This is a genomic window from Flavobacterium sp. FG139, from assembly GCF_057809695.1.
The window spans coordinates 57,672-100,426 of the sequence record NZ_JBMDKL010000014.1 but is presented as its reverse complement, the minus strand read 5'-3'; the positions used below and the strand labels follow the sequence as shown (position 1 = coordinate 100,426).

The 42,755-nt window shown below is 34.1% G+C and carries 47 protein-coding genes (1 of these 47 only partly in view); 25 read left to right on the top strand and 22 right to left on the bottom strand.

Annotated elements, in window-relative coordinates; all coding sequences use genetic code 11:
- Positions 1–139 precede the first annotated feature (139 nt).
- The 3 genes from ACODSI_RS12460 to ACODSI_RS12450 all read right to left on the bottom strand — a co-directional run bounded on the left by ACODSI_RS12460 (position 140) and on the right by ACODSI_RS12450 (position 2,392).
- Positions 140–1,003 carry a hypothetical protein gene (locus ACODSI_RS12460; RefSeq protein ID WP_488917188.1) on the bottom strand — a complete coding sequence of 288 codons (864 nt, stop codon included), beginning with the start codon at positions 1,001–1,003 and terminating at the stop codon, positions 140–142.
- A 10-nt stretch (positions 1,004–1,013) separates the two neighbouring features.
- Positions 1,014–1,832: a 3-deoxy-8-phosphooctulonate synthase gene (gene kdsA / locus ACODSI_RS12455; protein ID WP_488917187.1), complete on the bottom strand. Its 819-nt coding sequence runs from the start codon at positions 1,830–1,832 to the stop codon at positions 1,014–1,016.
- A gap of 95 nt (positions 1,833–1,927) precedes the next feature.
- Complete coding sequence (locus ACODSI_RS12450) at positions 1,928–2,392, bottom strand: 2-dehydro-3-deoxyphosphooctonate aldolase (RefSeq protein ID WP_488917186.1); 465 nt, start codon at positions 2,390–2,392, stop codon at positions 1,928–1,930.
- 81 nt (positions 2,393–2,473) lie between these two features.
- Here ACODSI_RS12450 and ACODSI_RS12445 point away from each other — a divergent pair, with 81 nt between their 5' ends.
- The 3 genes from ACODSI_RS12445 (at position 2,474) to ACODSI_RS12435 (ending at position 3,791) form a co-directional block, all read left to right on the top strand.
- Positions 2,474–3,031 carry a YeeE/YedE family protein gene (locus ACODSI_RS12445; protein WP_488917185.1) on the top strand — a complete coding sequence of 186 codons (558 nt, stop codon included), beginning with the start codon at positions 2,474–2,476 and terminating at the stop codon, positions 3,029–3,031.
- A 4-nt stretch (positions 3,032–3,035) separates the two neighbouring features.
- Positions 3,036–3,449: a DUF6691 family protein gene (locus tag ACODSI_RS12440; protein ID WP_488917184.1), complete on the top strand. Its 414-nt coding sequence runs from the start codon at positions 3,036–3,038 to the stop codon at positions 3,447–3,449.
- A gap of 75 nt (positions 3,450–3,524) precedes the next feature.
- A complete protein-coding gene (locus tag ACODSI_RS12435; RefSeq protein ID WP_488917183.1) occupies positions 3,525–3,791 on the top strand; it encodes a heavy-metal-associated domain-containing protein in 267 nt (88 codons plus the stop codon).
- Between the two features lie 36 nt (positions 3,792–3,827).
- Here the strand turns inward: ACODSI_RS12435 and ACODSI_RS12430 are convergent, their stop codons facing one another.
- The 3 genes from ACODSI_RS12430 to ACODSI_RS12420 form a co-directional block, all read right to left on the bottom strand.
- Positions 3,828–4,103 (bottom strand): ATP-dependent Clp protease adaptor ClpS, encoded by a 276-nt coding sequence (locus ACODSI_RS12430; RefSeq protein ID WP_488917182.1) that lies wholly within the window; start codon positions 4,101–4,103, stop codon positions 3,828–3,830.
- A gap of 24 nt (positions 4,104–4,127) precedes the next feature.
- On the bottom strand, positions 4,128–4,961 hold the full coding sequence (gene prmA / locus ACODSI_RS12425; protein ID WP_488917181.1) for a 50S ribosomal protein L11 methyltransferase: 834 nt from the start codon (positions 4,959–4,961) through the stop codon (positions 4,128–4,130).
- Between the two features lie 91 nt (positions 4,962–5,052).
- Positions 5,053–5,445, bottom strand: coding sequence for a hypothetical protein (locus tag ACODSI_RS12420; RefSeq protein ID WP_488917180.1), 393 nt, complete (start codon positions 5,443–5,445; stop codon positions 5,053–5,055).
- 168 nt (positions 5,446–5,613) lie between these two features.
- On the opposite strand from ACODSI_RS12420, the gene ACODSI_RS12415 reads away from it, so the two are divergent.
- The 6 genes from ACODSI_RS12415 to ACODSI_RS12390 all read left to right on the top strand — a co-directional run bounded on the left by ACODSI_RS12415 (position 5,614) and on the right by ACODSI_RS12390 (position 11,533).
- Positions 5,614–7,767, top strand: coding sequence for a TonB-dependent receptor (locus ACODSI_RS12415; protein ID WP_488917179.1), 2,154 nt, complete (start codon positions 5,614–5,616; stop codon positions 7,765–7,767).
- A 237-nt stretch (positions 7,768–8,004) separates the two neighbouring features.
- Positions 8,005–8,628: a hypothetical protein gene (locus ACODSI_RS12410; RefSeq protein ID WP_488917178.1), complete on the top strand. Its 624-nt coding sequence runs from the start codon at positions 8,005–8,007 to the stop codon at positions 8,626–8,628.
- Between the two features lie 121 nt (positions 8,629–8,749).
- Entirely contained in the window at positions 8,750–10,087 is a 1,338-nt protein-coding gene (locus tag ACODSI_RS12405) for a histidine kinase (RefSeq protein WP_488917177.1), read from the top strand.
- Between the two features lie 2 nt (positions 10,088–10,089).
- Positions 10,090–10,395, top strand: a complete 306-nt coding sequence (locus ACODSI_RS12400; RefSeq protein WP_488917176.1) for a 2TM domain-containing protein — start codon at positions 10,090–10,092, stop codon at positions 10,393–10,395.
- Between the two features lies 1 nt (position 10,396).
- Positions 10,397–10,750 carry a 2TM domain-containing protein gene (locus ACODSI_RS12395; protein ID WP_488917175.1) on the top strand — a complete coding sequence of 118 codons (354 nt, stop codon included), beginning with the start codon at positions 10,397–10,399 and terminating at the stop codon, positions 10,748–10,750.
- A 27-nt stretch (positions 10,751–10,777) separates the two neighbouring features.
- Positions 10,778–11,533, top strand: a complete 756-nt coding sequence (locus ACODSI_RS12390) for a LytR/AlgR family response regulator transcription factor (protein ID WP_488917174.1) — start codon at positions 10,778–10,780, stop codon at positions 11,531–11,533.
- Here the strand turns inward: ACODSI_RS12390 and ACODSI_RS12385 are convergent.
- The 6 genes from ACODSI_RS12385 to ACODSI_RS12360 form a co-directional block, all read right to left on the bottom strand.
- Positions 11,530–12,300: a CDP-alcohol phosphatidyltransferase family protein gene (locus ACODSI_RS12385; RefSeq protein WP_488917173.1), complete on the bottom strand. Its 771-nt coding sequence runs from the start codon at positions 12,298–12,300 to the stop codon at positions 11,530–11,532. The genes ACODSI_RS12390 and ACODSI_RS12385 overlap by 4 nt on opposite strands.
- Positions 12,301–12,346: 46 nt before the next feature.
- A complete protein-coding gene (locus tag ACODSI_RS12380) occupies positions 12,347–13,366 on the bottom strand; it encodes a COX15/CtaA family protein (protein ID WP_488917172.1) in 1,020 nt (339 codons plus the stop codon).
- A 76-nt stretch (positions 13,367–13,442) separates the two neighbouring features.
- Positions 13,443–14,870 (bottom strand): CCA tRNA nucleotidyltransferase, encoded by a 1,428-nt coding sequence (locus tag ACODSI_RS12375; RefSeq protein ID WP_488917171.1) that lies wholly within the window; start codon positions 14,868–14,870, stop codon positions 13,443–13,445.
- Between the two features lie 28 nt (positions 14,871–14,898).
- Positions 14,899–15,087 carry a GxxExxY protein gene (locus tag ACODSI_RS12370; RefSeq protein WP_488917170.1) on the bottom strand — a complete coding sequence of 63 codons (189 nt, stop codon included), beginning with the start codon at positions 15,085–15,087 and terminating at the stop codon, positions 14,899–14,901.
- Positions 15,088–15,116: 29 nt separating this feature from the next.
- Positions 15,117–15,686, bottom strand: a complete 570-nt coding sequence (locus tag ACODSI_RS12365; RefSeq protein ID WP_488917169.1) for an L-threonylcarbamoyladenylate synthase — start codon at positions 15,684–15,686, stop codon at positions 15,117–15,119.
- Between the two features lies 1 nt (position 15,687).
- Positions 15,688–16,500: a class I SAM-dependent methyltransferase gene (locus ACODSI_RS12360; protein WP_488917168.1), complete on the bottom strand. Its 813-nt coding sequence runs from the start codon at positions 16,498–16,500 to the stop codon at positions 15,688–15,690.
- A 139-nt stretch (positions 16,501–16,639) separates the two neighbouring features.
- Between ACODSI_RS12360 and ACODSI_RS12355 the strand changes: the two genes are divergently transcribed.
- Positions 16,640–17,932: a glycosyltransferase gene (locus ACODSI_RS12355; protein ID WP_488917167.1), complete on the top strand. Its 1,293-nt coding sequence runs from the start codon at positions 16,640–16,642 to the stop codon at positions 17,930–17,932.
- A gap of 39 nt (positions 17,933–17,971) precedes the next feature.
- Here ACODSI_RS12355 and ACODSI_RS12350 read toward each other — a convergent pair whose 3' ends face one another.
- The 5 genes from ACODSI_RS12350 to ACODSI_RS12330 form a co-directional block, all read right to left on the bottom strand.
- Positions 17,972–19,219: a glycosyltransferase gene (locus ACODSI_RS12350; protein ID WP_488917166.1), complete on the bottom strand. Its 1,248-nt coding sequence runs from the start codon at positions 19,217–19,219 to the stop codon at positions 17,972–17,974.
- A gap of 9 nt (positions 19,220–19,228) precedes the next feature.
- Entirely contained in the window at positions 19,229–20,416 is a 1,188-nt protein-coding gene (locus ACODSI_RS12345) for a glycosyltransferase (protein ID WP_488917165.1), read from the bottom strand.
- 2 nt (positions 20,417–20,418) lie between these two features.
- On the bottom strand, positions 20,419–21,339 hold the full coding sequence (locus ACODSI_RS12340) for a glycosyltransferase family 2 protein (protein ID WP_488917164.1): 921 nt from the start codon (positions 21,337–21,339) through the stop codon (positions 20,419–20,421).
- A 12-nt stretch (positions 21,340–21,351) separates the two neighbouring features.
- Positions 21,352–22,122 (bottom strand): glycosyltransferase family 2 protein, encoded by a 771-nt coding sequence (locus tag ACODSI_RS12335; protein ID WP_488917163.1) that lies wholly within the window; start codon positions 22,120–22,122, stop codon positions 21,352–21,354.
- Between the two features lie 106 nt (positions 22,123–22,228).
- Positions 22,229–22,999 carry a glycosyltransferase family 2 protein gene (locus ACODSI_RS12330; protein WP_488917162.1) on the bottom strand — a complete coding sequence of 257 codons (771 nt, stop codon included), beginning with the start codon at positions 22,997–22,999 and terminating at the stop codon, positions 22,229–22,231.
- A gap of 90 nt (positions 23,000–23,089) precedes the next feature.
- Between ACODSI_RS12330 and ACODSI_RS12325 the strand changes: the two genes are divergently transcribed.
- Entirely contained in the window at positions 23,090–23,815 is a 726-nt protein-coding gene (locus tag ACODSI_RS12325) for a polysaccharide deacetylase family protein (protein WP_488917161.1), read from the top strand.
- Here the strand turns inward: ACODSI_RS12325 and ACODSI_RS12320 are convergent.
- Positions 23,807–24,544 carry a glycosyltransferase family 2 protein gene (locus tag ACODSI_RS12320; protein WP_488917160.1) on the bottom strand — a complete coding sequence of 246 codons (738 nt, stop codon included), beginning with the start codon at positions 24,542–24,544 and terminating at the stop codon, positions 23,807–23,809. The two genes, ACODSI_RS12325 and ACODSI_RS12320, sit on opposite strands and share 9 nt — an antisense overlap.
- A 54-nt stretch (positions 24,545–24,598) precedes the next feature.
- On the opposite strand from ACODSI_RS12320, the gene ACODSI_RS12315 reads away from it, so the two are divergent.
- On the top strand, positions 24,599–25,417 hold the full coding sequence (locus tag ACODSI_RS12315) for a glycosyltransferase family 2 protein (protein WP_488917159.1): 819 nt from the start codon (positions 24,599–24,601) through the stop codon (positions 25,415–25,417).
- Here the strand turns inward: ACODSI_RS12315 and ACODSI_RS12310 are convergent, their stop codons facing one another.
- Entirely contained in the window at positions 25,418–26,482 is a 1,065-nt protein-coding gene (locus ACODSI_RS12310) for a glycosyltransferase family 9 protein (protein ID WP_488917158.1), read from the bottom strand. It abuts the gene before it with no gap.
- A 63-nt stretch (positions 26,483–26,545) separates the two neighbouring features.
- On the opposite strand from ACODSI_RS12310, the gene ACODSI_RS12305 reads away from it, so the two are divergent.
- Positions 26,546–27,301 carry a lipopolysaccharide kinase InaA family protein gene (locus ACODSI_RS12305; protein ID WP_488917157.1) on the top strand — a complete coding sequence of 252 codons (756 nt, stop codon included), beginning with the start codon at positions 26,546–26,548 and terminating at the stop codon, positions 27,299–27,301.
- A gap of 50 nt (positions 27,302–27,351) precedes the next feature.
- Here ACODSI_RS12305 and ACODSI_RS12300 read toward each other — a convergent pair whose 3' ends face one another.
- Positions 27,352–28,167, bottom strand: coding sequence for a 2,3,4,5-tetrahydropyridine-2,6-dicarboxylate N-succinyltransferase (locus ACODSI_RS12300; protein WP_488917156.1), 816 nt, complete (start codon positions 28,165–28,167; stop codon positions 27,352–27,354).
- A 388-nt stretch (positions 28,168–28,555) separates the two neighbouring features.
- Between ACODSI_RS12300 and ruvX the strand changes: the two genes are divergently transcribed.
- The 5 genes from ruvX (at position 28,556) to mazG (ending at position 31,841) form a co-directional block, all read left to right on the top strand.
- A complete protein-coding gene (gene ruvX / locus ACODSI_RS12295) occupies positions 28,556–28,972 on the top strand; it encodes a Holliday junction resolvase RuvX (protein ID WP_488917155.1) in 417 nt (138 codons plus the stop codon).
- An 8-nt stretch (positions 28,973–28,980) separates the two neighbouring features.
- Positions 28,981–29,781: an HAD family hydrolase gene (locus ACODSI_RS12290; protein ID WP_488917154.1), complete on the top strand. Its 801-nt coding sequence runs from the start codon at positions 28,981–28,983 to the stop codon at positions 29,779–29,781.
- An 86-nt stretch (positions 29,782–29,867) separates the two neighbouring features.
- The gene (gene def, locus ACODSI_RS12285; protein ID WP_488917153.1) at positions 29,868–30,455 is read left to right on the top strand and encodes a peptide deformylase; all 588 of its coding nucleotides are present in this window, start codon (positions 29,868–29,870) and stop codon (positions 30,453–30,455) included.
- A 49-nt stretch (positions 30,456–30,504) separates the two neighbouring features.
- Positions 30,505–30,984 (top strand): DUF5606 family protein, encoded by a 480-nt coding sequence (locus ACODSI_RS12280; RefSeq protein WP_488917152.1) that lies wholly within the window; start codon positions 30,505–30,507, stop codon positions 30,982–30,984.
- 83 nt (positions 30,985–31,067) lie between these two features.
- The gene (gene mazG, locus ACODSI_RS12275) at positions 31,068–31,841 is read left to right on the top strand and encodes a nucleoside triphosphate pyrophosphohydrolase (RefSeq protein ID WP_488917151.1); all 774 of its coding nucleotides are present in this window, start codon (positions 31,068–31,070) and stop codon (positions 31,839–31,841) included.
- A gap of 39 nt (positions 31,842–31,880) precedes the next feature.
- On the opposite strand, the gene ACODSI_RS12270 is transcribed toward mazG, so the two are convergent.
- On the bottom strand, positions 31,881–33,695 hold the full coding sequence (locus ACODSI_RS12270) for a hypothetical protein (protein ID WP_488917150.1): 1,815 nt from the start codon (positions 33,693–33,695) through the stop codon (positions 31,881–31,883).
- Between the two features lie 135 nt (positions 33,696–33,830).
- Here ACODSI_RS12270 and ACODSI_RS12265 point away from each other — a divergent pair, with 135 nt between their 5' ends.
- Positions 33,831–35,282 (top strand): APC family permease, encoded by a 1,452-nt coding sequence (locus tag ACODSI_RS12265; RefSeq protein ID WP_488917149.1) that lies wholly within the window; start codon positions 33,831–33,833, stop codon positions 35,280–35,282.
- 18 nt (positions 35,283–35,300) lie between these two features.
- Here the strand turns inward: ACODSI_RS12265 and ACODSI_RS12260 are convergent, their stop codons facing one another.
- A complete protein-coding gene (locus tag ACODSI_RS12260; RefSeq protein ID WP_488917148.1) occupies positions 35,301–35,981 on the bottom strand; it encodes a Crp/Fnr family transcriptional regulator in 681 nt (226 codons plus the stop codon).
- A 108-nt stretch (positions 35,982–36,089) separates the two neighbouring features.
- Here ACODSI_RS12260 and ACODSI_RS12255 point away from each other — a divergent pair, with 108 nt between their 5' ends.
- From ACODSI_RS12255 to ccoG, 6 genes are all read left to right on the top strand, one after another.
- Complete coding sequence (locus ACODSI_RS12255; protein ID WP_488917147.1) at positions 36,090–38,468, top strand: heavy metal translocating P-type ATPase; 2,379 nt, start codon at positions 36,090–36,092, stop codon at positions 38,466–38,468.
- Positions 38,469–38,560: 92 nt separating this feature from the next.
- The gene (gene ccoS / locus ACODSI_RS12250) at positions 38,561–38,755 is read left to right on the top strand and encodes a cbb3-type cytochrome oxidase assembly protein CcoS (protein WP_488917146.1); all 195 of its coding nucleotides are present in this window, start codon (positions 38,561–38,563) and stop codon (positions 38,753–38,755) included.
- A 2-nt stretch (positions 38,756–38,757) separates the two neighbouring features.
- Entirely contained in the window at positions 38,758–40,938 is a 2,181-nt protein-coding gene (ccoN, locus tag ACODSI_RS12245) for a cytochrome-c oxidase, cbb3-type subunit I (protein ID WP_488917145.1), read from the top strand.
- A gap of 3 nt (positions 40,939–40,941) precedes the next feature.
- On the top strand, positions 40,942–41,109 hold the full coding sequence (locus tag ACODSI_RS12240; RefSeq protein ID WP_488917144.1) for a CcoQ/FixQ family Cbb3-type cytochrome c oxidase assembly chaperone: 168 nt from the start codon (positions 40,942–40,944) through the stop codon (positions 41,107–41,109).
- Between the two features lie 21 nt (positions 41,110–41,130).
- The gene (locus ACODSI_RS12235; protein WP_488917143.1) at positions 41,131–42,084 is read left to right on the top strand and encodes a cbb3-type cytochrome c oxidase N-terminal domain-containing protein; all 954 of its coding nucleotides are present in this window, start codon (positions 41,131–41,133) and stop codon (positions 42,082–42,084) included.
- A gap of 55 nt (positions 42,085–42,139) precedes the next feature.
- Positions 42,140–42,755 carry the 5' portion of a cytochrome c oxidase accessory protein CcoG gene (ccoG, locus tag ACODSI_RS12230; protein WP_488917142.1) on the top strand. 803 nt of this gene lie beyond the right edge of the window, so only the first 616 of its 1,419 coding nucleotides appear in the window; its start codon is at positions 42,140–42,142; its stop codon lies beyond the right edge, outside the window.

Below are 42,755 nucleotides of genomic sequence, written 5' to 3'. Positions count from 1 at the left end.
ACTGAGAAAAACCTGCTACCGAGAAAAGTAAAGCAATAATCAGTAAAGTAATTTTTTTCATAAAATATAAATTGATTGTTTTTTGTTTGTTATGAAATAGATAATTATCAAAAATATAAAAAAAATAATAAATACATAGTTAAATTTTAAAATTTAACCCAAATGAAATGATACTCTGAATAAACATAAAGTGTTGCGATGCTTTTTCAGATTTATTATAAGTAATCTGAATATCGGGCATATTTACATAACCGCCCTTTAAATCAGTTTGAATAAAAAAGTATTTGAAAAAATTAAAATTTAAACCTGCTCTTGCTGATAATCCATATCCAGCAACGTGAAATTCATCATGTTCTTTGTTTCCAAGTACTGTAGCATCTGTTCTAGGATATAAAAAACCAACGCCCAATCCTTCCGTTAAACTGATTTGAAATTTATCAGTATTTCCAATGCTAAAAAGTTTTGAAATATCATCATATCTTGATATTTCTGTGTTTACATAATTTAATCCGTTAGTATGTTCAAATTTTAAAAAGGTTCCGTCTGTAAAATCTACTGGAGTGTTATTGTAAGAACCATTATAGACAGATCCACTTTCTGTACTTGGCATATTAATATATCCAGTTACGTTGGCAGTTTGATTTTGAGTAAAAACATATTTCATGTGATCTACGCCAATTGAAATCGCATAATGATCTGAAATGAAATAACCAAATTTCATATTAGTTTGTGGAATTGTAAAACGTGTTGGATTTATGTAATCTATATTCCAGCCTTTTGGTTTATCATCGGCATGAGCATCTTGAACCGTAAAGTCAAAATTTGATCCTTGAAAATGAATATCTGACTTGGTAAACTTTTCTCTATTTCCTCCAAAAGAAGCAAATACTTTTCCTTTATTGTGAGCAGTATATTTTTCAGATATAGGTTTGTCTTGTGCTAGTATTCCTTGTGAAAGTATTACAAAAAGTAGTACAATTGGAATTCGTAATTTAATTAACATTAGTGTAGTTTTAAAATTGATTTATGGTTCTACGGATTGCGACTAATTTAGTCATTAAGTCTTCAAAATAGTCTAAGTGCAGCATATTAGCTCCGTCACTTTTCGCATTTGCTGGATCAAAATGAGTTTCAATAAAAATACCATCAACTCCCACAGCAATTCCGGCTTTGGCAACCGTTTCAATCATATCGGGTCTTCCGCCAGTTACACCGGCTGTTTGATTGGGTTGTTGTAACGAGTGGGTAACGTCTAGAACCGTTGTAGCATAGTGTTGCATGGTTGGAATGCCTCTGAAGTCAACAATCATGTCTTGATAACCAAACATGGTTCCTCTATCGGTAACCATAACATTTTCATTGTGACAATCTAACACTTTTTGAACGGCATGTTTCATGCTCTCGGGACTCATAAATTGTCCTTTTTTCAAATTAACCGTTTTTCCGGTATTTGCCGCAGCAACAACCAAATCGGTTTGTCTGACTAAAAACGCAGGAATTTGTAACACATCAACATATTCGGCAGCCATTGCAGCATCTTCATTAGTATGAATGTCCGTAACAGTTGGGACATGAAACGTTTCCGAAACTTTGCGAAGTATTTTTAAGGCTTTCTCATCTCCAATGCCCGAGAAACTATCTATTCTAGAGCGATTGGCTTTTTTAAACGAGCCTTTAAAAACGTAAGGAATTTCTAATTTATCCGTAATTGTGATTAGTTTTTCTGCAATTCTCATTGCCATTTCTTCACCTTCAATAGCACATGGACCGGCTAATAGGAAGAAGTTACCACTATCAATATGCTTGATTTGTGGAATATTTTTTATGTTCATTATAATTTATATTTTGACAGGCAAATATAAGAAGAAAAACCTTCTAACGAGCGTATTAGAAGGTTTAATATGTGTTAAAAAAGTAAATTATGGCATTATTTCGAACCGAATTTCTTAATTGAAAACCCTTTTGGACAAACAACTTTACTTCTTTCGTATATATTAATGTATAAAATAATTTTTTTGTCAGAACCTTCAAATTTCACTTCATATAAATCTAAAGTACCTGCTCCCATCACACTTTTCTTACTTGGAAAAGGACAGCACGTGTCTATTTTTTCAAAAGAAATTTTCTCACCATTTGGACCAGTAATCGCATTGAAAAAGTAAATCACATTTTTTGGGGAATACTTCTCATTTTCAAAACCTAAATTGATGGGATAGTTTTTATCGTAACCATATTTAGAATCTTCAGCATATTCGGTTAAAATGAACTGATTGGCTATTACTTGGGGCTTTACAGCTGAATCGTCAACGTTCATTAAGGTAGATTTAATGCTTCCACAAGAAGTAAATAGTAATATGATTAAAATGAAGGGAAGTAGGCTGATTTTTTTCATTGCAAACTATTTTTAGTCAAATATGTCAATTTATAATCAAATATCAAACCACTATCTTTATTTTTGTAAAAAAAATATTCTATGGAATTTATAACTCATACTTGGCATTGGTCGATTTCTGGTTTTGTCATCGGACTGGTTATGCTAGCGCTCATTTATTTTGGAAAAGTTTTTGGAATGTCCTCCAACCTCAGAAGTTTGTGTTCGATGACAGGTATCGGAAAACGGGTTTCATTTTTTGATTGGGATTGGAAGTCGCAACGTTGGAATTTAGTAGTGGTGTTAGGTGCCATGATAGGAGGTTATGTTGCCACTCATTATTTAAGTGATGCTTCGAATGTGACTATAAATCCTGCAACTATTCAGAAATTACAAAAAATAGGAATTGACGCTCCCAATTCAAAATTACTTCCTGATGCCATTTTTGGTTCCGATGTTTTTCATTCACCTCAAAAGATTTTGCTACTCATAATAGGAGGAATCCTGATTGGATTTGGTTCTCGTTATGCTGGTGGATGTACTTCTGGACATGCCATTTCTGGATTGAGTAACTTTCAATTACCTTCTCTAAAAGCTGTAATCGGATTTTTCATTGGAGGATTAATCATGGTCAATTTTATTTTCCCTCTAATTTTTTAAAAAGATGAATGTAGTAAAATATTTAATTGTAGGATTTATATTTGGTGTTGTTCTTACCAAAGCAGAAGCCGTTTCTTGGTATCGAATTTATGAAATGTTTCAATTTGATTCGTTTCATATGTATGGCATTATTATGACTGCTATTGCTACTGGAGTTCTTGGGATTCAAATTATTAAACGTACCAAAATGAATGACATCAAAGGACTTCCAATAGAAATTGCCGATAAAGAAAAAGGAACGTTCCGCTATTGGATTGGCGGATTGATTTTTGGATTAGGCTGGGCTATGGTCGGTTCCTGTCCTGGTCCCATCTTTATACTTATTGGTGCTGGATTTATGAGTATTGGCTTTGTTTTATTCGGAGCTCTATTTGGAACTTTTTTGTACGGATTGATCAAAGATAAATTACCCCATTAACATAACGCTTATGTGACTTTTGTCACATTATACTAGTTTCAATCGCAGTAACTTTGTGTCATAAAATAAGATGTTATGAACACGAAAGTTTTTATTCAAAATTTAAAGTGTGGTGGATGCGCTAAAACCATTACTAAAAAGTTAAGCGATTTGGATAATATTGCCGATATTGAAGTAAACGTTGACGAAAGTTCGGTTACTTTCAATTATAAAGATGAATTGGATTTGGCTGTGGTTATTGAAACCTTAAAAGAAAATGGTTACCCAGTTGAAGGTGACGAAAATTCTTTAGGCACAAAGGCGAAATCATTTGTGAGTTGTGCTATTGGTAAAATGAGCTAGACAGAAACTAAAGAAGATAGTTATTAATGTTACTGTTTAAATAATTTCAGCACTTAAACCGGCTTCCAACAATTGTGTGCATTGTGGTTCCAATTCGTCAAACGAGCCTGTTTTAACCGTGCATTTCCCTTTGTAATGTACTAGAATTGCGCATTGTTCGGCTTGTTCGGCATGGTGTTTACAAACCCGAATTAAAGTTTCAATTACGTGATCAAACGTATTTACATCGTCATTGTAAAGAACAATTTCATTGTTTTTACTGGTTTGTTCTTCCACTAAAACTTCTTCCTGAACTTTTTCAATTGTACTCATAATTGTCACAATAAATTGATTGTACTAATTTACATATTTCAATGAAACCCAATTGTTTCTTTCAAACTTTTTAACATAAGTCAAACCTTTCTCCGTGCAACAAGCATCAATAGACGGAATGTCTTCGTTGTAAAATCCACTCAGGAGTAAAATACCACCTTTATTTAAACAATCGACATACGCTTGCATGTCGTTTAGTAGAATATTTCGGTTGATATTAGCGATAATTAAATCGTAGTTTTTATCTTTTAATAATGCAGCATCTCCTTCATAAACTGATATTTCGTGACAATTATTACGTTCGGCATTTTCAATAGAATTCAAATAACACCAATTGTCAATATCAATAGCATCAATCGGTTTGGCACCTTTCATTTCGGCAAGAATAGCTAAAATAGCCGTACCACAACCCATGTCTAGAGTTTTCATTCCGGTTACATCAGTTTCTAGCAAATGCTGAATCATCATGTGAGTGGTTTCATGATGACCGGTTCCAAAACTCATTTTTGGTTCTATAACAATGTCAAATTCGGCTTCTGTTTTAGGATGAAATGGTGCACGAACATGACATGTTCCATCTACGTCAATGGGTTCAAAATTCTTTTCCCATTCTTCATTCCAATTCACTTGATCAATTTCTTCTACAGTGTAAGATACTGTAAATTCTGGTGAACTTAGAATGTAAATATCGTCTAAAACATCTTCAGTCCATAAATCTTTTTGAATGTAGGCTACCAAACCTAAATCGGTTTCAATAAAACTTTCAAATGGTTTTTCGCCGAGTTCAGCAATTAAAATTTCCGAACCTAACTCTTTTGGCTCAACTGTAAAATGGTATCCTAAATAGATGTTTGACATGGAGTATGTTTTTTGCAAAGGTAAGAATCCAAAAGGAATTCAATTAATATATAGTTCAAAAAAAACCAGCTCGAAAGCTGGTTTTTTTATTTTATTTTTTTCCTTGACAAATCTCAACAATTCTGTGAAACACATCATGAAGGTTTTCAAAGGCTCTCATAATTTCTGCATCGGGTGCTTTTCTTTGTACCAAATCATTAACGACTTTGGTTTGTTTTTTTAAAACAGCGATAGTTTCATCTATTTTAGAATTTCTTAAATCTTGAGGCATTGTTTTTACATCCAGTGCTTCAGCCAATACTACTAAATTTTCTGATGAATTTTTGATTGCATTAAAGTTTCCTTCTTCAGCAGGATGAAATGTTTTAGACAGCAATTCGTGATAATCATGCATTTGTTTCCATTTATCAGTAATTGACTGTGCAGAAACAGTATTGATTGCAAATAATAAAGCAAGCGCTAAGAAAGATTTTATAAGTTTCATTTGTTTTGAATTTAATTGTTATGCAATAATAGTAATTTATTTTGAATTGAAAAGTTAAACCCTTCAAAATTACATCAACAATTCATCCCTAAATATCTACAATTCGGTAAAGAATAATTTTCTACTTTTATAGTTTGATGCAACTTTGCTTCATCAAAACAAATAATTATGAAGACAATTAGTACTTTTTTATTCTTCGTTGTATCAATCTGCGGTTTCTCTCAATCCAAAATTTCAGGTATAGTTATCGATGAAAAAAACAATCCCATTCAAGGTGCAAACGTATTTATAGAAGGCTCTTATGATGGTGCCACAACCAACGAAAAAGGCGAATTCTTATTTACATCTTCTGAAAAAGGAACTAAAATTTTAGTGGTTAGTTTTTTAGGATACGAAACCATCAAATTACCTTTTGAGGTTGAAAAAGGAAACCTCAAAACCATTAAACTAAAAGAAAGTATCAACACGTTAGATACGGTTGTAATTACTGCTGGAACGTTTGATGCTGGTGAAAAAGCCAGGGTTTCGGTCTTAAAACCGTTAGATATTGTGACCACAGCGGGTTCTAATGGCAATATTGTAGCTGCTTTACAAACCTTACCTGGAACGCAAACTGTTGGTGAAGACGGACGTTTGTTTGTACGTGGTGGCGAAGCCGATGAGACACAAACGTTTGTTGACGGCATTCGTGTAGCACAACCGTATGGTGCAACTACACAAAACTTACCTACTCGCGGTCGATTTTCTCCTTTTCTATTCAGCGGAATGTCGTTTTCTACAGGTGGCTATTCGGCAGAGTATGGGGAAGCTTTATCAAGTGTGTTATTACTCAACACCAAGGAAGAAGAAGCTCAAGAAAAGACCGATATTTCATTCATGACGGTTGGTTTGGGATTAGCAAATACACAAAAATGGGGTAAAAATTCGATTAGTGTCAACACGGCCTATCTAAATTTAGCTCCTTATCAAGCTTTGGTGCATCAAAACGTAGAATGGAACAAGCCTTTTCAATCGCTTTCGGGTGAAACGGTATTTCGTCATAGTTTTACCAACGGAATGTTCAAATTATATGCAGCTTTCGACGCTTCCCAATTTGATATTAATCAAGAGAGCATCAACAGTCCTTCTAAAATTAGAGTCGATTTAAACAATAATAATTTTTATTTAAATTCTTCGTACAAAGGAAGTTGTGGTAATGGTTGGCAACTTACAACAGGTTTGAGTTATGGGTACAGTCATAACAAAATTGGTTTGGATTTGGATAAGGTCAACAATGCCGAACATTCATCGCATTTGAAATTAAAATTCAGAAAATCATTCTCCGATCGAGTGAAGTTGTCTTTTGGTGGCGATTATTTTATTACAAAATTTAATGAAGATTTTAATGGAAATTTAGGAGTTAATTTTTCAAGTGGGTATCAAGCAAATATAGCTGCGGTTTATAGTGAAGCAGACATTTTCTTTTCTAAAAAATTAGCGGCTAAATTGGGTGTTCGTGCTTCTCATAACAATTATTTGCATGAAGATGCCGTTTCACCACGTATTTCAATGGCGTATAAAGTGAGTAAAAGCGGTCAGTTTTCGGTTGCTTTTGGAAATTTCACGCAAGCACCCAAACAAGATTATCTAAAATATGCCGATTATTTAAGCAGTGAAAAGGCATCACATTACATTTTGAATTACCAATACAGTAAAGAAAAACGCACGTTCCGTTCGGAAATTTATTTCAAAGACTATTCCGATTTGGTGAAATACAATACTTCTTTAGTGCAATATAATACGGTGTTTAATAACAACGGAAAAGGCTATGCTAAAGGATTGGATGTCTTTTGGAGAGACGGTAAGTCGTTTAAAAATTTAGAATATTGGGTTTCCTATTCGTACATCGATACGAAAAGAGATTATAAAAATTATACTGCCGAAGTGACTCCGAGTTTTGTTGCCGATCACAGTTTGTCGGTAGTGGGAAAATATTGGATTGACCAATGGAAATCGCAGTTGAGCATTACCAATAGTTTTACCACAGGTCGTCCGTATAACAACCCCAATGAAACTGTTTTTATGAATGGGAAAACCAAGACGTATAACAGTTTGAGTATGAGTTGGGCCTATTTAATTTCGCAACAAAAGATCTTGTATTTTTCGGTTTCCAATATTTTAGGAACTCAAAATGTGTATGGTTATGAATATGCCAATTCGCCAGACAGTAATGGGTTTTACAACCGAAGAGCTATTACACCAACCGCTGACCGATTCTTCTTTGTAGGCTTCTTTTGGACGATTAGCGACAATAAAAAAGACAATCAATTGAATAATTTGTAGGGTATAGGTGTTTAGTTCTTGAGGTTCTAAGGCGCTGAGTTTATAAGTTTCTGGAGCTTTAGTTTCTTAGCATCTTAGAACCCTAGAACCTCAGAACTTAAAATACAATTCATCATCAAAAATCAACAATTCAGTAACAATAAGTTTTACAAGTAAACCAACCGTGATACTTTTACATCAGAAATAAAAACAAGAAGTTTCAATCATCAAAAAATATTAACTAAAAAATTAGAAATCATGACAAAAATTATTACCGCAATTACATTTTTTATTTGTTCACTAGCCATCGCTCAAACCCAATACGAGCAAGGAATGGGAAAAGCTTTAGGATTATGGAAAGAAGGAAAAAGTACTGAAGCATCAGCGTTGTTTGAACGAATAGCTGCTGCCGAAAAAGACAATTATTTGCCTAATTATTATGTAGCCTTAATCAATACGACTGAAGCGTTTAATCCTGCGAATAAAGATAAAATCACTTCGCTATTAGCAAAAGCAAATGCAGCATTGGATATCGAATTGGCTAAAACACCCAACAATGTAGAACTTTTAGTAGTTCAAGCGATGGCAAAAACAGCTTTGTTGGCATCCGATCCAATGACCTACGGAATGACATTATCTCCTAAAATATCTGAAATATACATGCATGCCAGTTTGTTGGCACCAGAAAATCCGAGAGTAGTTTTGTGTAAAGCCGAGTTCGATATGGGTGGTGCAAAATGGACCGGTGCCGATGTAAAAGAAATATGTAGTAGACTTCAAAGATCATTAGATTTATTTGCTAAATTTAAACCAGAAACGCCATTTTCACCAAGTTGGGGATTGGATAGAGCACAAGAAGCCGTACAAAACTGTGGAAAGTAATTTCAAAAATATAAAAAATACAAATCGAGACAATATCTGTAGAATTGAGTTTATGGTTCTCTGTTTATAGAAATTGAAGCAGCCTTTATCAAATAAAACGTTACTAATTAATTATTACAACATGACAAGTTTCCTAAAAGATCTTCCTAGAAATATTTTTTTAAGTATTGTTATTTTTTTGGTGATTCTACTTATAAATGTATTGCTAGGTGCAACGGTTCGTTTGGATAAAGAGTTGCTAACAGCATTTGGATATACCGTTTTATATACGTTTTCGCTCTCAACGGTTAACGGATTGATTTTTGATTACTTAGATAAAGTTTTTGGAGCTAATAGATTTTCAAAGAAAAGAATTGTAGTAGGTTTTTTGAGTTCATTTGTTTTATCACTCTTGACTATATTTTTATTAAGAATTTTTCAAGAAGTCTTTATAAACGGAACTGTTTTTCAAAAATTTATTGAAAACGAAAGTCCAAATTATTATGTAGTTTCAATACTTATTACATTTTTTGTGACATTATCTTTCTATGCTTTTCATTTTTATAAAGCTTATCAAGAAAATAAAGTTAAAGAACAAAAAATTATTGCAGGTACCGCCAACGCAAAATTTGAGAGTTTAAAAAACCAAATCGACCCTCATTTTTTGTTCAATAGCTTAAACGTACTGAGTTCGTTGATTGAGGAAAATCCAGAAAATGCCCAACGATTTACTACGTCATTGTCTAAAATTTACCGCTATGTTTTAGAGCAAAAAGACAAAGAATTGGTTCCGGTTTCAGAAGAATTAGCTTTTGCTAAAACCTATATGAACTTATTGAAAATGCGTTTTGAAAACAGTATTTCATTTGAATTACCGGAACACTATGAAAATACAGAGGCTAAAGTAGTACCACTTTCCTTACAACTGTTACTCGAAAATTGCATCAAGCATAATATTGTTAGTGAACAGAAACCATTACACATTAAAATTTTTGTAAAAGATAATTATTTGGTAGTTCAAAACGATTTGCAAAAGAAAGAAGTGCTGCAAGATAGAAGAGGAGTTGGGTTGCAAAATATTGTAAGCCGCTACGGAATTTTAACCCAAAGAAATGTCTTGATAGAAGAAACAGCCAATGTTTTTGCAGTGCATTTACCCATTTTAACCAAACAAATAGCCCTTATGGATGCAACACTAAATTATACCGAAAATACAGCTTATTACAGAGCCAAAAAACGAGTAGAAGAATTAAAAGGATTTTATGGAAATTTAATTTCGTATTGCACTATAATTCCGATTTTAATATTCATTAATCTTAGATATTCTCCCGAATTTCAATGGTTTTGGTTTTCAGCAGCAGGTTGGGGATTCGGGGTGTTAATGCACGCATTTAAAGTATTTGGTTACGGAACCAATTGGGAAGAACGCAAAATAAAAGAAATTTTAGATAAAGAAAAAGCAACTAAAAATTGGAAATAATCATGGAAGCAAATTATAACGAAAAAGAACGCTATTATCAAGCTAAAAAGCAAGTCAATGACATTAAAGGTTTTTACGGAAATCTTATAGCTTACATCATATTTAATGGATTTTTTCTAATCTTAAATTTAATGACTTCACCCAACGAACTTTGGTTTTTTTGGCCTTTATTGGGTTGGGGAATTGGAGTGTTGTTTCACGGAATGAAAGTCTTTAATTATTCACCTTTCTTAGGAAAAAACTGGGAAGAGCGCAAAATAAAAGAGCTAATGGAGAAAGAAAATCAATCAAAAAAAAACTGGAACTAAGATGAAACGAATTGACGAACAACGACTATTTGAAAAATTTCAAAACGAAACGGGAGTTTCAAACGAAGATTATTATGCTGCGTTCAAAAGAGTGAAACGCATTAAAAGATTTTACACACATTTAATTGTTTACATTTTAGTGAACACGTATCTAATCGTAAATCACTGTTTTGAAGCCAATTCAATGCAATCACTATTTCAGTTGCATACCTATTCTACGGTTTTTTTCTGGGGAATCGGATTGGTAGCGCATGGTTTATCTGTTTTTGGACATGATATTTTCTTCGGAAGCAATTGGGAAGAAAAGAAAATCAAAGAACTCATGGACAAAGAAAAAAAGAATAGATTTGAATAATATTTACTAGCCACTTAACTTTTTCAAATGAACATCATCATCATAGAAGACGAAAAACCAGCAGCACGACTTTTACAACGAAAAGTTGAAAAATTAGGCTTGCAAGTCAATCAAATGTTGCATTCGGTAGAAGAATCGATTACTTGGTTTCAAAGCAATCCGCATCCCGATTTGATCTTTTTAGACATTCAATTATCGGATGGCTTGTCGTTTGAAATTTTTGAAACTATTGCTATAAAAAGTGCTGTGATTTTTACTACTGCTTATGATGAATATGCGTTGCGCGCTTTCAAATTAAACAGTATTGATTATTTGTTGAAACCCATCGATGAAGAGGATTTGGAAATGGCGGTAAACAAATTTAAGGCTAGAAATGCAACCATTTCTAATTTATCATTGGATTTTGAAATGATAAAGAAAATGCTAGTAAATCCGATCGATAGAGAGTTTAAAAAGCGGTTTACCATAAAAATGGGACAACAACTTAAGATGGTTAACATAGATGAAGTAGAGTGTTTTTTCAGTGAAAATAAAGGAACCTATCTCCACACTTTTGATGGTCGTGATTATCTTTTGGATACTACTTTAGAACAATTGGAAAATGAGTTAAATCCTAAAGAGTTTTATCGCGTTTCTAGAAAGTTCATCATTCCAATGAAAGCCATAAGAGAAATTCAACTCTACAGTAATTCACGACTTAAAGTGATTTTACCAACCTACAAAGATGATGACGTAATTGTAAGCAGAGAAAAAGTAACCGATTTTAAGGAATGGTTGGGTTAAGGTATACATTGCTTTCGAATGCCAATAAAAGCAAATAATAATAGCGTATAAGCAATGAAAAAAGGAACAATGAACTCAATCCAACCCAAAGGCAGCATCAGAGCTATTATCAATAACTGAAATCCTAATCCGTACAACGAAAGTAGCGTCATAAACCAATTTGGAAACGTTTTTACTTTGTAAGCATTGGCGTCAAGTGCATGAATAATTTTGTCAAAGCCGCCATACACAATCGTATAAATGGCAAATAAAATAGTTACTGATCGCTGACTTTCGCCCGGCAATGCTTTTGGCGTCTTGTATTCAAAAACTTTACTTGTGGTATCACCACCCACCGATTTATTTCTCAAAATCACATAATAATAATTGTACAATGTGCCTTGCAATTGAATGCCAATAAAGGCTAAAAGGGTAAACCAAAACGTAGTTTCGGAAACATAACAAATAGCCATTAAAAGTAGAAAATTCAAGACGATATCAAATACACTATCTAAATACCGACCAAAATAGGAAGGTGTATTTTTCAATCGTGCTAATTCGCCATCTGCCGCATCGATAGCCGATTTCAAAACGATGAAAAAACCAGCAAAAAGATACTGATGGTGGAGTATGCAGTACATGGCAACTAAACCCGAAATTCCGAATAAAAGAGTAACATGGACTGGAGTAAATCGGGTGTTTTTAAGTTGATTAGCAAGAAGTTTTCCAAAAGGTCTTCCGTAATCGGATAGGTCAAGAAATTTGTCCTGAGCAGTAAGTTTTGACATTAAATGTTAGTAATCAAACGAAATGTGACAATATAGTCGGCAAAATTTATTTGGTAAAACGATGTGTTGTGTAGGTTATCGCTGCTAGTAAAAAGAAAGCAACCGCTTGATGCGTTACGCCCAACCACAAAGGAACATGGTTTAACAAGGTTAAAACACCCAATGTAAATTGTATAAATACTACAATTAATAAGGCATTCAACCCATTTTTTTGTTCTTTAGAAAGGGTGTATTTTTTACTTCTGAAGAATAATAATAAAATCAATCCAACCACGACATAAGCCATAGTTCTGTGTACAAACTGAACGCCACTTTTACCTTCTGTAAATCGTGTTAACCAGGAATCTTTTTCTAAAACGATACTATCATGAAAGAATTGTCCGTCGCTCATCATTGGCCAATGGTTGTGAATAAAACCAGCGTCTAAGCCGGCAACAAATCCACCATAAATGATTTGTATAATGATGAAAAACAACGTAATTCGTGCAAGTTTTCGCAACGGAAATATAACTTCTGATTGGTTAGGGTAAATCAAATCTAACGCAACCCAAAGCGTGTAAGCAAAGGTTATAAAGGCAAAAGTTAAGTGCAATGCCAATCTAAAGTGGCTTACATCGGGCATGTCTTTCAGTCCACTTGCCACCATAAACCATCCTAAAAAACCTTGAAAAGCTCCCATTCCAAGAAGAATTCCACATTTTTTTATGGTTTCGATATCAAGTCTTTTTTTAACTAAGAAATAAATAAAAGGAATAAGGAATACAAATCCAAGAATGCGACCTATAAATCGGTGAAACCACTCCCAAAAGTAAATAAACTTGTAATCAGAAAGTTGAAAATTATTGTGAATATTTATCAACTTGTATTCTGGAAATTGTTTGTATGCCTCAAAAGCTTGTTGCCAAGCGGCTTCCGTTAGCGGCGGAAATGTATCGGTTACCAAATGCCAATCGGTCATGGACAATCCAGAACCAGTTAGGCGCGTAATTCCACCTACAACAACCATTACAAATACTAAAAAACAACCTGAAAGTAGCCAATAAATGACCGATTTATCCTTCTTCATTTTTATAAAATAGGTTACAAAATTACGCATCAAAAATTAACTTTAAGTTGAACAAAAGTTAATCTGTTGCTTAATTTTAGTTTACTTTTTCCAATCCTAATTTTGCGGCACGTTTCAAAACAAAATCATATGCCGCTTGATACTCATTTGGAATATCACCTTCTAAAATAGCTTCTTTTACGGCTTCTTTTAAAATGCCAATTTCTCTGGAAGGCTTTAAATTGAATAATTCCATAATTTCTTCACCCGATATAGGTGGTTGAAATTGACGTACATGATCGCGTTCTTCCACTTCCACAATCTTCTTTCGAACAATATCAAAATTGTTGTGGTATTTTTTGAATTTTGCTGGGTTTTTAGTCGTAATATCAGCTTCACATAACGTCATTAAATCGTCTACATCTTCACCTGCATCAAATACCAATCGGCGCACTGCCGAATCGGTTACAATATCTTGTGCCAGGACAATAGGACGAGAACTCATAGTAACCATTTTCTGAACAAATTTCAACTTGTTGTTCAACGGCATGTGCAATCTCTGAAAGATTTTCTTTGCCATTTTTCCGCCTAAAAACTCATGACCGTGAAACGTCCATCCTTGTTTTTTACTGAATTTTTTGGTGGGTGCTTTTCCAATATCGTGCAATAATGCTGCCCATCGCAACCAAACATCATCCGTATTCGGGCAAATATTATCCACCACTTCTAGGGTATGATAAAAATTATTTTTGTGGGTATGACCTTCAATCTCTTCGACATTATTTAAGGCCGTTAATTCGGGTAGAATAATGTCTAAAAGTCCGGTTTTGTATAAATGTAAAAAGCCAATCGATGGTTTATCTGTGGATAGAATTTTGTTTAATTCATCTACAATTCGTTCGCCAGAAATAATGTTAATCCGTTCTTTATTGCGTTTGATTGCCGATAATGATTCAGTTTCAATCTCAAAATTCAATTGCGTTGCAAATCGAATCGCGCGCATCATTCGCAAAGGATCATCCGAATAGGTAATGTCGGGACTTAATGGTGTTTTGATGATTTTGTTTTCCAAATCGGTCAATCCGTTAAAAGGATCCACTAAAGCACCATAATTTTTCTCATTCAAAGAAAAAGCCATCGCATTAATGGTAAAATCACGACGGTCTTGATCGTCTTTTAAAGTGCCGTTTTCCACTATTGGATTGCGGCTATCGTGTGTGTAGGATTCTTTTCGAGCACCTACAAATTCGATATCAATTTCTTTGTAACGCAACATTGCTGTTCCGTAGGTTTTAAAAATTTGAACCTTGGGTTTGTTGGGAAGTAATTGCGAAACTTTTAAGGCCAAATCAATTCCCGAACCAATAGCGACAATGTCGATGTCTTTTTTAAAATCGCGTTGCAGTAAATAATCGCGAACAAATCCGCCAATGACATAACTTTCAACGTTATTTTCTTGGCTGGCTTGCGCTATTATTTTAAAAATGGGATTTTGAAGTGCTTTTATGTAATCGTTTTTGGCCACGAATTCACGGATTTTTATTGGGACGTTACTATATAATTATTCTTCTATATTCTAATGAATCATTATTGAAATTTACTATGATAGCCAATCTATTTCCAGATACTTTTAAATAATTCATTGCTTGCGCAATGTGCGAATCAGAAATAGAACTACATGATTTTACCTCTAAAATCCCTAATAGTTTATAACTTTCATTTTTGTGTATTATATCTGGCATATATTAGTGCATTCGTGGCTTGTATTTTTTTATTTTCGTATAATCTTAACCTGATTATCCAATGAAAGTTTGATAATCGTTGACGGATTTTTACAAACTTTATCGTGCTGCAAATTTACTACATAGTCAACACCTTTAATAATTTCGGGGCTAATTTCTTTAAAAGTTTTTGGTGAAAACATACCCGAAATATTAGCAGAAGTAGAAACTAATGGTCGTTTCATGCGTTCCATTAATTTGAAGCAAAAAGGTTCTTTAACCAAACGAACTCCAAGCGTATTGTCTTCGGCAACTATGTTTTTGGCTACATTTCTAGGATTGTCTAATATTAATGTGGTTGGTTTTTCAGATAAATCCCAAATTTCCCATGCGACATCCGGAATTTCTTTGAACACATTGTACATCATCTTTTCACCATTCATTAACACAATCATGCTTTTAGAATCGTCGCGTTGTTTTAAAGCATAAATTTTTGCAACTGCCTCGGCATTGCTGGCATCACAGCCAATTCCCCAAACGGTATCAGTTGGATATAGAATGATTCCGCCGTTTTTTATAACTTCGTAGGCGTTGTGTACTTCGGTATTAATATCGCTCATGTTATGAGTTTAGCATTTTTTTCAAAAATAAATAATCTTTTTCTTGAAGTGATTCTCTTCTAATTCTATATTTTTTGATTCTTTTTTTAATCAAACCAAACAAATATCTTTTTCGCGTGATTCCTTTGATCGCAAAGTTAATTTGCTCTTTGTCAAATGTTTTTGGCGTAAAAATATGCAAGTGATTGTCTTTGCAATAATAGTTTTTACCAAATTTAGCCGCTATGATTTGCATGGCTTTAGGCGAATAAAAAGCGATGTGTTGTCCGGTTTCTTGCGCAATGTAGATCCAATTTTCAATTTCTTCGTTGGTATTCGGAATCAAATCCGTAGAAAAAATGGCATTTTCAGAATACTTAAAAATAGCTTCAATTTCTTCTAAAGGATGTTGTAAATGTTCTAAAACTTCAAATCCTGTAACCACATCAAATTTGGTTTCTTTAATATCGGTAATGTCAAAATGCTTGGCAAAAAGATTTTCACAATAGGTATCTTGACGGTAAAAATTATACCCGATATCTCTCATTAATCGCACGAAATTTCCGTATCCACCAGCAAAATCCAACATTATTTTTGCTTCTGGAAAACAGCAATCAATCATTTTAGAAACATCTTCGGTAAGTACATTGTTTCGGTATAATAAACCAATATCCAAAGAGGTAATGGCACTGTCGTAGGCTTCGGCTAACCAAGTTGGCTCATCCGTTTGAACGAAATCACAAGAGGTACATTTATAATATCCGGTGTTGTATTTTTGTAAAACGACTTTCTCAAAGATTTTTTCGGATGGGCTGTTGCAAATTTTACAATTCATGATGCTATTTTATCAGTTTTAGGTTGGGTTTAAATATTTATATTTGTGCCAACATAAATATCAAACGAAATGCAAATGTATTTAAAATAATACAGAAAATTTAGCTTGATGAAATGAAATGCACTCAAAACTAGCTTATATGTCAGATACACTTGGAATCAATATCATTGGATATATCAAAGGTGAGTTCGGAATTGGTGAAGCAGCACGATTGAATATAAAGGCAGCTCAAGAAGTGGGTTTGCCTGTTTCTTTAGTGAATTATGAAGCCATTACCGTACATCGAAATGAAGATACAACTTTTACCAATTTTTCTAAAGAGTTTCCGTATCCTATTAATTTGATTCAAATTTCTCCTTCTGAAGTTGGAAATTTTATGCTAGACGAAATTGCTAGCGGTTTAAAAGGAAAATACAATATTCTATATGTAGCATGGGAATCGGAATATATCCCAGAGGAATACATCAAAAACATCAGCCATTTTGATGAGATTTGGGTGCCGTCTAAGTTTTGTCAAGAAACCCTTTCTCGCATTTCAAAAGTGCCAGTTATCAATATTCCGCATCCAGTTGAAATTCATTTGCAGCCCACTACCGATGTTGATGCTTTGCATTTTTATGAGACATCGCAATTCAATTTCTTATTCATCTTTGACTACAATAGTACGTTAGAACGAAAGAACACTTTAAATTTGATTAAAGCCTTTCAAAAAGCGTTTGACAAAGACAACCAACAAGTAGCTTTAACAATCAAAACCTCTTCGGCTAAAAAATTTGCTACCGAAAAGGAGGAGCTTATTGCTGCCATTGGAGCGTATCAAAATATTAAAATTGTAGAGAAAATTTTTGATAAGAATTCATTAAACCACATCATGAACGGCTGTGATTGTTATGTGTCCTTACACCGTTCGGAAGGCTTCGGATTAACGATGGCAGAAGCTATGTGCTTGAATAAGCCTGTTATTGCCACCGGTTATTCGGGCAATATGGAGTTCATGGATTTTCAGAATAGTTTTTTAGTTAATTACGAAAAGACAACAGCTGGCGAAAACCGAATTAATTACGACAAAAATACCATTTGGTCGGAACCCGATGTAGATCATGCAGCTTCATTAATGAAGTATGTTTTTGAAAATAAAGCAGCAGTAGCTTTAATTGCTGTTAAAGGAAATGTGACTATTCGAAACAATTTCTCGTTTAAAAGTATAGGTTCTTTAATTAAAAATAGAGCAGAATTTATTCTTCAAAATAAAGTAAGTTCAAGTGGCAAACAAGTTGATATTGAACAACAAATAGAAAACGAAAAACTTCGAGAGGAACTGCGAATCATCAAAAAAAGTAAATTTATTATGATGATTATCAATTTTAAAATGATGCTGAGAAAACGCAACGAACAACGCAAAAAAGATCGTTTTAAAAAACAGTATGAGTAATACCAAATTAAAAAGGATTGTTACTTACAATCCTTTTTTTTATTTCTTCTTGAAGAACTTATTTATTTTTTTTCTGATTTTAGCATAAATCGTATTTTCTAAATATTTCACTCGTTCTTTTAGAACGGAGTTTTCTAACAAAGCATTTTTATATTCGTTATTTTCTTTACTTTCTGCCGAACCAATGAAATTTTTGGCAATTACATCCAAACGAATTTTCATCTGACTTCCAATGGTGTGAATTGATAAATTGGTTTGAATGTCTTTTTGAGCTCGTAATCCAATTTTTGTGGCATTATCGGTATTAGAAACAATTGATTTAAGCAATTCTGCAGCTTGGTTTACATCGGGTTCAGCCATCACAAACCCTTTTTTAAGTATGCCACAATCGTCTTTCAATTCGGTGAAATCATATGGCACTAAAAAGCTATTGTTGAGGTTCATATAATCAATGTTTCCCGAATAACCAGTTCCAACCACAGGTTTTCCATAACTCATCGCTTCTGCCATGGTGAGTCCGAAGCCTTCAGAACGGTGCAACGAAATAAGCGCATCACTGTTTTGTAAAAGCGATTCCATTTTCGATTTATCGTAATTTTCATTAATTAAAATGATGTTTTCAAATTTCGAAATGGATTCGTTTAGTTGTTTCATCAACGCTTCATTGCGTTCTAAATTGAAGGTTTTGATGATGAGTTTTACGGCTGAATTATCGGAAGGAAAAGCTTTTTGAAACGCTTCAATAGCGCCAAAAGGATTTTTTCGTTCCGTGGTACTAATCGAATCAAAAATGGTTAAAAAGTTGAAGGAATCGTTCGGAATACCTAATGCTTCTTTTGAAAATAAATTGGTGGTATTGGAATGAATAGGGTGTAAGAAGCGTATCACAGGAATAGCAGCTACGTTGGCAAACGCTTCTACACAAAAATTACTCGGAACCCAAATTTCGTCAAAAATAGCCAAGAAAGGTAAAATTTCATCCGGAATTTCTTTGAATTCCCAAGCCCAGTAGGCAATGTTGTATTTGTCTTTTAAAATGTCATTCGAATTTACTTCAAAAAAATTAGTCAACGCATTGAGGTTTATTTGAAATAAATTGATATCGTAATTGGTTTCTAACGTATTGAATTCGTGCAGTTCTTCGTCTTTTCTTATGCCACGACGTTCTGCATAATAATTGTGAAACGAAATGGCCACACCGGCACTTTGAAGCGCTAAAGCATTCAATCGTGATGCTTCCGCGATGCCTGAAATGTCTTTAAAAAATCCATGATAATTAATTCCCATCGTTTTATTTTAAAAAGAATTGATACTGTTTTTTAAATTTTGAATGGAAAACGGTTCCAAACTTTGTTCCGAATTATTTTGTAATTCCAACCACAATTCTTTGTTGGTATACAGTTCGATTATTGCGGCAGCAAATCCTTCTTTAGTGTCATCAATTAAGGCATTTTTTCGGTCGATTAACTTCATTCCTTCGGCACCGATTGTTGAAGTAACCAACGGCAAATAATATTCGAAAGCTTGTCCAATTTTTCCTTTCACACCAGCACCATAGCGCAGTGGAGCAATCATGATTTTGTTACTGATAAAAAACGATTCAATAGACGGCACATATCCTTGAAAAATAAATTTAGGGTCATTTATATCCGAAATTTTCTCGTTTACATTGCCAATAACATTCACTTTTACATTGGGTAATTTTTCCCAAACTAACGGCATAATGTCGTTATAAAGATAATATAAGGCATCAATATTGGGTGTATGTGTTGATCCTATAAAAAGTAAGTCGGCTCTTTCTTCAAAGGATAATGTGGCTTCTTTTTTTATTTTCGGATAGTGAATGTTGGAAATGGTGATGAGTTTTTCGGGAGCAACATAGGCTTTCATAATTTCTTTTTCAACATCAGAAATAGCAATAATATAATCTACCTGTTGCGCCAGTTTGGTTTCAATTTCAAAATATTTCTTATATCTTTTTCGGAGTGAAATGCGAGTTGGATCAAGCTCAATTGCACGTTGGTATCTCAAAAAGTGAATGTCTACCATGTCAAAAATAGATTTTGAATTGGGTAGTATTTTAGATATTTTTTTCAGGTTGTCTTTTAAGGTATTCGGACTGTAATACCACACATAATCTACTTTAGGAATGGTTTTTAGAAAGTCAAAATAATCTCTAAATTGATTGGTTTCTACATATACCATAATTCCTAAATCGGCATAATATTGAATGTAACGATCGGTTCGATAAGCGTTTTCGGTACAAATAATGCAATTAAAACCAAGTTCTTTGTAGGCGATGATAATTTCTTTCAAGCGATTGGAACCCGAATCTTTATCGTGGGTTGGCATGCCACCATTAACAAAAACTATGGTTTTTTGGGATGGGTTGTAATTTTCAAAATTAGGAATAGAGTGATCCAATTGATTTTTAATCAACGCTTTCTTTTCAAAATAAAGTTTTATTTTCTTAAATAATCCCATAGTTATTCTCTAATTTTCTGAGTTACTTTCAACGATTTAGAAAGCGGTGCACCAGCCAAAAGTACTTTTAATAAATACCCGTATTTTGGTTTGAATAGCGTACTGAAAATATAGTTGATTCGTAAATAATTCAGTAAAAACCAAAAGCTTAAATAGCCGTAATGTTTTCTAATGATGTATAATAATGAGATTTTGAGTTCCGTTTTAATCGCAATACTTTGTGGAGTACTCGCTCCATGATAATGCACGTATTTGGCATCTGGAATTAAGTAACTTGATTTTCCTATTTTTTCCAAACGTTTGCACAAATCGGTTTCTTCATAATACAAGAAGATGTTGGTATCAAATCCGCCAACTTCATTAAAATAGGAAGTTCTAACCAGCATAAAGCTGCCTTGAACATAGTTTACTTTTACTGGCGAAGTGTATTCTAATTTGCGTTTTGGATATTTTTTTGGATTAATTTTTTCTAGAAAATCACGGCCAAATAATTCTTTGCTAATCGATGCAAAATGATCAAAAGCCATCATGCGTTTTCCAGTTTCAGAAAACGATTGACCACCAACGACAGCAATAGAACTGTCTTTTTCAATGGCCGCTTTTAGAATAGAAAAACAATCATTTAGAAATAGCGTATCATTGTTTACAAAAGCTACATATTGTGCATTTGAAAAGTGAAATCCGGTCATATTTCCGCCTCCAAACCCTGTATTTATTTTACTTCTAACCAGTTGTAGGTTTTTAAAAGGATGTGTGTCACAAAATTGTTTTAACGACAAATAATCCTCTTTTTCAGAAGCATTGTCCACTACCACAATTTGGAAGTTTAGAGTAGAGGGAGTTTTTTCAATAATGCTGTCAACGCATTCTTGAGTCAGTTTACTCGAATTGTAATTAATAATTATAGCGGCTATATCAAACATTCGAATTTTTTGTTAGTCAATTTTTCTATACATCATCCAAAGTTGCAAATACCTTTTAAATACCGAAAAAGAATGCACATACGCTAGAATAAAACCTTCTTTGCCATCAAAGGCTCCCAAACGAAAAACATATTGCCACAAAAAACGATACATGGGTCGGAAAATAAGGTGATAAGCACTAGGTCTTATTTTTTTGTTGTATAGGTTTTCGGCTTGTAACTTGCTGTATAAATTGAGTTTATCGTTATAATTATCAAAATTTTTATAACTGTAATGGTTTAATCCATTCTTTAAAACGCCAATAGAACCATTAGCTTTTACTTCTTCATGTACTAAGTTTCCGTTGTATTCGCAGAAGTTTTTATTGAAAAGTCGGATGGCTTTATCGTTTTGCCAACCTCCGAATTTCATTTTTTTGCCCATAAAAAAGAAGTTTCTTTTGACAAAAAAAGCCACTTTAGAGTTGGGTTTTTTGATGGTATTTTTGATTTCTTTTTCTAAATCTTTGGTAATGATTTCGTCCAAATCGAAAAAAATAATCCAATCGTTTTTTGCCTGATGGATGGCATAATTTCGTTGTTCAGAGAAATTGGTAAATTTGCGTTCAATCACGGTAACGCCCATTTCTAAAGCAATTGCAACCGTTTTGTCAGTACTTTGTGAGTCTACAAAAATAATTTCATCAGCAAAAGATAAGCTTTCAACATATCTTTTTACGTTTTCTTCTTCGTTAAAAGTAATGGCTAAGGCAGTAATTTTTGGGATTCCGTTATTTTCAGACATAGAGTTAGATGAAATAGAAGACAAATATACTATTTTTACCGAAATACCATTTTAGAAATGAGCAAAGAGTTGGAGTTGTCTAAATTCCTACTAACAAACCATGTAATTATTCTAATTTATTGTGCAGCATCCAAAGTTCTAAATACCTTTTGAATACAAAAAAAGAATTGATACGAGCCGATAAAAATCCTTCTTTTCCATCCAGTAATCCCAATCGATAAAAATATTGCCAAGCAAACCGATATGAGGGTTTTATGATAAAATGATAGGCGTTAGGACGTTTCTTATTTCGGTAGAGTTTGGTGGCCTGTAGCTTGCTGTAAAAGTTCAATTTGTTGCAATAATGCTCGAAATTTTTATAACTGTAATGATCGATAGAATGTTCTAAAGTTCCTATTTTGCCTTCGGTTTGAATTTCTTCATGAACCAAATTTCCGTTGTAAGTGCAATATCTTTTATGAAACAAACGAACGGCTTTGTCGTTTTGAAATCCACCGTGTTTTAAATGTTTATTGAACAGAAAAAAATTGCGTTTTACAAAAAAAGCCACCATTTCTTGAGGATTTGAAACGGTGCTGATGATTTCTGTAGCAATCTCTTTTGAAATCATTTCATCCAAATCAAAAAACACAATCCAATCATTACTTGCCTGTTCAATAGCAAAGTTACGTTGGCTGGAAAAATTATCAAATTTACGTTGAATGACTTTAACTCCAAGTTGTTCTGCAATAGTTACGGTTTGATCATCACTTTGCGAATCGATAAAAATAATTTCATCTGCAAAAGACAAACTATCCACATATCTTTTCACGTTTTCTTCTTCGTTTAACGTGATAGCCAATGCCGTTATTTTCGGATATTTATTATTTTGTATCATAGAAATTATCGTACTTTGAGCGAAAGTATTACTTTTACAATCCTGATTTTCCCAAGCAAAAGTTAACCTTAACTTAAACAATTATAAAGTATGTTAAAACTGCCAATTCTGATGTATCACAACGTATCTACAAGCGATGCTAAAAGTGTTGGGTTAACAATTTCGGTTGCTAAATTGGAAGAACAACTGAAATATATTAGTGAAAAAGGATATACTTCCTATTTTGTTTCTGAAATTTATAATAAGACTCAATTACCTCAAAAAAGTTTAATTATTACGTTTGATGATGTTACCGAAAATCAATTGTTGTATGCGCTTCCATTATTGAAAAAATACCATTTAAAAGCTACTTTTTTTGTGCCGTTTTCGTACCTAGGACAATCCGATTTGTGGAACCAAGGAACTGATGCCACAGGTGAAAAAATAATGACTATAGCCCAGTTGAAAACATTAGATGCTGATGTGATTGAATTGGGACATCATTCATTTTTTCACAGAAAATACGCCACGTTAACAGCTTCTGAAATTCAAGAAGATTTGGATAAAAGTTTCGAATTGATTGCCCAAAATAATCTGAAAGTTTTTCCAGCGTTGGCCTATCCGTATGGAAATTATCCGAAAAAAGGGATTCAAAAAGAAATATTTTTTCAACTTTTGGAAAAGAATAATATTCAAATGGCTTTTAGAATAGGGAATAGGGTAAATCGTTTTCCTTTCAAAAACAAATATGAAATACAACGAATCGACATCAAAGGAGACGATAGTTTGCTCATGTTTAAATGGAAACTTCGAGTAGGAAAACTGCGTTTATTTTAGACCGCGATCAATCAAAATCATTTTGACATATCTTGAAAAAACGCCGTAAGCATCAATAGTGGCTACCGCTAATCCGGGAACGCCATCAAGGAAGCCTTTTCGAATAATGTAGGTGTGAAAAAAACGGTAAAAAGGCTTGAAAACCAAGTTAAAATAATTAGCCGTTTTGTTTTTATCCTTGGCCATTTTGGCTTGAAACCAAGCATAGGAATCTTTCTTTTTAATGTAATGAAACAACCCTTTGTAGGTGTAATGAATCATGAAGTTTTTTAACAAACCGACAGTTCCTGGATGCAATAGTTTTTCATGCACTTCACCTTCAAAATGAATGTCCTTATTTTTTACCAAACGAACCACTTTGTTTTCGGTATGGTATAAAAAGCGATTCATGTAGAAATGTGGAAACTTAATCTTGTAAGCATTGTGCTTCGGATTATTAATGGTTTCCAAGATTTCAAATTTCAATTTTTCAGTAACACGTTCGTCAGCGTCTAAAAATAAAATCCAATCGCTTTTTGCAAGTTTAATTGCCTCATTTTTTTGATTGGAAAAATTGTCAAATTTACGTTGAATTACTTCGCAATTAAAATTTTCAATAATCTTTAAAGTCTTATCACTACTGTATGAGTCGATGATAATGAGTTGATTAGCAAAAGAAGCCGAACGCAAACAATCTTGAATGTAATTTTCTTCGTTATAAGTAGGTATGATAACTGTAATGGTTTGCATAGGGTAAACTTGTAGAGTTCAAACATAGAAAAAATATTTTATCTTTGCAACGCAATGAAGAAAGATATTTCAGTTATTATAAGTACTTACAATTCGCCCGAATGGTTGAAAAAAGTACTCTATGGATATAATACTCAAACGTATAGAAATTTTGAAGTTGTGATTGCCGATGATGGTTCGGATGAACGCACCCAAAAATGCATTGAAGAAATTCAACAAGAAGTTTTTTACCCAATTATACATGTGTGGCATGAAGATAATGGTTTTCAAAAGACTATTATTCTCAATAAAGCCATTCTTGCCACTAATACCGATTACATTTTAATGACCGATGGCGATTGTATTCCGCGTGAAGACTTCGTAGAACAACACATAAAACACCGTGAGGAAGGCTATTTTTTATCGGGTGGATATTACAAATTGCCGATGAATTTATCAGAACAAATTACCAAAGAAGATATTTATTCGGGAAAGTCATTTGATTTAGAATGGCTCAAAAAAAACGGAATTAAGCAATCGTTCAAGAACAATAAATTAATTACAAACGGTTTAAAAAGTTGGCTTTTAAATTACACTACACCAACAAATCCTAGTTGGAATGGTCATAATTCTTCGGGTTGGAAATCCGATTTTTTAGCCGTAAATGGTTTTGATGAACGCATGCAGTATGGTGGTGAAGATCGTGAATTTGGTGAGCGACTTATTAATTTAGGTATTCAAGCCAAACAAATCAGGTATTCTACAGTTTGCATTCATTTAGATCATACGCGTGGTTATGTAAAACCCGAAATGATTGAAAGAAATCAAAGCATCCGCAGGGAAACCAAACTTCAAAAACGCACTTGGGCCGATTTTGGTATTGAAAAAAAGTAATTATTTCAAATGTTCTTTTAAGAAACTATCCAATTCAGGGATGATCATTTCGGGCGTTAATTTCAAATACATTTCAAGCGGATTTTTCTCAATTTCTTTGTTTTGTTCATAAGATAATTCCGAAATAGCATTCGGTAAAAAGTCTAATAAATGCACTGATTTGTGGAATGTTCCATCTTCAAAACTACTCCAATCGTCTTTGTTCACATAAGGTGAAAATAGGGTAAAAGTAGGTTTGTTAATGGCTTTGGCGATATGAACGGTGCCACCTTCATTGGAAACTAAAACGGCACATTGGTTCATCAAAACTGCAAAATCGCGAATGCTTGGTGCGTAAACATCCAAAATAATATTGGATTTATTTTGACATAAGGCATAGATTTTATCGGCTTCTACTTTTTGATTGGGCGCATAATTGAATAACATGTAACAGTCAAAAGTATTAGCAATATGGTCTATAATTTGAGCAATATATTCATAAGGCATTGATTTTTGAGGCGTACTTCCCAAAACTCCAAGCATGATTATTTTTTTGTCTTGATACCGCTCTGGAACCTTAAATTGTTCTTCTTCTTTAGTCAAGAAAATCTTCGGCTCATAGTCGATAGTTTCAAAAGTATCTACTTGTTTTAAGAGGTGAATTCGATCTTCAATGGCTTTTCCGCAAATATGACTTTTCGATTCTAAAATACCAACAGGATGCGTGTAGTAGCCCAAATTTCCAATCTTCTTTCTGCTTTTATGTCCTACAGTTTGTAGTGCCCCACCAAATTTACAAATCAATCGACTTTGCAATTTAGAATACGGATCAAAAATGACATCGTATTTTTCGTTCCGAACTAAATTTATGGTTTTAATTAAATTTTTAAATTTCTTAAGTTCTTTTTCGTTGATGGAAATAATTTTATTAATATTTGGATTGTTCTGAATAACGCCATGCGTGAAGTCGTATGCCATCAGATGCACTTCACTATCAGGATATTTTGCTTTGTAATTGTTGGCAATAACCGAACTAATCAGCACATCGCCAATTCGTTTGTTTTGTATGATTAAAATTTTCTTCATAAAACTAATTGTTGGTGCAAAGTACTATTTTTTATACTTTTAACCCAAATAATATAAAATATTGTGCGAATCACTATTCATCCAAAATATAAAAATCAAGAAACGTCTATACTTCAGTTAGTTACAACTTTTTTTGGAGAAGGTGATTTAATTGTAAAAGGATCTCGCAACATTATAAAATCAAATGTATTAGGTAACGAAAAAGTCAATATTAAGTTTTTTCAGAAGCCAGGCTTTATAAAATCAATTATTTATTCTTTTTTCAGAAGTACCAAAGCCAAACGGTCGTTTGATTATGCTAATTATCTAGCAGAGCACAGTATTCCAACGCCTTTTCCAATTGCTTTTGTAGAAGAGCGAAATGCTTTCGGATTGTTGGGCAATAGTTATTACATCTGCGAACAGATTAATTACGATTTTACCATTCGGGAGTTGATTCACAATCCGCAATTTCCAGAACGTCATACTATTCTGGAACAATTTACCGAATTTACTTTTAAGATGCATGAGGCTAAAATTAATTTCCTCGATCATTCGCCAGGAAATACCCTTATTGTAAACGAAGGAAATGGTCGTTACAAGTTTTATTTAATCGATTTAAACCGAATGCGATTTGAAAATTTATCTATTGAAAAACGTATGGATAATTTCAAAAAAATGTGGTTATCAAAATTAATGGTTCAAATTGTTGCTAAGAAATATGCCCAATTGAGTCAACAACCCGAAGCTAAACTGCAAGCTATTTTAATGCAAAAAACACAACAGTTTAAGCGAAAAACGGCTCGAAAAAAGTTCTTAAAACGGAAAATCGGGAAATAAAAAAATCCGAAATAACTTCCGGATTTTTATTTTTTGGTTTGTGAGTAACATTAAACTGCTACGTCATATTCTCTCAAAGCATCGTTCAAAGATGTTTTTAAATCAGTTGACGGTTTTCTTTTGCCAATGATTAATGCACACGGCACTTGATAATCGCCTGCAGCAAATTTCTTAGTATAACTTCCCGGAATTACAACCGAACGCGCTGGAACAAAGCCTTTATATTCAACAGGTTCATTTCCCGTTACATCAATAATTTTGGTGGAAGCAGTTAAACATACATTGGCACCTAGAACGGCTTCTTTTTCAACACGAACACCTTCAACTACAATGCAACGTGAACCAATAAACGCACCGTCTTCAATCACTACAGGTGCTGCTTGCAAAGGTTCTAGAACGCCACCAATACCAACACCGCCCGAAAGGTGAACGTTTTTACCAATTTGTGCACAACTTCCCACAGTAGCCCATGTATCAACCATAGTTCCTTCATCAACATACGCTCCGATATTTACATAACTCGGCATCAAAATAACACCTTTAGAAATGTAAGCGCCATAGCGAGCAACGGCTGGCGGAACCACACGAATTCCTTTTTCGGCATATCCCGTTTTCAACAACATTTTGTCGTGGTATTCAAAAATCCCTACTTCATGGGTTTCCATTTTTTGAATAGGGAAATACATCACCACTGCTTTCTTTACCCATTCGTTAACCTGCCAACCCGATTCGGTTGGTTCTGCAACGCGCAATGTACCCGAATCTAAAGCATAAATTACTTCTTTAATCGCATTGATTGTGGTTTCTTCTTTTAATAATTCTCGGTTGTTCCAAGCTGCTTCTATAGTTGATTGTAAATTGTTCATGATAATTTGATTTGTAGCAAAGATAATGTCATTTTGTGTAATAGAAAAAGATGTTTGATAATAAAAAAAGAGTGTGCTTAAAAAAACACACTCATTTGAAAAAACTAAATCAAATCAAACAAAAACTATTTTTAAGACGTTTCCCAGATTAAGGAGTTAACGTTCTTTAGTGACAAATTTTGAGAAGAATTTATCAAAAATGAAATGTCTAAAGTGACATCATTTAATTGATTTTATTCTTGTTTCAAAAGTAGTATCAATTGATATACAAAAATTTAAGTTTTGATTAATATTAAATTAAGGTTGCCTTAATTTGTCGAATGTTTCTCCAAAAATAATAATTTAAAAAGTACTATTTGAAATACTATCTTTGTAAAAAATACAACAAATGTCAAGAATTTTAGCCATCGACTACGGAATAAAACGCACTGGAATTGCGATTACCGATGAATTGCAAATCATAGCTTCGGGTTTGACTACCATTCCTTCAGAAACTGCTATCGCTTTTTTGAAAGACTATTTTGCTAAAGAAAATGTAGGTAAGGTATTGATTGGTGAGCCCAAACAAATGAACGGTCAACCATCAGAAAGTGCTGAAATCATTGAAAAGTTTGTCACAAAATTCAAATTAGAGTTTCCTGAAATGAAACTCGAACGTTCAGACGAGCGTTTCACTTCTAAAATGGCATTTCAAACCATGATTGATAGTGGATTGAATAAGAAACAGCGCCAAAATAAAGGTTTAGTTGATGAAATTGCAGCAACGATAATGCTTCAAGATTATTTGACTAGAAAGATGATTTAAAATAAAACATGAGCAATATCAAGTTAATAGTAACCGATTTAGACGGAACCTTACTCGACTCCAATCATAATTTGCCTCCTAATTTTTGGGAAATTGAACAGCAATTATTTGACCACAATATCGTTTTAGCCATCGCAACTGGTAGGCAGTTTTACAATATTATTGAAGTATTTGACAAGAGTAAAGATCGAATAGTTTTTTTGGCCGAAAATGGCAATTTTGCTTATTATAAGGGAGCCGAATTATTTGCAAATCCGCTGATGAGAGAAGAGGCGAACACGTTTGTTAAAATTGGAAGAACGGTTAAAGACGCTTTTGTTATTTTGTGTGGAAAAAATGCCGCTTACGTCGAAAATACCGATGAAAAGTTCTTATCGGAAGCTCGAAAATATTATTCGAGATTGGAAATTGTAACCGATTTGACGCAAGTATCCGATGCCATTTTGAAAGTAACTTTGTGCGATTTTAATCACGTTCCAACCAATAGTTATTTGCATTTCAAATCGTTTGAAAATGAGTATAAAATTGCCATTTCAGGAATGGTTTGGCTCGATATTACTGGGTTTAATGCCAACAAAGGCGTCGCTGTAAAAAACATCCAATCGATGTGGAATATCACTGCAGAGGAGACTATGGTTTTTGGCGATTTTCTCAACGATTATGAAATGATGCAAACTGCAAAGTACAGCTATGCTATGAAAAATGCGCATCCCGAAATTATTAAAATATCGAATTTCACCACCCAATTTGACAACAATAACGGAGGTGTTACCGATGTGATTTCGCAAGTAATTATATCTAAATTATAGTTAACACGCCCAAATAAATGCCTTTTTTTGTTACTTTTGTCAAAAGTTTCAAACTAAACATGAAATTTAAAAATTAGAATTTTATAATGATAGTACCAATAGTTGGCTACGGCGACCCGGTTTTGAGAAAAGTAGGCGAAGAAATTTCTGCCGATTATCCTAATCTAAATGAAATCATTGGCAATATGTACGACACCATGTACAATGCTTATGGTGTGGGATTGGCGGCACCTCAAATAGGTTTGGCGATTCGTCTTTTCGTAATCGATACCGAACCTTTTAGCGACAGCGAAGATTTGTCGAAAGAAGAACAAGAGCAATTGAAAGGCTTTAAGAAAACGTTTATCAACGCCAAAATGATTAAAGAAGAAGGTGAAGAATGGGGTTTTAACGAAGGTTGTTTGAGTATTCCTGATGTTCGTGAAGATGTGTATCGCCATGAGAAGATTACGATTGAATACTTTGATGAGAATTTTATCAAAAAGACTGAAGTTTATGATGGTTTGATTGCCAGAGTAATACAGCATGAATACGATCATATTGAAGGAATTTTATTTACCGATTTGATTTCTACGTTAAAACGTACGTTAATCAAAAAGAAATTGCAAAATATCATGGACGGTAAAGCCAGACCCGATTATAAGATGAGATTTTGCAATAAAAAAGGACGATAATTACAACAATTAAAATATATTTGCCACCGCTTAAAATAATTTTTAGAAAATGAATGTAGAAAAAATATTAGCCATCTCAGGAAAACCAGGTTTATTTGAATTGAAAGTTCAAACCCGTTCTGGTTTCGTTGCAGAGTCATTACTAGACGGAAAAAAAATCACAGTTGGAATGAGAAGCAACGTGAGTTTGTTATCTGAAATTTCGATGTATACCCACAGCGAAGAAAAGCCATTGGTCGAAATCATGCGTGCCATTGCTGTAAAAGAAAACGAAGGTCCTGCTATTTCTCACAAAGAAGATAATGCTAAATTGATAGCTTATTTTACTGAAATTGTGCCCGATTATGACGAAGATAGAGTGTATCCATCCGACATTAAAAAAGTGTTGAATTGGTACAACATGTTGCAAGCTAAAGGTTTGGTTTCCAAAGAAGAACCAAAAATCGAGAATGCTGAAGCCGTTAAAGAACAAGTAGTTGAAGAAGTGAAAGAAAAGAAAGCTCCTAAAAAAGCGGCCAAAAAAGAATAGTTAATTACTTTCTAACAAAATACAATCCTATTGCTCCATTCGAGTGGTAGGATTTTTTATTTTTACGATAAATCTATATAAAAATGAATACCAGATCACAACAACTCGACGCTTTTAGCAGATTACTAGACATTATGGAGGATTTGCGTGAAAAATGTCCTTGGGATAAAAAGCAAACTTTAGAAAGTTTACGGCATTTAACCATTGAAGAAACCTACGAATTAGGCGATGCTATTTTAAACAACGATTTGCAAGAAATCAAAAAAGAACTGGGAGATTTGTTGTTGCACATTGTTTTTTATGCCAAAATAGGAAGTGAAACCAACGATTTTGATATGGCTGATGTGTGTAACGAAATTTGCGACAAGCTCATTCACCGTCATCCACATATTTATGGCGATGTAGTGGTTGCCGATGAAGAGGAGGTCAAACAAAATTGGGAAAAACTCAAACTAAAAGAAGGAAAGAAATCGGTTTTAGAAGGCGTTCCCAAAGGATTACCCGCACTAGTGAAAGCCAGTCGCATTCAAGATAAAGTAAAAGGAGTCGGATTTGATTGGGAAGAACCGCATCAAGTTTGGGATAAAGTACAAGAAGAATTACAAGAACTTCAAGTTGAAGTAGCGGCTGGAAATCAAGATAAAATAGAAGCCGAATTTGGCGATGTATTGTTCTCCATGATCAATTATGCTCGATTTTTGAAAGTCAATCCTGAAGATGCTTTAGAACGCACCAACAAGAAATTCATCAAGCGTTTTCAATACCTGGAAAGTAAAGCAGGCGAACTCGGAAAACCATTGATGGATATGACTTTGGCTGAGATGGATATTTTCTGGGAAGAAGCAAAGAAATTATAATTAAAAACGGCTTGAAGTACATTTCAAGCCGTTTTTTTTTTAGGCGATTTCCAACTGTGGGATTTCTATGTTTAAAATTATATTTTTGTATTCGTGCAATTGGTTTTGAATTTTCACAAAATCAGTTTTAAAGAATTTGGTCTCCGTAAATAGCATCACATAATACGCAATTCCATGCAACAAATTATTTTTAAACGATTGCAACTTCTTGATTTGAGCCGATGAGATTTCATTTGAAACTTCTTCTACCTCATTTTTCAAATAATCGACATACATTTTCAATTCGTTAATGAACATATTCGGTCGGTTATTTTTACCCAAAACACTCGTATTTCCATAAATGTGTTGTACCATATCGAAAAGCGTAACTTCTTTATCGAAGTATGCCAAGTTGGGACCCGGACAAATAACTACGCCTTGTGCTTCGCCTTTTATTTTAATATCATTTTCTAAATAAGAGGCATTGGCTAAACCCACACACAGACAGGATTTATGGGTGATTTTGGTCTTCTTTTTATCAAATTCTGCGGCGGATAATTGGTTTTTGATAGCCTCTAATTCTTCCAATTTAATATCTTGGTATTTTCTAGAAGCGGTGCATATTCCTTGTTCGGAAAACTCTTTGCTTAACGCTAATAATTTCTTTGGACACGAACTTCCGGCTTTATTTTGTGCAATTCGATTTATTTTTAAAGTTTCGTTGGTTGTGCCTTTTACTGTATTGAAAGGCACTCCTAGAGGCGATATCTGACTGATGTAAAAATCGTCTTCTTTCGATTTTGCTAATAAATTTCGAGTAGCTACATCTACCGAAGTAGCTTCTGGAACTAATAAAAATGGCGAACCCCAACCCACAGCATCCACTTGATAATACTCTAAAAGAAACTCATGTTCTTCGGCCGTTCCAACACCACCTTGAACGGTGATTTTTAGTTCTAATGGCTTTTCGGGTGTTGGCATTTCTTTTTGTGCTAAGGCTTTTACCATTAATTCGTGTGCCGATTGGATTAATTGTGCCTTCTTTTCCTTAAATTCCTCCATAATCGGGCCGAGTAAATAACCATCCGTGGCAAAGGCATGTCCGCCGCAATTCAATCCCGATTCGATGCGGTATTCTGATACCCAAAGTCCTTTTTTTGCTAAAAAATTCCCTTGAATCATCGCCGAACGAAAATCGCTTACTTTCAGAATGATTTTCTTTTTTAAATCACCATTACTATCGGGAAAAAAATCTTTAAAATGTTCAAAATAACTGTACAATCTCGGATTCATTCCTGCCGAAAGTACCACAGCCGAAGATAACTTACTATTAGCAAATCCGCGTAATGAAGCATGAGCATCGTTAAAAGTTACGGGCAATGGGTCATTTTTGATGAAATTATCCTTATCGACTTTTGTCATGATATTGACATCAATATTTCCAGGACTTAAATGAGTTTCAAGGTAGTTTTTCATAGTATCTTTGAATTCAATACCACCTTCAATTAATTGCTGTAATCCTTTTTTTAATTCCGATTTGTTAGGAAGCATTGCAATGTAATGATCCAAGGCTTCTTTGCTTTCGGTCAATTCTTGTTTGAAAGCTTCAAATTTTTGTTTCACAACATCGTCTACCATATTGAGGTAAGCGGTAATTCTTTCGGCACGATAATCGTGAATTTTAGTGGATATACCTTCGTAATTCAAGTGAAGTTTTTTACTGTAAAACGAATGTATTTTCTCAATTAGTTCGTCGTCAATTATGGAAATAACAGAGGATATTCCATAGTGTGCTACTCGAATTGGGCTGTCGATGGTATATGCCAATCCCATAACGGGAATGTGAAAAGTATGAACGGGTTGATTCGTATTCATAGATTGTAGATATAGTTTATATAATTTACAAATATTGGAAACCTGTCGAGTTTAAAAACTGATAATTATCATACCTATGAAATTTCTATTAAAAAAATGTATATTTGGAATGAATAAACTTTTCAAAAAACACATATGTCGGAAGCAAAACACGAATTGAAACGCTCTTTAGGATTGATTGATGCCACAAGTTTGGTTGCAGGTTCAATGATAGGTTCCGGGATTTTTGTGGTAACCGTTTTCATGGCACGTGATTTAGGTTCGGCAGCTTGGATTTTAGTAACCTGGTTGCTTACAGGATTATTAACCATGTCGGCAGCCTTGAGTTATGGCGAATTGGCAGGCATGATGCCTACGGCTGGCGGACAATATGTATACATCCAACGTGCTTATGGAAAACTGGTTTCGTTTTTATACGGGTGGACGGTTTTTACCGTAATACAAACCGGAGTGATTGCAGCCGTTGCGGTGACTTTCGCGAATTATGCCGCAGTATTTTTTCCAGTTTTAGAACATAAAATTTTTACAGTTGGAGACAGTTTTTCGTTTACCAACAGTCAAGTTTTAGCGATGTTTAGTATTGTTTTGCTAACTTACATTAATACCAAAGGTGTTAAAAATGGGAAAGTAATTCAACTCGTTTTTACTTCGGCTAAGTTGCTGGCACTTTTTACCTTGATTATTTTTGGATTGTACATCGGATTTCATACCGATACGTTTCACAACAATTTTACCAATACATGGGAAGCAAGTCAAACCGTTTATGATGAAGCAACTAAAACCGCTACTGTGACTAAAATATCTGGAATAGCTTTGGCAGGTGCTATTGGATCTACTATAATCAATTCGTTGTTCTCGAGCGATGCATGGAATAATGTGACGTTTATTGCAGCCGAAATTAAAGATCCCAAAAAGAACATTCCAAGAAGTTTGTTTTTAGGAACATTAATAGTAACTGTGATTTATATATTGGCTAATGTGGCTTACCTAGCGTTACTGCCATTGCACGGAACGCCTGACGGTTCGGTAACGCAACACGGAATCATGTTTGCGAGTCAGAATAGAGTAGGAGCGGCAGCTGCTAATATGATCATGGGAAACATTGGTGTTTTTGTGATGGCGGGTTTAATTATGGTATCTACTTTTGGGTGTAATAGTGGCTTGATTTTATCTGGTGGTCGCTTGTTTTATGCCATGGCAAAAGATGCGTTGTTTTTTAAACAAGCTGGTGAATTGAATGCCAATGATGTTCCAGCTAAAGCGTTGTGGTACCAGTGTATCTGGGCTTGTATATTGTGTATTTCCGGACGATATGGCGACTTGTTGACCTATGCTACCTTTGCATCGTTGCTCTTTTACATACTAACGATTTACGGAATTTTTATTTTAAGAAAAAAAGAACCGAATGCTGAACGCCCTTACAAAGCTTTTGGATATCCAATAATTCCAATACTGTATATTGTTGTTACGACTTTAATTTGTATCGCGCTATTGATATATCAAACGACTAGCACCGGTTTAGGATTAGCGATTGTAGGGTTGGGAATTCCAGTATATTACTTGTTTTTAAATAAGAAAGAAGTATAAAAAAGAATGGCTGAAGTATTATTCAGCCATTCTTTTTAATTTATTTCGATCGATAATTGCGATTTTTTTCCCGACTAAGTCAATTAAACCATTTTTGTTCAATTCAGATAATAATCGGATGCAACTTTCGGTTGCAGTGCCAATCATACCTGCCAGTTCTTCACGCGACAATTGAATGTGTAAAGTGCCGTCTTCATTTTTACCAAAGGTATCTTCTAATTGTAATAAGGTTTCGGCTAATCGTTCTTTGACGCTTTTCTGAGCCATAGAAACCATGTGGTCATCGGCTTCTTTCAAATCGCCACAAATGGTTTTCATCACATTCATGGAAAACTGATTGTTCTCATTGAAAAATCCCATAATTTCCGATTTTGGAATGAAGCACACTTCCATATCTTCAAGGGCAACAGCACTTAAGTTGGCCGGTTCGTCACTGATTAGGGAACGTTGACCTAAAAGTTCTCCTGGTTTAACCAATTTTACAATTTGGTCTTTACCATTAGCACTTAGTTTAGACAGTTTGCAAACACCATCTTTCACACAAAAAATGCCATTAACACTTTCTCCTTCTTCAAAAATAGGTTCTCCTTTTTTAATAGTATACGACGTTTTGCAATCGGCCATACGCAAAAGTTCGTCTTTGTTAAGCGCTTTTAAAGAACTAAATTCTCTAACGATGCATTGTTCACATTTGCTCATAAGGCTATTTCTTTAATGGTCTTGCAAAGATATTAAATAGTATGACAAATATCATATTTTAAAATTAAGAATTGTTCAACCTTTGTTCAAGGTAAAATGAGCAAATTTATGGACACAACAAATTGTTTCCATTGTGGTAATGAAATCATAAAAAAAGAAGAGATTGTATTTGATCAAAAAAGTTTCTGTTGTAACGGTTGTAAAACGGTTTACGAGATCTTTAGTCAGAATGACATGACTTGTTATTATGATTTTCAAGCATCGCCAGGTGCTACTCCATTGGATATTAACGGAAAATATGACTTTTTAGAAAATGAAAGCATTGTTTCAAAACTATTGGAATTTCAAGAGAATTCAACGCACATTATTTCATTGTACATTCCTCACATACACTGTAGTTCGTGTATTTGGATTTTGGAAAATCTACAAAAACTTCAACCAGGAATAAGTACGTCTATAGTGAACTTTCCTGAAAAGAAAGTTCGAATAACATACAGTCCAGAAACTACCAATTTAAAGCAGATTGTAGAATTGCTTTGTTCCATTGGTTACGAACCTTACATTAGTTTAGAAAATTTTGATGAAGGTAAAAAAGCAGTCGATAGAAGCCTTATTTACAAAATTGGAGTGGCTTTTTTCTGTTTCGGAAACATTATGTTGTTGTCGTTTCCAGAGTATTTTGAGGTGAACGAATTTTGGATCAATCAATATAGAGGTTTTCTCAGATGGTTGATTTTTGCATTATCATTACCTTCTTTTTTATATTCGGCTAGTGGCTATTATGTTGCCGCTTGGAACAGTATTAAGGCCAGAATGTTGAATATCGAAATTCCAATAGCACTCGGAATCGTAGTGATGTTTATTAGAAGTACGGTGGATATTGTCTTGGATTACGGACAAGGCTTTTTTGATAGCATGTGTGGACTCATTTTCTTTATGCTGTTAGGAAAGTTATTTCAAATGAAAACCTATAGTTTTTTATCTTTTGAAAGAGATTACAAATCCTATTTCCCGATTGCAATCACAAAGATTTTACCAGATGGAACAGAACTTCCAGTGCAAGTATACGATATTGTAAAAGGCGACCGATTGTTAATTCGAAACCAAGAATTAATCCCTGTTGATGGGATTCTAATTTCAGAAAAAGCTTCCATCGATTATAGTTTTGTTACTGGAGAAGCTGTGCCTATTGAAAAAAAATCGGGTGATAAAGTCTTTGCTGGTGGCAAGCAGCTCGGAAAAGTCATCGAAATGGAAGTATTGTTTTCGGTTTCCAATAGCTATCTAACACAGTTGTGGAGTAATGATGTGTTTCAGAAAAAAGTAGAAATAAAGCACAAAACCATTACCGATACTATCAGCCGTTACTTTACACCAGCGTTATTAGGACTTGCGGTAGTATCATTTTTATATTGGATTTTTATTAGTGTGGATACCGCTTTTAATGTGTTCACTGCCATTCTCATTGTAGCCTGTCCGTGTGCTTTAGCTTTGACAGCTCCTTTCACACAAGGAAACGTGTTGCGCATTATGGGAAGACGAAAGTTGTACCTGAAAAACGCTATGGTTATTGAGCAATTGGCCAAAGTAGATACGATAGTTTTTGACAAAACAGGAACAATAACCACTAATAAAAAGACCTCAATAACTTATGAAGGTGCACCATTAAATGATTTCGAATTAAAATTATTATACAATACGTTGAGAGGTTCTAATCATCCACTTAGCAGACGCTTGTATGATTTTATTCCGAAACAAGAGCGAACAGAACCACTACATTTTGAAGAAATTATTGGAAAAGGAATCCATGCCGAGTTTAAAGAAGGAACAGTAAAATTAGGTTCTTCCCAATTTTTGCAACACATGAGTGAAAACACGCATAAGAAAACCAAAGTTCATGTTGAAATAAATGGCGTTTACAAGGGAAGTTATGTGTTCAATAATCAGTATAGAGCTGGTTTAGAACAATTATTTGAACGATTAGCCAAAAGCTATAATCTCGTTGTTTTGTCTGGAGATAATGATGGAGAACGAAAAATATTAGAAAAAATGCTTCCAGCTACGACTACTTTGGTATTCAACCAGAAGCCCGAACAAAAACTAGAATACATTGAAAATCTTCAAAAGCAAGGAAAAAATGTCATGATGGTCGGTGATGGCTTGAATGATTCTGGTGCTTTAGCGCAAAGTAATATTGGGATATCCATTTCCGAGAATGTCAATGTGTTTTCTCCTGCTTGTGACGGAATATTAGACGCTTCCCAATTTCAAAAGATTGCTTTTTTTATGAAGTTTTCCAAAAATGCTATGAAAACCATTTACATGAGTTTCGCTCTTTCATTATTGTACAATGTAGTAGGGTTGAGCTTTGCGGTTTCGGGTAATTTGCTTCCTATTGTAGCGGCTATTATTATGCCACTAAGTACGATTACCATTGTAAGTTTTGTAACGATTATGAGTAATCTATATGCTAAAATTTCAAAATGAACGCTCCCATTTTGAAACAAAAAATCAAGTATGATAAATATCATATTTTATAAAAAGGAGCAGAAGTAACTTTGTTAACACAAATATAAGGTATGAGTGTCATTTATCTATTAATCTCCATCAGTATAGTAGTAGCCATTGCGTTTCTATATGCTTTTATAAGAGCAGTGCGAAGCGGTCAATTTGACGACGATTATACACCTTCCGTCAGAATGCTTTTTGACGATGAATTGAAAATTAAAACCACAACAAATACAAACAAAAAAGAAGAACAAAAACCAATTTAATTATGGAAATGCAACAATTTTATTACGACAACAAAATTGTAAAGAAATTTCTCTACGCCAGTATCGTTTTTGGTGTAGTAGGAATGTTAGTAGGGCTTATTCTGGCCGTATTGTTTCTCTTCCCAAACATGACAGACGGAATCTCGTTTTTAAGTTTCGGACGATTAAGACCTTTACATACCAATGCAGTTATTTTTGCCTTTGTAGGTAACGCTATGTTTGCAGGGATATATTATTCTCTTCAACGTTTACTTAAAGCAAGATTATTCAGCGATTTTTTAAGTAATCTTCATTTTTGGGGATGGCAACTCATAATCGTGGCAGCAGCTATTACTTTACCTTTAGGATATACCAGTTCTAAAGAATATGCCGAATTAGAATGGCCAATTGATATTGCCATAGCATTGATTTGGGTGGTATTCGGTATCAATATGATTGGAACTATCTTGAAAAGAAGAGAACGTCATCTTTATGTTGCTATTTGGTTTTATATCGCTACTTTCGTTACCGTTGCGGTTCTTCACATTTTCAACAGCTTGGAGTTACCAGTTTCAGCAATGAAGAGTTACTCGGTATATGCAGGTGTTCAAGATGCTTTAGTACAATGGTGGTATGGTCATAATGCGGTTGCCTTTTTCTTAACTACTCCATTCTTAGGATTGATGTATTACTTTGTTCCTAAAGCAGCCAATCGACCAGTATATTCTTATAGATTATCTATCATTCACTTCTGGTCCTTAATTTTCTTATACATCTGGGCTGGACCTCACCACTTGTTGTATTCTGCATTGCCAGACTGGGCACAAAATCTAGGAGTTGTATTCTCTATTATGTTGATTGCTCCATCTTGGGGAGGTATGATTAACGGACTTTTAACGCTTCGTGGTGTTTGGGATAAAGTAAGAGAAGAACCTGTTTTGAAATTCTTCGTAGTAGCAATTACAGGTTATGGTATGGCGACTTTTGAAGGTCCGATGCTTTCTCTTAAAAACGTAAACGCTATTGCACACTTTACCGATTGGATTATTGCTCACGTTCACGTTGGAGCCTTAGCTTGGAACGGATTCATGTCGTTTGGTATCATTTATTGGGTAATTCCTAGAATGACTAAAACCGAATTATTCTCTAAAAAGTTAGCCAATTTCCATTTCTGGATTGGAACTCTTGGAATTATTTTATACGCGCTTCCAATGTATGTTGCTGGATTTACTCAGGCTTCTATGTGGAAACAATTCAAACCCGATGGAACTTTGCAATATGGTAACTTCTTAGAAACTGTGACGCAAATTATGCCAATGTATTGGATGAGAGCCATTGGTGGAACGTTATACTTAACAGGAGTTATTGTTTTAGTATACAATATTATCAAAACAGTTAAACAAGGCGCTGCCGTAGAAGATGAATTGGCAGAAGCTCCAGCCTTACAAAAAATCTCAAGCGGTAGACTAAAAGGTGAAAAATGGCACGGATGGTTGGAAAGAAGACCTATTCAACTGACTTTATTGGCAACGGTAGCAATTTTAATTGGAGGTATCATTCAAATTGTACCAACCATTATGGTAAAATCTAATATTCCAACCATTTCTTCAGTAAAACCATATACACCACTTGAGTTAGAAGGACGTGATATCTACATTCGAGAAGGATGTGTGGGATGTCACTCACAAATGATTCGTCCGTTCCGTTCAGAAGTGGCTCGTTATGGCGATTATTCTAAAGCAGGCGAATATGTATACGATCATCCATTCTTGTGGGGTTCAAAACGTACAGGTCCAGATTTGCATAGAGTAGGTGGTAAATATCCAGATACATGGCATTTCAACCACATGTATAATCCGCAAAGGGTAAACAAAGCCTCCATCATGCCAGCCTATAAATGGTTGTTTGCTAACAAAGCCATGGATCATTCGTTGATTGACGCTAAGATGAAAGCCATGAGAACACTAGGAGTTCCTTATTCTGATGTTGAAATTGCCAATGCTATGAAAAGTATTGAAGAACAATCTACGGCAATTGAGAAAAACCTTAATTCTGATCCAGATTATGTAAAATCGTATGATGCTAGTAAAGCAGAAATTGCTAAAAAAGGAGAAACTTTTGTTCCGATGAAAGATAGAGAAATTGTTGCTCTAATAGCTTATTTACAAAGACTTGGAACCGATTTAAAAGTTAAAAAACAATAAGTCATGTTAAAATTTGTAAAATATACTTTAGAAACTATTGATGGTGTTGCTGTATATCCGGTGATATCATTACTCATCTGTTTCACATTCTTTGTAGGTCTTTTCTTTTGGGTTTTTACCTATAAAAAAGACAAAATCAAAGAGTTAAGTGAATTACCAATAAAAGAATAATCATCTTAAAGATTTAATCCAATGAAAAAATTAATTCCATCATATGTAAGAGTTCCATTGATTTTCGCCATTGTATTTGGTGCTATGGAATATTTTATCGACTCAGGAAACCAACCAGCTTTTATAAAGTATCCAATGGTACTGCTGTTTCTGGGTGTATTTCTATTTCTTTTAATTGCGATAGAAATTGTTGTTAGTGCGGTTGATAAAGTAACATATCATTTGCTAACAGACGAACAGAAAAAACAATTAGAGGAAGCACAATCGTTGCCATTTACAGAAAGTGCTTTTTACCAAAACATTATCAAAAAGCTAACACGTTCTAAAGAAATGGAACAAGAAGCAGACGTAATGTTAGATCACAATTACGACGGAATCAGAGAATTAGACAATGTGTTGCCTCCATGGTGGGTTTATTTGTTCTACGGTTGTATTATTTTCGCTGGAATCTATTTGGTTCGTTACGAAATTTTAGGTGCCGACAATCAAGCTCAAGAGTTTGATAAAGAAGTAGCCGAAGCTAAAATTGCAGTTGATGAATACAACAAAACGGCTCCTGATATGATGAATAAAGAGAAAGTAACTTTACTAACAGATCCAGCGAGTATAACTGCCGGTAAAACAATTTTTATGGCCAATTGTACTGCGTGTCACCGTCCGGATGCTGGTGGACAAATTGGTCCAAATCTTACCGATGATATGTGGATTAATGGTGGCGGTATCAAAAACGTATTCAATACCATTATGGAAGGTGGTCGCGACGGAAAAGGAATGGTTTCTTGGAAAGCGTCTATCAAACCTTCAGATATTCAAAAAGTAGCCAGTTATGTTTTGTCGCTTCAAGGATCTCATCCAAAAGAGCCAAAACCAACAGAGCCAGAAGCTAAAAAATGGGTCGACGAAAGTGCACCAAAAACAGCCGCACCTGCTTCCGATACAACTAATGTCGCCACTAAAGTAGTAGCAACAAACTAAATAATATATACAAGTCCCGATATTATTCGGGACTTGTAGGTTAAAAATAAAAATAATGTCAAAGTTGCCAGATGAAAATTTTAGAGATAGCATAGGAACTATCAATAAAGAAGGAAATCGTTCCTGGATTTTTGCAAAAAAACCAAAAGGAAAACTATACGACCGCAGAAAATGGCTCAGCTACTTCTTATTGCTTTTTCTTTTCGCATCTCCATTTATTAAAATTAATGGAAACCAATTCTTATTGTTTAACGTTATCGAACGTAAATTTAATATTTTCAGTTTTCCTTTTTGGCCTCAAGATTTCCACATTTTTGTCATCATCATGATTATTGGTGTGGTAAGTTTGGCATTATTTACAGTGGCTTTTGGTAGAATTTTTTGTGGCTGGTTTTGTCCGCAAACTATTTTTATGGAAATGGTTTTTCGTCGAATTGAATATTGGATTGAAGGCGATAGAGGAGCCCAAATTCGTTTGGATAAACAATCTTGGAATGCCGAAAAAATCAGAAAAAGAATAACCAAATGGTTTGTGTTTTATGTGATTTCGTTTCTAATTGCCAATGTGTTTTTAGCCTATCTTATCGGAAGCGATGCCTTAATTCAGTTTGTAGAAGAAGGGCCAACCAAAAATACCAAAACGCTTATTGCGCTCATTATCTTTACGTATG

Excerpts from the sequence above, each read along its gene's own strand:
- ACODSI_RS12355 (WP_488917167.1), top strand. The coding sequence starts at position 16,640 with ATGTCAGATACACTTGGAATCAATATCATTGGATATATCAAAGGTGAG.
- ACODSI_RS12415 (WP_488917179.1), top strand. The coding sequence starts at position 5,614 with ATGAAGACAATTAGTACTTTTTTATTCTTCGTTGTATCAATCTGCGGT.
- ACODSI_RS12460 (WP_488917188.1), bottom strand. The coding sequence starts at position 1,003 with ATGTTAATTAAATTACGAATTCCAATTGTACTACTTTTTGTAATACTT.
- ACODSI_RS12350 (WP_488917166.1), bottom strand. The coding sequence starts at position 19,219 with ATGGGAATTAATTATCATGGATTTTTTAAAGACATTTCAGGCATCGCG.
- ACODSI_RS12400 (WP_488917176.1), top strand. The coding sequence starts at position 10,090 with ATGGAAGCAAATTATAACGAAAAAGAACGCTATTATCAAGCTAAAAAG.
- ACODSI_RS12260 (WP_488917148.1), bottom strand. The coding sequence starts at position 35,981 with ATGAGCAAATGTGAACAATGCATCGTTAGAGAATTTAGTTCTTTAAAA.
- ACODSI_RS12330 (WP_488917162.1), bottom strand. The coding sequence starts at position 22,999 with ATGATACAAAATAATAAATATCCGAAAATAACGGCATTGGCTATCACG.
- ACODSI_RS12310 (WP_488917158.1), bottom strand. The coding sequence starts at position 26,482 with ATGAAGAAAATTTTAATCATACAAAACAAACGAATTGGCGATGTGCTG.
- ACODSI_RS12265 (WP_488917149.1), top strand. The coding sequence starts at position 33,831 with ATGTCGGAAGCAAAACACGAATTGAAACGCTCTTTAGGATTGATTGAT.
- ACODSI_RS12320 (WP_488917160.1), bottom strand. The coding sequence starts at position 24,544 with ATGCAAACCATTACAGTTATCATACCTACTTATAACGAAGAAAATTAC.
- ACODSI_RS12315 (WP_488917159.1), top strand. The coding sequence starts at position 24,599 with ATGAAGAAAGATATTTCAGTTATTATAAGTACTTACAATTCGCCCGAA.
- ACODSI_RS12440 (WP_488917184.1), top strand. The coding sequence starts at position 3,036 with ATGAATGTAGTAAAATATTTAATTGTAGGATTTATATTTGGTGTTGTT.
- ACODSI_RS12435 (WP_488917183.1), top strand. The coding sequence starts at position 3,525 with ATGAACACGAAAGTTTTTATTCAAAATTTAAAGTGTGGTGGATGCGCT.
- ACODSI_RS12325 (WP_488917161.1), top strand. The coding sequence starts at position 23,090 with ATGTTAAAACTGCCAATTCTGATGTATCACAACGTATCTACAAGCGAT.
- ACODSI_RS12405 (WP_488917177.1), top strand. The coding sequence starts at position 8,750 with ATGACAAGTTTCCTAAAAGATCTTCCTAGAAATATTTTTTTAAGTATT.
- ACODSI_RS12410 (WP_488917178.1), top strand. The coding sequence starts at position 8,005 with ATGACAAAAATTATTACCGCAATTACATTTTTTATTTGTTCACTAGCC.
- ACODSI_RS12445 (WP_488917185.1), top strand. The coding sequence starts at position 2,474 with ATGGAATTTATAACTCATACTTGGCATTGGTCGATTTCTGGTTTTGTC.
- mazG (WP_488917151.1), top strand. The coding sequence starts at position 31,068 with ATGAATACCAGATCACAACAACTCGACGCTTTTAGCAGATTACTAGAC.
- ACODSI_RS12255 (WP_488917147.1), top strand. The coding sequence starts at position 36,090 with ATGGACACAACAAATTGTTTCCATTGTGGTAATGAAATCATAAAAAAA.
- ccoS (WP_488917146.1), top strand. The coding sequence starts at position 38,561 with ATGAGTGTCATTTATCTATTAATCTCCATCAGTATAGTAGTAGCCATT.
- ACODSI_RS12370 (WP_488917170.1), bottom strand. The coding sequence starts at position 15,087 with ATGCCAGATATAATACACAAAAATGAAAGTTATAAACTATTAGGGATT.
- ACODSI_RS12340 (WP_488917164.1), bottom strand. The coding sequence starts at position 21,339 with ATGTTTGATATAGCCGCTATAATTATTAATTACAATTCGAGTAAACTG.
- ACODSI_RS12430 (WP_488917182.1), bottom strand. The coding sequence starts at position 4,103 with ATGAGTACAATTGAAAAAGTTCAGGAAGAAGTTTTAGTGGAAGAACAA.
- ACODSI_RS12390 (WP_488917174.1), top strand. The coding sequence starts at position 10,778 with ATGAACATCATCATCATAGAAGACGAAAAACCAGCAGCACGACTTTTA.
- prmA (WP_488917181.1), bottom strand. The coding sequence starts at position 4,961 with ATGTCAAACATCTATTTAGGATACCATTTTACAGTTGAGCCAAAAGAG.
- ACODSI_RS12290 (WP_488917154.1), top strand. The coding sequence starts at position 28,981 with ATGAGCAATATCAAGTTAATAGTAACCGATTTAGACGGAACCTTACTC.
- ACODSI_RS12365 (WP_488917169.1), bottom strand. The coding sequence starts at position 15,686 with ATGAGCGATATTAATACCGAAGTACACAACGCCTACGAAGTTATAAAA.
- ACODSI_RS12385 (WP_488917173.1), bottom strand. The coding sequence starts at position 12,300 with ATGTCAAAACTTACTGCTCAGGACAAATTTCTTGACCTATCCGATTAC.
- ACODSI_RS12345 (WP_488917165.1), bottom strand. The coding sequence starts at position 20,416 with ATGGGATTATTTAAGAAAATAAAACTTTATTTTGAAAAGAAAGCGTTG.
- ACODSI_RS12335 (WP_488917163.1), bottom strand. The coding sequence starts at position 22,122 with ATGTCTGAAAATAACGGAATCCCAAAAATTACTGCCTTAGCCATTACT.
- ACODSI_RS12300 (WP_488917156.1), bottom strand. The coding sequence starts at position 28,167 with ATGAACAATTTACAATCAACTATAGAAGCAGCTTGGAACAACCGAGAA.
- ACODSI_RS12395 (WP_488917175.1), top strand. The coding sequence starts at position 10,397 with ATGAAACGAATTGACGAACAACGACTATTTGAAAAATTTCAAAACGAA.
- ACODSI_RS12240 (WP_488917144.1), top strand. The coding sequence starts at position 40,942 with ATGTTAAAATTTGTAAAATATACTTTAGAAACTATTGATGGTGTTGCT.
- ccoN (WP_488917145.1), top strand. The coding sequence starts at position 38,758 with ATGGAAATGCAACAATTTTATTACGACAACAAAATTGTAAAGAAATTT.
- ACODSI_RS12450 (WP_488917186.1), bottom strand. The coding sequence starts at position 2,392 with ATGAAAAAAATCAGCCTACTTCCCTTCATTTTAATCATATTACTATTT.
- def (WP_488917153.1), top strand. The coding sequence starts at position 29,868 with ATGATAGTACCAATAGTTGGCTACGGCGACCCGGTTTTGAGAAAAGTA.
- kdsA (WP_488917187.1), bottom strand. The coding sequence starts at position 1,832 with ATGAACATAAAAAATATTCCACAAATCAAGCATATTGATAGTGGTAAC.
- ACODSI_RS12270 (WP_488917150.1), bottom strand. The coding sequence starts at position 33,695 with ATGAATACGAATCAACCCGTTCATACTTTTCACATTCCCGTTATGGGA.
- ACODSI_RS12360 (WP_488917168.1), bottom strand. The coding sequence starts at position 16,500 with ATGAATTGTAAAATTTGCAACAGCCCATCCGAAAAAATCTTTGAGAAA.
- ACODSI_RS12380 (WP_488917172.1), bottom strand. The coding sequence starts at position 13,366 with ATGAAGAAGGATAAATCGGTCATTTATTGGCTACTTTCAGGTTGTTTT.
- ACODSI_RS12420 (WP_488917180.1), bottom strand. The coding sequence starts at position 5,445 with ATGAAACTTATAAAATCTTTCTTAGCGCTTGCTTTATTATTTGCAATC.
- ACODSI_RS12280 (WP_488917152.1), top strand. The coding sequence starts at position 30,505 with ATGAATGTAGAAAAAATATTAGCCATCTCAGGAAAACCAGGTTTATTT.
- ruvX (WP_488917155.1), top strand. The coding sequence starts at position 28,556 with ATGTCAAGAATTTTAGCCATCGACTACGGAATAAAACGCACTGGAATT.
- ACODSI_RS12235 (WP_488917143.1), top strand. The coding sequence starts at position 41,131 with ATGAAAAAATTAATTCCATCATATGTAAGAGTTCCATTGATTTTCGCC.